The sequence below is a fragment of the Tardiphaga sp. genome (assembly GCF_044340795.1).
Taxonomy (GTDB): Bacteria; Pseudomonadota; Alphaproteobacteria; order Rhizobiales; family Xanthobacteraceae; genus Tardiphaga.
The window spans coordinates 1-43,238 of record NZ_JBIISY010000024.1; the positions used below are offsets into that span (position 1 = coordinate 1).

At 61.6% G+C, this 43,238-nt stretch carries 40 protein-coding genes and 2 pseudogenes; 27 read left to right on the forward strand and 15 right to left on the reverse strand.

Features of this window, described 5'->3' with window-relative positions; genetic code table 11:
• Positions 1-432 (forward strand): annotated as a pseudogene (locus tag ACIQ17_RS06120) (hypothetical protein); the annotation flags it as partial.
• Between the two features lie 23 nt (positions 433-455).
• Positions 456-680 (forward strand): 4-oxalocrotonate tautomerase family protein, encoded by a 225-nt coding sequence (locus tag ACIQ17_RS06125; protein WP_398466477.1) that lies wholly within the window; start codon positions 456-458, stop codon positions 678-680.
• 155 nt (positions 681-835) lie between these two features.
• On the opposite strand, the gene ACIQ17_RS06130 is transcribed toward ACIQ17_RS06125, so the two are convergent.
• The gene (locus ACIQ17_RS06130; protein WP_398466479.1) at positions 836-1,294 is read right to left on the reverse strand and encodes a sugar O-acetyltransferase; all 459 of its coding nucleotides are present in this window, start codon (positions 1,292-1,294) and stop codon (positions 836-838) included.
• Positions 1,295-1,389: 95 nt separating this feature from the next.
• Between ACIQ17_RS06130 and ACIQ17_RS06135 the strand changes: the two genes are divergently transcribed.
• The 3 genes from ACIQ17_RS06135 (at position 1,390) to ACIQ17_RS06145 (ending at position 3,619) form a co-directional block, all read left to right on the forward strand.
• The gene (locus tag ACIQ17_RS06135) at positions 1,390-1,761 is read left to right on the forward strand and encodes a MarR family winged helix-turn-helix transcriptional regulator (RefSeq protein ID WP_398466481.1); all 372 of its coding nucleotides are present in this window, start codon (positions 1,390-1,392) and stop codon (positions 1,759-1,761) included.
• A gap of 10 nt (positions 1,762-1,771) precedes the next feature.
• Positions 1,772-2,563 carry an alpha/beta fold hydrolase gene (locus ACIQ17_RS06140; protein ID WP_398466547.1) on the forward strand — a complete coding sequence of 264 codons (792 nt, stop codon included), beginning with the start codon at positions 1,772-1,774 and terminating at the stop codon, positions 2,561-2,563.
• Between the two features lie 99 nt (positions 2,564-2,662).
• A complete protein-coding gene (locus tag ACIQ17_RS06145; RefSeq protein ID WP_398466483.1) occupies positions 2,663-3,619 on the forward strand; it encodes a cupin domain-containing protein in 957 nt (318 codons plus the stop codon).
• Between the two features lie 75 nt (positions 3,620-3,694).
• On the opposite strand, the pseudogene ACIQ17_RS06150 reads toward ACIQ17_RS06145, so the two are convergent.
• Positions 3,695-5,304 (reverse strand): annotated as a pseudogene (locus ACIQ17_RS06150) (GMC family oxidoreductase).
• Between the two features lie 106 nt (positions 5,305-5,410).
• Here ACIQ17_RS06150 and ACIQ17_RS06155 point away from each other — a divergent pair.
• Together ACIQ17_RS06155 and ACIQ17_RS06160 are read left to right on the forward strand one after the other, a co-directional pair.
• Entirely contained in the window at positions 5,411-6,301 is an 891-nt protein-coding gene (locus ACIQ17_RS06155; protein ID WP_398466485.1) for a LysR family transcriptional regulator, read from the forward strand.
• A gap of 279 nt (positions 6,302-6,580) precedes the next feature.
• Positions 6,581-7,309 carry a GntR family transcriptional regulator gene (locus ACIQ17_RS06160; protein WP_398466486.1) on the forward strand — a complete coding sequence of 243 codons (729 nt, stop codon included), beginning with the start codon at positions 6,581-6,583 and terminating at the stop codon, positions 7,307-7,309.
• 79 nt (positions 7,310-7,388) lie between these two features.
• Here ACIQ17_RS06160 and ACIQ17_RS06165 read toward each other — a convergent pair whose 3' ends face one another.
• Positions 7,389-8,219 (reverse strand): D-2-hydroxyacid dehydrogenase, encoded by an 831-nt coding sequence (locus tag ACIQ17_RS06165; RefSeq protein ID WP_398466488.1) that lies wholly within the window; start codon positions 8,217-8,219, stop codon positions 7,389-7,391.
• Between the two features lie 479 nt (positions 8,220-8,698).
• Here ACIQ17_RS06165 and ACIQ17_RS06170 point away from each other — a divergent pair, with 479 nt between their 5' ends.
• From ACIQ17_RS06170 to ACIQ17_RS06200, 7 genes are all read left to right on the forward strand, one after another.
• Positions 8,699-10,237, forward strand: coding sequence for an ABC transporter substrate-binding protein (locus tag ACIQ17_RS06170; protein ID WP_398466490.1), 1,539 nt, complete (start codon positions 8,699-8,701; stop codon positions 10,235-10,237).
• A 4-nt stretch (positions 10,238-10,241) separates the two neighbouring features.
• Positions 10,242-11,183, forward strand: a complete 942-nt coding sequence (locus ACIQ17_RS06175) for an ABC transporter permease (RefSeq protein ID WP_398466492.1) — start codon at positions 10,242-10,244, stop codon at positions 11,181-11,183.
• A gap of 4 nt (positions 11,184-11,187) precedes the next feature.
• Positions 11,188-12,108, forward strand: coding sequence for an ABC transporter permease (locus tag ACIQ17_RS06180; RefSeq protein ID WP_398466494.1), 921 nt, complete (start codon positions 11,188-11,190; stop codon positions 12,106-12,108).
• A 12-nt stretch (positions 12,109-12,120) separates the two neighbouring features.
• The gene (locus ACIQ17_RS06185) at positions 12,121-13,812 is read left to right on the forward strand and encodes a dipeptide ABC transporter ATP-binding protein (protein WP_398466496.1); all 1,692 of its coding nucleotides are present in this window, start codon (positions 12,121-12,123) and stop codon (positions 13,810-13,812) included.
• Between the two features lie 130 nt (positions 13,813-13,942).
• Positions 13,943-14,956, forward strand: a complete 1,014-nt coding sequence (locus tag ACIQ17_RS06190; protein WP_398466498.1) for a phosphotransferase — start codon at positions 13,943-13,945, stop codon at positions 14,954-14,956.
• A 31-nt stretch (positions 14,957-14,987) separates the two neighbouring features.
• Positions 14,988-16,331: an aspartate aminotransferase family protein gene (locus ACIQ17_RS06195; protein WP_398466500.1), complete on the forward strand. Its 1,344-nt coding sequence runs from the start codon at positions 14,988-14,990 to the stop codon at positions 16,329-16,331.
• Between the two features lie 77 nt (positions 16,332-16,408).
• Positions 16,409-17,884 carry an amidase family protein gene (locus tag ACIQ17_RS06200; protein WP_398466549.1) on the forward strand — a complete coding sequence of 492 codons (1,476 nt, stop codon included), beginning with the start codon at positions 16,409-16,411 and terminating at the stop codon, positions 17,882-17,884.
• 1,428 nt (positions 17,885-19,312) lie between these two features.
• Here the strand turns inward: ACIQ17_RS06200 and ACIQ17_RS06205 are convergent.
• A complete protein-coding gene (locus tag ACIQ17_RS06205; RefSeq protein ID WP_398466502.1) occupies positions 19,313-19,558 on the reverse strand; it encodes a hypothetical protein in 246 nt (81 codons plus the stop codon).
• 173 nt (positions 19,559-19,731) lie between these two features.
• Between ACIQ17_RS06205 and ACIQ17_RS06210 the strand changes: the two genes are divergently transcribed.
• From ACIQ17_RS06210 to ACIQ17_RS06230, 5 genes are all read left to right on the forward strand, one after another.
• Positions 19,732-20,589 (forward strand): hypothetical protein, encoded by an 858-nt coding sequence (locus tag ACIQ17_RS06210; RefSeq protein WP_398466504.1) that lies wholly within the window; start codon positions 19,732-19,734, stop codon positions 20,587-20,589.
• Positions 20,590-20,669: 80 nt separating this feature from the next.
• Entirely contained in the window at positions 20,670-21,113 is a 444-nt protein-coding gene (locus ACIQ17_RS06215) for a hypothetical protein (protein ID WP_398466506.1), read from the forward strand.
• 210 nt (positions 21,114-21,323) lie between these two features.
• Positions 21,324-21,701 carry a DUF6634 family protein gene (locus ACIQ17_RS06220; RefSeq protein WP_398466508.1) on the forward strand — a complete coding sequence of 126 codons (378 nt, stop codon included), beginning with the start codon at positions 21,324-21,326 and terminating at the stop codon, positions 21,699-21,701.
• On the forward strand, positions 21,698-23,890 hold the full coding sequence (locus ACIQ17_RS06225) for an AAA family ATPase (RefSeq protein WP_398466510.1): 2,193 nt from the start codon (positions 21,698-21,700) through the stop codon (positions 23,888-23,890). Before ACIQ17_RS06220 ends, ACIQ17_RS06225 begins: the two co-directional genes overlap by 4 nt.
• Before the next feature lie 7 nt (positions 23,891-23,897).
• Complete coding sequence (locus ACIQ17_RS06230; RefSeq protein WP_398466512.1) at positions 23,898-24,809, forward strand: 3'-5' exonuclease; 912 nt, start codon at positions 23,898-23,900, stop codon at positions 24,807-24,809.
• 65 nt (positions 24,810-24,874) lie between these two features.
• On the opposite strand, the gene ACIQ17_RS06235 is transcribed toward ACIQ17_RS06230, so the two are convergent.
• The 3 genes from ACIQ17_RS06235 to ACIQ17_RS06245 are packed head-to-tail and all read right to left on the reverse strand — an operon-like array spanning position 24,875 to position 28,669.
• Positions 24,875-25,900, reverse strand: coding sequence for a hypothetical protein (locus ACIQ17_RS06235; RefSeq protein ID WP_398466514.1), 1,026 nt, complete (start codon positions 25,898-25,900; stop codon positions 24,875-24,877).
• A 13-nt stretch (positions 25,901-25,913) separates the two neighbouring features.
• The gene (locus tag ACIQ17_RS06240; RefSeq protein WP_398466516.1) at positions 25,914-26,951 is read right to left on the reverse strand and encodes a hypothetical protein; all 1,038 of its coding nucleotides are present in this window, start codon (positions 26,949-26,951) and stop codon (positions 25,914-25,916) included.
• Positions 26,948-28,669, reverse strand: a complete 1,722-nt coding sequence (locus ACIQ17_RS06245) for a DUF6538 domain-containing protein (protein ID WP_398466518.1) — start codon at positions 28,667-28,669, stop codon at positions 26,948-26,950. Before ACIQ17_RS06245 ends, ACIQ17_RS06240 begins: the two co-directional genes overlap by 4 nt.
• Before the next feature lie 217 nt (positions 28,670-28,886).
• Here ACIQ17_RS06245 and ACIQ17_RS06250 point away from each other — a divergent pair, with 217 nt between their 5' ends.
• The 7 genes from ACIQ17_RS06250 to qatD all read left to right on the forward strand — a co-directional run bounded on the left by ACIQ17_RS06250 (position 28,887) and on the right by qatD (position 36,636).
• Positions 28,887-30,467, forward strand: coding sequence for a DUF6538 domain-containing protein (locus ACIQ17_RS06250; protein WP_398466520.1), 1,581 nt, complete (start codon positions 28,887-28,889; stop codon positions 30,465-30,467).
• Between the two features lie 183 nt (positions 30,468-30,650).
• Positions 30,651-30,983 (forward strand): nucleotidyltransferase domain-containing protein, encoded by a 333-nt coding sequence (locus tag ACIQ17_RS06255; RefSeq protein ID WP_233024143.1) that lies wholly within the window; start codon positions 30,651-30,653, stop codon positions 30,981-30,983.
• The gene (locus ACIQ17_RS06260) at positions 30,980-31,510 is read left to right on the forward strand and encodes a hypothetical protein (RefSeq protein WP_233024144.1); all 531 of its coding nucleotides are present in this window, start codon (positions 30,980-30,982) and stop codon (positions 31,508-31,510) included. The genes ACIQ17_RS06255 and ACIQ17_RS06260 overlap by 4 nt, the downstream gene beginning before the upstream one ends.
• Positions 31,511-31,906: 396 nt before the next feature.
• Positions 31,907-33,775: a P-loop NTPase fold protein gene (locus ACIQ17_RS06265; RefSeq protein WP_398466523.1), complete on the forward strand. Its 1,869-nt coding sequence runs from the start codon at positions 31,907-31,909 to the stop codon at positions 33,773-33,775.
• A 70-nt stretch (positions 33,776-33,845) separates the two neighbouring features.
• A complete protein-coding gene (gene qatB, locus ACIQ17_RS06270) occupies positions 33,846-34,637 on the forward strand; it encodes a Qat anti-phage system associated protein QatB (protein ID WP_398466525.1) in 792 nt (263 codons plus the stop codon).
• On the forward strand, positions 34,634-35,908 hold the full coding sequence (gene qatC / locus ACIQ17_RS06275) for a Qat anti-phage system QueC-like protein QatC (protein WP_398466527.1): 1,275 nt from the start codon (positions 34,634-34,636) through the stop codon (positions 35,906-35,908). Before qatB ends, qatC begins: the two co-directional genes overlap by 4 nt.
• Positions 35,905-36,636, forward strand: a complete 732-nt coding sequence (gene qatD / locus ACIQ17_RS06280) for a Qat anti-phage system TatD family nuclease QatD (protein WP_398466529.1) — start codon at positions 35,905-35,907, stop codon at positions 36,634-36,636. The genes qatC and qatD overlap by 4 nt, the downstream gene beginning before the upstream one ends.
• A 139-nt stretch (positions 36,637-36,775) precedes the next feature.
• On the opposite strand, the gene ACIQ17_RS06285 is transcribed toward qatD, so the two are convergent.
• The 6 genes from ACIQ17_RS06285 to ACIQ17_RS06310 all read right to left on the reverse strand — a co-directional run bounded on the left by ACIQ17_RS06285 (position 36,776) and on the right by ACIQ17_RS06310 (position 39,973).
• The gene (locus ACIQ17_RS06285) at positions 36,776-37,645 is read right to left on the reverse strand and encodes a DUF4238 domain-containing protein (RefSeq protein WP_398466531.1); all 870 of its coding nucleotides are present in this window, start codon (positions 37,643-37,645) and stop codon (positions 36,776-36,778) included.
• 30 nt (positions 37,646-37,675) lie between these two features.
• On the reverse strand, positions 37,676-37,879 hold the full coding sequence (locus ACIQ17_RS06290; RefSeq protein WP_398466533.1) for a hypothetical protein: 204 nt from the start codon (positions 37,877-37,879) through the stop codon (positions 37,676-37,678).
• 170 nt (positions 37,880-38,049) lie between these two features.
• Positions 38,050-38,232 carry a hypothetical protein gene (locus tag ACIQ17_RS06295; RefSeq protein WP_398466535.1) on the reverse strand — a complete coding sequence of 61 codons (183 nt, stop codon included), beginning with the start codon at positions 38,230-38,232 and terminating at the stop codon, positions 38,050-38,052.
• A 2-nt stretch (positions 38,233-38,234) separates the two neighbouring features.
• Entirely contained in the window at positions 38,235-38,774 is a 540-nt protein-coding gene (locus ACIQ17_RS06300; protein ID WP_398466537.1) for a hypothetical protein, read from the reverse strand.
• Positions 38,775-38,888: 114 nt separating this feature from the next.
• Positions 38,889-39,239 (reverse strand): hypothetical protein, encoded by a 351-nt coding sequence (locus ACIQ17_RS06305; RefSeq protein ID WP_398466539.1) that lies wholly within the window; start codon positions 39,237-39,239, stop codon positions 38,889-38,891.
• 68 nt (positions 39,240-39,307) lie between these two features.
• Entirely contained in the window at positions 39,308-39,973 is a 666-nt protein-coding gene (locus ACIQ17_RS06310; RefSeq protein WP_398466541.1) for a hypothetical protein, read from the reverse strand.
• Positions 39,974-40,079: 106 nt separating this feature from the next.
• On the opposite strand from ACIQ17_RS06310, the gene ACIQ17_RS06315 reads away from it, so the two are divergent.
• Entirely contained in the window at positions 40,080-40,694 is a 615-nt protein-coding gene (locus ACIQ17_RS06315) for a hypothetical protein (protein ID WP_398466543.1), read from the forward strand.
• A 279-nt stretch (positions 40,695-40,973) separates the two neighbouring features.
• On the opposite strand, the gene ACIQ17_RS06320 is transcribed toward ACIQ17_RS06315, so the two are convergent.
• Together ACIQ17_RS06320 and ACIQ17_RS06325 are read right to left on the reverse strand one after the other, a co-directional pair.
• Positions 40,974-42,056, reverse strand: a complete 1,083-nt coding sequence (locus ACIQ17_RS06320; RefSeq protein WP_398466545.1) for a DNA-binding protein — start codon at positions 42,054-42,056, stop codon at positions 40,974-40,976.
• A gap of 643 nt (positions 42,057-42,699) precedes the next feature.
• Positions 42,700-43,140, reverse strand: a complete 441-nt coding sequence (locus ACIQ17_RS06325) for a helix-turn-helix domain-containing protein (RefSeq protein WP_233024156.1) — start codon at positions 43,138-43,140, stop codon at positions 42,700-42,702.
• Positions 43,141-43,238: the final 98 nt, after the last annotated feature.

Consider the following 43,238-nt stretch of genomic DNA (forward strand, 5'->3'; position numbering starts at 1 on the left):
GTGGTTGGTCGCGGTGGCAAGGATCTGCATAAGTGGTGGGGCGGCGATTGCCGCGCCTATCTGGGAATCACGATGCCAGGATTTCCGAATCTGTTCATGACCGGCGGACCGACCACCGGCGTTGTCGTCAATGGCAGCGCCATCTTCTCGGCAGAATGTGCAGTCGAATACGCTATGTCCGCGCTTCGTGCGCTCCTGGCGGACGGCTATGCCGCGATGGATGTTCGTCAGGCTCCTTTCGACACGTTCAACGAACGTGTCGATGCGGGCAACCTGACCAAAGCCTGGGGCGTGGCCGAAACAAGCAGCTGGTATAAAAACCGGTTTGGTCGGGCCTCGCAAACATGGCCTTTCTCGTTGCTTGAATACTGGCAACTGACCGAAAAGGTCGATTTGTCGGACTACGAATTGATACAGACCGAAGCCGCATAGCGAACCGAGGGTATAGGAAGAAGATGCCACACGTTATCGTCAAACTTCATCCGGGGCGGTCTCACGAACTCAAACTGTCGCTTGCGAATGAACTGACCGCTGCGGTGCAGGCCGTCCTTGGATCAAAACGTCAGTCGATTTCGGTTGCGATCGAAGAGGTGGATCCCACAGCATGGGAGGAGAGCGTCCACAAGCCTGACATTCTCGCCAAGCCTACGGCGATCTACAGGCAGCCAGGCGAGGAATAATCGCATTTTGCGATTGGGCGGTGGGCAGCCGGCAGGCTGCCATCCGTGGTCGATAGACAAGCGATACAGCCAGCAAGTTGTCTTGCTGGCTGTATCCGATTGAGCAAGTCTTGCGGCGGGGCAGCCGCCGCATGAATGCGAGCGCGCGATCGGAATCAGACCGAAGGCGCTACGATACCGGTCATTGAGGTGTCGAGCCCCGAAGCGCGGTCCTCTTGTGTGATGGACCGGATCACGCGGCATGGATTTCCTGCAGCGAAGACATTGTCGGGAATGTTGCGAGTGACCACGCTTCCGGCACCGATTACTGAACCGGAGCCGATCGTGACGCCGGGCAAGATCAGCGCCCCGGCTCCGACCCATACGTCAGCACCAATATCAATCGGCCTGCCATACTCCTGTTTGCGCCGCAGGGCTGCATCCAATGGATGCAGAGGCGTTAAGATCTGAACTCCCGGGCCGAAGAGCGAATAGTCACCGATGCGAACCCGGCAGACGTCGAGCACGATGCAGTTGAAGTTGAAAAATACGCGCTCACCGAGCTCTATGTTGGAGCCGTAGTCGCAGAAGAACGGTGGCTGCAGCCATACGGTGTCTCCACCCCGGGAAAACAATTCACGGGAGAGCGACCGACGGAGATTTTCATCAGACTCGGGGGCGGCATTCAGCCTTTGGCACAGTTCCCTTGCGGTAATCCGCGCCTATTCTGATGGTCGTTGCTGAAGCGAATGATCACGGCGGCACCACGAACAGCGAAGTGGCCGCACAACTCGGGCTGCATAACCCGTTCGTGGTGTTGCACGTCGGAAAAATGGTGAAGAAGGGGCTTCTCAATCAGAAAACGAATAAAGTTGACGGTCGATCGAAGATTCTTCGGCTGACGGACGAAGCCGCAGCACTGCTCGATTCGATGGCTCCGTTGATCCAAGTTGCCAACGACACGTTGTTCCGATCCGTGCCGCCGAGTTCATTTCTCAGCCTGGCTCAAACCTGTCGTGCGATTGTCGGAAACGCGGGTGTCGTTGCCGCCGCAATCGAAGTCGAGCGGGAGAAAGTTATCAGCAAGCTGAAGGACCAATAAATTGGACCACGTGGAAATTCGACCTGCTTCAGGTCTATGTATCGAGCAGGACGGTAGTCGCGGCGAATGGATCGTGTTCGTCCAGGGATTGGGCGGCCACAGCGGCTTTTGGCAGCAGCAGATTGCGGCGTTCAAGGATGATAACAGGGTCGTCACACATGATCATGCGGGCATAGGGAAAAGCTGCGCGGCACCGGCGCGTCGTTCGGTTTCAACGATGGCGCAGGACGTTATCGACGTAATGGATGCCGTGGGAGCCAAGCGTGCGCACGTAGTCGGCCATTCGATGGGAGGGTTGATCGCTCAGGAACTGGCCTTGAACTGGCCTCACCGGATCGAATCGTTGGTCATCGGTGCGAGCTTCGCAAGGCCGTCCAACTATATTCGTCTTCTGCTTGAATTCAGGCTCAAGATCCTGCGCGATCTCGGTCCAGCTGCTTATTGCAGGTTTCAGGCGCTTAGCGGTATTCCACCAGAGCTGTTCGAGGCAGACCTGAACGCGGTCTTGTGCCGGGAGAAACGTAGTCTTGCAGCGACGTCGAACGTTGACGCCGTCGCAGGCCGCATTCTTGCAATTCTCGACTTTGATCGCTCGGCCGATCTCGCATCCATCCGCATTCCCACGCTTGTTCTTGCTGCCAAAGATGACACTTTCGTTCCGTTGGAGGAGAGCAGGAGGCTTGCGGAGGGGATCGAAGGCGCCCGCTTCGAAGTTTTCGAAAGCGGAGGTCATTTCTTCCCACAATATCTATCGCCGGCATACTGTTCAACAGTCAAAGCATTTCTGAACTGCGCTTCTTAAGTGTTGGTGCCGGGCATGCGCGCTTTGCACTGATGAGCGGGGCGAGCAGACGCAGTGACGGCTAGATCGCATTTATCTCTCCGTGAAATGAAAGCAGCCATGAATAAACTCGGATTTACGTATGTCGACGCAAACCAAGGCGTGAAGTATTATCTGAACCGTTCTCGAACCGCGTCAAGCACGGTCAAGCTGGCGCCATCGTTGGCAAACACCACAGAATTCTCACTCAACGAGCTCAATCTGCTGGGTCATGCGACTGTTCAGCTCGAAGCATACAAGTGGGTCGATCAGGTTCTTTTCGCCATTTCAGGGAGCGTCGAGGTTGATGCTGGAGAGCATCACCTGACGCTGGAGCATGAGGGCATCGCATTTATCGGTCGCGGACATCGTATCACGCTGCGAAATCTGACGGATCGTCCCGCCACGATCGGGCTTGTGACCTATCCGCCCGGCGTCCATTCTCGCGCGGATCTGCTGATCTCCGAGGGAGACGAGCTTTTTCTTCCCGATTTCAGCAGCGCCGAGAAAAAGCTGTTGGGCCTGATCGCAGAGCCGGAGTGTCATCAGATGGCCGGGGCGGTGCAATATATTGCACCGGATGACGGTGCATCTTATTGGCAGGCGGATCCATCTGCCGGCTATATTACGGTGAAACTATCCGAGCATAACCTGCCGTCGAATCAATTTGCCGTTTCAGTTCAAAGTCTCGATCCGGGAGCCTATGTTCGTCAGCATGGGCATCGTCGCACCGATGAACTCATCGTTATAACAAGCGGAACCGGATTCGCCCGCGTCGCTGGCGAGGACTATCCGCTATCGCCCGGTTCGCTGGTCTTGTTGCATAGCAATGTGATTCACGGGTTTCACAACACAGGGGATGTCCCGCTCAATTTCACCGCTTTTCTCAACCCGCCTGGAATCGAGAGTGCGTTGTCGGAAACCGGTGTTGCCCGGACGGTGGGGCACGTGCGGCCGAGCGGCATCGCTCGCAACGAGGCCACTGGCCGTATTCTCGTAGAGAAGTATGGATTCATTCTTCCGAACGGCGGAGGGTAACCCGCGGGGGAGATAGGATAACTTCCGACGGGCGCTTGTGCTGATCGTAACGCACCGCACAAGCGCCCGACAGCTCTATCGATGGTCGTCCAAAATCATGCTTGCACCCTTTTCCGCAATCATCGCCGTCGGGGTGTTTGTATTACCCGATGTAATCATCGGCATGATGGAAGCATCGACAATCCTGAGACGTTCCAGGCCAATGAGCCGCAGCCGGTGATCGACGACAGCCTGTCGATCATCAGCCCGGCCCATCCGCGCAGTTCCGACAGGATGGAAAATCGTGGTTCCGATATCGCCCGCCGCCCGCGAAAGGGAGGCGTGGTCATTTCCGACATCGAGCCCGGGCAGGCATTCGACCGGAGCGTATCGCGCGATTGCAGACTGTCTCATCAAGCGACGCGTGACGCGGATTGCATCAGCAGCAACGATGCGGTCATCGTCGGTCGAAAGATATTTCGGGGCGATGATCGGTGGCTTCGTCGGATCGGATGACCGAATGCGAACGGTGCCACGAGACGTGGGCCGCAGGTTGCACGCTGCCACCGTGATTGCTGGGTAGGCGTGCAGAGGGTCGCCAAACTTGTCGAGCGAAAGTGGCTGGACATGAAACTGGATGTTGGCGCGATCGCGGCTAGGATCCGACCGAGTAAAAATGCCAAGTTGCGAAGGCGCCATCGTCAGGGGGCCACGCCGGCGCAGGAGAAAATCCAGTCCCATGAGACCGCGATGGTAGAGCGAATGATACCTTTCGTTCAGGGTCTGCGCGCCGGACACGCGATAGATCGCGCGTTGCTGAAGGTGATCCTGTAGATTGCTACCAACACCCGCCGCATCAAGCATTGTGGGAATGCCCAGCGGGCCGAGCCAGTCTCCTGGTCCGACGCCCGAACGATGCAGTACCTGAACGGAGCCGATCGCGCCGGCACAAAGGACAACCTCGCGGCGCGCCCGAGCCTCGAGCGTCCGACTTCCCTGTTTGAACCGTACTCCCTCCACCCGGCCGTGACGGATGATCAGCTGTTCAATATTGGCCTGCGTTTCCAGTCGAATATTTGGTCGCGTGAGTGCCGGCTTGAGAAAGCCGCGCGCAGATGACCATCTCAAGCCTCGCTTCTGATTGACGTGAAAGTAACCCACGCCTTCATTGTCGCCAGTGTTGAAGTCCGATGTCCGACGTACACCCATTTCAGCGGCGGCATCGGCGACGGCATCCAGTATTCTCCATGATAGGCGCGGCGGCTCGACACGCCATCCTCCGCCCGCGCCGTGTTGATCCGTGTCGCCCAGAAAATGGTCTTCCAGCTTGCGGAAGAAAGGCAATACGTCGTCATATCCCCAACCGGGCAGGCCCATCTGCCGCCAGGAATCATAATCAGCGGCCTGTCCACGCATACAAATCATTGCGTTGATCGCAGACGATCCGCCGATCACTTTGCCGCGTGGATATGCAAGCTGCCGTCCGTTTAGGCCTGGCTCCGGCTCGGTCCGAAACATCCAATCCGAGCGCGGGTTGCCGATTGCAAAAAGGTAGCCCACGGGCACATGGTACCAGAGCCAGTTGTCGCGACCGCCAGCCTCGAGCACGAGCACCTTATGTGCGGGATTCTGGGACAGCCGATTGGCCACGATGCAGCCAGCTGTGCCTGCGCCTAAACGATAAAGTCGTAGTCGCCCTCGATCATTTCCTTCACAGCATTCCTCCCTTTACAGTCCCGTGTTGACACGACCATAGAGATCGCGCCAACGCTCACGACGGCGAAAGCATTCCGCAAAAATGCAGAGTTCGAGATGGATTGGGACGATCTGAGAATTTTCCTGCAGCTGTCGCGTGCTGGTCAAATGACCGCTGCGGCAAAGGCTCTTGCAATGGATGACTCGACGGTCGGACGCAGGGTGGCGCGCCTCGAAGGCGAACTTGGTATCCAATTGGTGCATAGAGCCGGACGCCGCACGATCTTGACGGAAAAAGGCAATGAACTGGCTCGCGCCGCCGGAGAGCTTGAATCGATCGTGCTGCGTAAGGTGTCGAGTATTACTGACGACAGCGATGTTTCTGGCGTTGTCAGGATCGGTGCACCGGAAGGGTTTGGCGTCGGATTCCTTGCGGGGCGCATGGCGAGCGTCGCCTCCGCGATCAAGCCGCTGGAAGTGGAGCTTGTCGCGTTGCCGCGCAGCTACTCGCTCGCCGCACGTGAGGTGGACATCGCCATAACGCTCGAACGGCCGCAGAGCGGACAGCTTCGCGTGCAGAAGCTAACCAGTTATCATCTCGGCTTGTTCGGTTCAGACAAATATTTCTGCACTCATGGGCGGCCCGATAACCTAAAAGGTTTGGAAGCGCACTTCTTCGCGGGGTACATTTCTGATCTTCTTTTCACCCCGGAGCTGAATTTTCTTCGTGTCGCGCCGGAGATCGAAATGAGACCTCGTTTCCGGTCCACTAGTGTCATCGCTCAGCTTGAGGCTATTGAAAGTGGAGTCGTGATTGGAATTCTCCCCTTGTTCCTGGCGGCAGGAAGACCATCGTTAAGGCAGGTAATGGTCGATCAAGTTTTAATCGAACGCTGCTATTGGATCGCGGTGCATGATGACATGAAAAGGCGGCCGGCGATCCGTCACCTCATGCATGCAATCGTCAGCAGTGTGCGGTCGAGTCGGCAAGAGTTCTTGCTGTCATAGCCATCGCGGATCGCTGGCGTGGAGCCGGTGAGTCGTCATATGACCAATCCGCCTGGCGTTCACTCTCGCGCGGATCGGAGACCTCACGATGAGGTCCTTGACCTTGCCGGACACGCCGGAGCAGGCTGTGTCGGCCGCCAGCCGCCGCTTGACACTTGCTTTAATCGCCATTCGCCCTCCGGCGATCAAGATGCTCTGTTCGACATGGCAATTGCCGACAATAGCCAAAGCTCATTTGTTAATGTATTGAGAGCGCAATTTGTCTGTTGGAGATTGATCGTGAGCCGCCTGAAAATTCCCCGCGTTGTCAAAATGCCCATTGAGGTGCAGGCGACAGATGCTCTGCGCGACTCCATTGTGTCTGGCGCCATACCACCGGGGGAACGCATTACAGAGCTCCAAATTTCGGACCAGATGAGTCTATCGCGTGCAACGGTACGGACGGCGCTCCACCAGTTGGCCAAAGAAGGGCTCCTGACCTTGGTTCCTTACACCGGTTGGACGGTCGTATCGCTGTCCGCCCAGGATGTCTGGGAACTCTATACGCTTCGGTCAGCGGTGGAGCGATTGGCGGCGCAGCTTGTGGCATCAACAATGACGCCCAAAAAGGCTGCTCGGCTTGACGAGGCTTTCGAGCGTCTTGTCGAGGAATGCAAGCGTGGCGATGCCGGTCGGATCGCGGAAGCGGATTTCGGACTCCACAAGTCGATCATCGTGCTCGCCGAGCACGGAAGACTGGCGATGCAGTATGGACTGATCGAACAGCAAACCCGAATGTACATTCGCTCAAGCGACGCACTCGTGCCCGGAGCCCGTAAGATCATCGATCAGCATCGCCCAATCGTGAATGCGATCCGCGCCGGCGACGCAGAGGAGGGGGGGCGCCTCTCGGAGGAGCACAATCTCACGGAAGGAGAGAAACTGTCTCGCCATCTCAAGGGCCTTGAGATGCGAGAAGCCGCAGTGGCGGCAACCGCGCGGCCGGTGCGGAAGCGGATACGCCGCTGAAGCTGAGGGCGGCGCTTATCGAGTGTCTGCCGCATGCAGGGATGACCCACAGCGAAGGAAGGGCAACGATTCATTGGGCCTAATATCCTCGGTCTGAGTAGACGCGATTGCGGAGCGTTTCGCCCCTAAGCCAGCGATCCAGATTATCTGCAAACATCATCGCTGCGCGGGCCTGCCAACCCTCGAATTCGCTCGACGTATGTGGCGTGATCAGAAGGTTCGGCGAATCCCACAATGGTGAGGACGCTGGCAGCGGCTCGGTCCGCGTCACGTCCAGAACCGCGCCACTAAGATGCCCCGTATGCAAGGCGGCGATCAGCGCGTCTTCGACAACGATGCCCCCTCGAGCAACATTGATGAAGTAAGATCCCTTGCGCATCGCCGAGAAGGCAGCGCTATCGATTATGTCCCTGGTAGATGGCGTCAAGGCGCTGCAGACGACGGTGACGTCCACCGCGGCCAGCATTGCGTGGAGGTCATCTGAAGTATACACGCGATCCACATGTTCGGAGGGATGGCCGGTCGATCGGCACGCGACGACTTGCAGGCCGACGGAGCGGCATAGTTTGGCAATCGCTTCGCCGGTATGCCCGAGCCCGACCAAGCCTACTCTGGCGCCGGTCGCTGAGCGTATCAATCGATACTTCCAGCTATGCGCAGCCTGGCACTTCGCGAAGTATGGGAAACTTTGATAGAGGCCAAAAATTGCGCCTATCACATACTGCGCCATTTCGTCTGCTGCCACGCCGGACGCATTCGTGACAATGATCTTGTTGTCGTCCCAAGGAACTACATGATCGACACCGGAAGAACCGATCGACAACCATTCCAGATGCGGTGACGCAGTAAATGCGGCTCTTGGAAACGGATTGCTTCCGAATTTGCATGCGAAGGCAACAGTTGGCTCCACTCGCTTCAGAAGCGCGGGCAGTTCTTCATACTGCTTACAGATATGAAATCACGTTGCCGGAAACCGAGACGTCAAGTGGTGGATGAACTCCTCCGGCTTGTCGTACATGACAACAACATTCTCGGCCTTAATCATGACTGCCTTTCGCGACTGACGCTGACCGGCAGTACCACGATTGTAGATTGCCGACAATCGATCATGCAAAATCGTTCTTTTAGGTTTCCAGCTGTCGAGACGCCGTTTCAGGCTCGAATGATGCCGTTGGAAGCAGTTGCCCCAATATTGACCAAGGTTCTGCTAAAAGAAACAACAGCTTCTGCGTTGACAATTGTCGCCAATCGTCCATTTTTTACCAGCTGTCGATTTGGTTCTGTCGGGGCGATAGGCCGTCGTCGGTCAGTTCAGCCAGAAGGGGAAATAGAATGTTTGCCTCGCTCTCCAGTCTGTGTCGTGTCGCGGGGGTTGCCGCAGTCGGTTCAATGCTCACCCTCAGCGCGGTGCCAGCGCTTGCCGAGACCACAATTACCGCCGTGATGCATTCACCGCTGCGTGTTCTCGACCCGGTGATCAACAGCTCCTACATCGTTCGCAACTACGGCTATATGGTCTACGACACGTTGTTGGCGCGTGACGCCGACAACAAGATCCAGCCGAACATGGCCGACAAATGGGCCGTGTCGTCCGACGGGAAGATCTACACATTCACTTTGCGCGACGGACTGAAGTGGCATGACGGCACTGACGTGACCGCGGAGGATTGCATCGCATCCATCCGCCGCTGGTCGAGCGTCGACAAGATGGGGCAGCTGATGAACACGCTGCTCGACTCTATGGCCGTGGTGGATGCCAAGACGTTCACGATGACCTTCAAGGAGCCGACAGCGATCGCGCTCACGGCATTATCTAAGCCGAGCGGCGTCGCCGCTTTCATCATGCCGAAGAAGACGGCGGAAACTCCGGCCAGCGAGCCGATCAAGGCGACCATCGGATCCGGGCCGTTCAGGCTCGTCACCGCCGAATTCAAGCCTGGCGTCCAGGTGGTGTTCGAGAAGTTCAAGGACTACGTGCCGCGTAAGGAGCCTGCGAGTGGCATGGCGGGCGGCAAGGTCGTTATGGTGGATCGGGTCAAGTGGGTCGCCATGCCCGACGCGATGACCTCGATCAACGCGCTGCTGTCGAAAGAAATTGACATGATCGAGCGGGTACCGTTCGACCTGCTCAGCTTGGTTCAAAACAATCCTGATGTCACGTTGAAGGAGCATGAGAGCCAGGGCGGCCAGAGCATGGCGCGTCTGAACTTCTCGCAAGCTCCGTTCAGCAACAAGCTCCTGAGGCAGGCAGCGATGCTTGCCATGGATCAAAAGGATCAGATGCAGGCGCAGGTCGGCAACCCGAAGTACTATAAGGTCTGTGCCGCCATTTTCGGCTGCGGTAGCGTTTACGCCTCCGACATCGGTGCTGACAAGCTCATCGAGGGCCAGATCGACAAAGCCGCTGAACTGGTCAAACAAGCCAAATATGACGGAACGCCCGTTGTCATTCTGCATCCGACCGATGTTCCGGAGCTTGCTGCCATGCCTCCGGTCTACGCGGCCGCGCTCAAGAAGGCCGGCTTCAATGTGCAGCTGCAGGCCATGGACTGGCAGACGGTCACGATCAATCGCACCTCGCGTGAGCCGGTGACCAAAGGGGGATGGAGCATCTTTAGTACCACTAATACATTCGGCGACATCGGCGAGCCGATCGGCTTTCACGCCGTCGCGGCCAATGGCAAGGACGCCTGGTTCGGCTGGCCGGATGTTCCGGCGATCGAAGAAGCGCGTGCGAAGTTCGCCCGCACGCAAGATCCGGCTGAATTGAAGAAGATCGCGGCGGATCTACAGCGCATGGTCATCGATGAAGCGACGTTCGTTCCGCTCGGTGAATACACCCTGCTGACCGCCTATCGGAAAGGTGTCGGATTGCCTCCGGCTGCGCCAGTTCCTGTCTTCTGGAACATGAGCAAGACCGGAAAGTAAAGTCATGGCATCGTATCTGCTTCGACGCGTGCTGGCTTCTATCCCCGTTTTGGGGGTGGTTGCATTCCTGGTATTCGGTCTGCTCCGGCTGGCACCGGGAGATCCGGCCATGATCCTGGCCGGCGACGGTGCGACGGCGGAGCAGATCGACGCAATGCGCCGAAGCATGGGCCTCGACAAGAGCATTATCGAGCAGTTCGTCATCTGGCTGCTGAAGGTTCTGCGCGGCGATCTCGGCGTCTCGTTGATCTCCGGTCAGCCCATGGCCAGCATGATCGCCGATCGGCTCGGGCCTTCGCTGGCATTGTGCATCTGCGCCATCACCTTCGCGGTCTGCATCGCAATTCCGCTTGGCGTCGTTGCCGCCTGGCGGCAGGGAAAGACACTCGACCGGCTGATAATGTCCGGCTCCGTGTTGGGTTTTTCGGTGCCGGTGTTCATCATCGGCTATGTGCTCATCCTGATCTTCGCGCGCGGACTGGGGTTGTTTCCCGTTCAGGGCTACCAGCCATTGGCTGACGGGTTCAGTGGTTTTGCCCATCGCCTCGTCCTTCCGACGTTGACGATGAGTGTGCCCTATATTGCCCTAATCTCGCGCATCACCCGCACCAGCGTGATCGAAGTGCTGGGCGAGGATTACATCCGGACGGCACGCTCCAAGGGCTTGTCGGACCGAGAAGTCCTGTTCGAGCATGCGCTGGGAAATGCAGCCGTTCCGATCGCGACAGTGGTCGGCGTCAGCATCGCGATGCTCATCACCGGCGTGGTGGTGACCGAGTCCGTCTTTAACATTCCCGGCATGGGCCGTCTGGTTCTCGAAGCCGTGCTGTCGCGCGACTTCACCGCAATCCAGGCGCTGATCCTGCTGTTTTCGGCCATCTATGTTGTGATCAATCTTGCGATCGACATTTTGTACTCGATCCTTGATCCCCGCATCCGGTACTGATCGCATGCCCTCAAGCACATCAAATTCGACGCTGATGACCGGCGCCCTGCCATCCGCTGCACCATCGCCGGGCGCGCACGCCGAGTCCGTGGTGCGCGCGCAGTTCCGCCGGACGCTGCGCACATGGCCGATCCGCATCGCGCTGGCCACCCTCAGTGCCCTGGTCCTGCTCGCCGTCTTTGCGCCATGGCTGGGTACGGTGGATCCGACCGCGCTGTCGCCGGGCGAGCGACTGCGCGGCTTGAGCGCAAATCATTGGTTCGGCACCGACGCACTCGGCCGCGATGTCTATTCGCGAGCCGTCTATGGGGCGCGGATTTCATTGTTGGTCGGGCTCGGCGCAACCACGGCTGCGGTCACGATCGGTCTGCTGCTGGGCGTCGTCGCCGGATATTTCCGGTTGGCAGATGCCATCATCATGCGGTTCATGGATGGTTTGATGGCGATCCCGGGAATCCTACTGGCCATCGCGCTCGTGTCGCTGACGGGCGCCAGCCTGTTCACGGTGCTGGTCGCTATCTCGATCCCGGATATCCCGCGCGTGGTACGTCTGGTCCGCGCCGTTATTCTGAGTGTGCGGGGCGAGCCTTACGTGGAGGCGACGTCGACACTCGGGACGCGTTTCCATGTGATGATCTGGCGTCACATGATGCCAAGCACCGTGGCGCCGCTGATTGTACAGGGCACATATATCTTCGCCTCCGCCATACTCACTGAAGCCGTTCTGAGCTTTCTCGGTGCTGGCATTCCGCCCGCGATCCCGTCCTGGGGCAACATCATGGCAGAGGGCCGAACCTACTTTCAGCTGCTGCCCGGTCTCATCCTGTTTCCCGGATTACTGGTGTCGCTGACGGTCTTGAGCATCAACCTGCTGGGCGACGGCATGCGCGACGTGCTCGACCCGCGCATGTCCAAGCGACTTTGATCGGAGCAATGCATGTTGTTAGATTCTGATCATACCCAGTCGGTGCCTCGCGAGCGGCAGCCCGTGCTGTCGGTCTCCGATCTGCAGATCGACGCGTTCGGAGATGACGCCAGCAAAACTCTGCTCAAAGGCATCTCCTTCGATGTATGTGCAGGTGAGACTGTTTGTATCGTCGGCGAATCCGGCTCCGGAAAATCCGTAACATCCTTGGCGATCATGGGCCTCCTTCCACCTGGCGCGCTGGGGGCGACAAACGGCTCGATCACCATTGACGGGGAGGACATCCTGAAGGCGCCCGAGGCGCGACTGAGGAAAATGCGCGCCTCGACGATGGCGATGGTATTTCAGGAACCGATGACGGCGCTTAATCCGGTTCAGAAGGTCGGACGCCAGATCGATGAAGTGCTGCGTGTCCATACCGCGCTGTCCGCGCAGGATCGTCGCGCCGCGGTGATGAAGATGCTCGAAGCTGTGCGACTTCCGGACATCGAACGCATCTACAATTCCTATCCGCACCAGCTTTCCGGCGGTCAACGTCAACGCATTGTCATCGCGATGGCCCTGATCCTGAAACCGCGCGTGCTCAATGCTGACGAGCCGACAACTGCGCTGGATGTGACGACGCAGAAACAGATTCTCGTGCTGATCCGTGAGCTGCAGCAGGTGCAGAAAACAGCTGTGGTGTTCATCACCCACGATTTTGGTGTGGTCTCAGAGATCGCCGATCGCATCGTCGTCATGAATCGCGGGGCGCTGGTCGAAACTGGCACACGGGACGGCATCCTTGCCAACCCCAGGGAGGATTACACCCGCTCGCTTGTCTCGTCTGTTCCCAGCCTGATCCCGCGTTACAACAGCGATCCGAACGCCGAGAAGGTGCTGGATGTCGTCGGCCTTGGAAAGAATTACGAAGAACGGCGCTTTTTCGGCAGCACACGTGCGGTGGCAGCTGCGGTCGGTGTCAATCTTTCGGTCGCCCGCGGTGAGATTACCGGCATCGTCGGCGAGTCCGGCTCAGGAAAATCGACGGTGGCGCGTTGCATCGAGATGCTAATCGAGCCGAGTGCAGGCAGTGTGTTTCTGATGGGCGAGAACATCGCCAATGCCCGCGGACGTGAAATACGAAAGGTGCGCCAGTGTGTTCAATTCGTGTTTCAGGACCCTTACCGATCGCTCAATCCACGGCGCACGGTTGGCGATTCAGTCATCGAGGGGCTACTGAACTACGGCACGCCGCGCGCTGAGGCGCTTGCCGAGGCAGCGCACGCGCTTGAACTGGTTGGACTCGATCGAAGCGCGATGGAGCGATATCCGCATCAGTTTTCCGGCGGCCAGCGTCAACGCATCTGCATCGCTAGGGCGCTGGTGATGAAGCCGGACTTGCTGATCGCCGATGAGGCGGTGTCCGCCCTCGACGTGACCGTTCAGGCCCAGGTGCTTAAGCTGCTCGACGACATCCGCGTGCGTACCGGCATCGGCATTCTGTTCATCACGCACGACCTGCGGGTCGCCGCGCAGATCTGCCACAAGATCGTCGTGATGCGCAAAGGCGAGGTCGTCGAGGCCGGCGATGCCACGACGGTGCTGGCCAACCCGCAGCATGACTATACACGAACGCTGATCGATGCGGCTCCGGGACGTGACTGGGACTTTCAACATTTCCGGCCGACGCAGCCACAACCGCCGCGGCCTTTGTCGGCTTGAGACGGCCTCTCCATCCATGGCGCTGCATGCAAGCCTGGCATGATGATAACGCAAGGTATTTTTGGTGATTAACGACAGGAAAACTCGTCCGCTTGCCCTGCAGGGAGGTCTGGCGGCGGCGTTCACCACGATGAACGAAGCGGAAGCCGTGCGCGTTGCCCAGAGCTATTATGGCATCGAGGGCCGAGCGACACGATTTGCCACCGAGAAGGATGACACGTTCCGGATCACAGCGATGGATGGCACGCGCTTTGTCTTGAAGGCAGCCAACCCGGCGGAGCAGCTTGCGGAGCTCGATCTGCAGCTCAAGCTTCTACATCATCTCGCCGTGACCGCCCCGTCACTGCCGGTTCCGCGCGTGGTGACGAACATGGCTGGCGAAGACCAGTTCCGATATCTGGATGATGCCGGGCAGCAGCGCCAGATCCGCATGATGACCTATCTTGAGGGGCAGCCTCTCAGCGAGGTGGATTCCACGCGTTCCGGTCGTCAGGAGGTTGGTAAGGCGCTGGCGCGACTGCGGCTGGCCATGGCGGATTTCAAACATCCGGCCGACTCGCGCGTCATCGCATGGGACGTCAAGCATCTGCTGACACTGGAATGCTTTTTGGACGAGATTGCGGATCCTGGCAGGCGCCGTCAGCTTGCGGCAGGGATGGCGCGGTTTGCCGCAATCCAGCCATTGCTGATGGCATCGCGCATGCAGGTGCTGCACAACGATTTCAGCAAATCCAACATCGTCGTGGATCAGGCGCTGCCGACTTTTGTCAGCGGTGTGATCGATTTCGGTGACGCCGTGCGAACGTCCGTCGCCATCGACGTGTCCACCGCGATGCTCAATCAATTACCGCGGGAGCGGCAGGACCACGGCTTCTTGGCACACAGTCGGGACCTTCTCGAAGGCTATCTCTCCGTCGCCGAACTGACGGACGGCGAACTAGGCTTGATTCCGCATCTCGTCATGAGTCGCGTGGTGGCTCGGGCGCTGCTGTCGACATCGCTCGCCAACGCGGTCCCCGAAAATGCGACCTATCTTCTTCGCAACACCGAGCAGGGCTGGCACCAGCTCGACTGGTTCTTGAAGCGCTCTGAGGCGGAAGTATCCGACCTTTTGATCAATGCAAATGCTACGCCGCAGTCCTAACGGCCAAGAATGAATAGCGATTGGAGTTAAAATGAGCACAATGAACACGGCGCAGCGTGGCAAGATGGTCAACGCGTTCGATCCGTCGAGCGCCACGGGATTGTCGAAGCAGACCAAGGCTCTTGTGCAGCGTCGCGCGGCCCTGCTTGGCCCTGCCTATCGGCTGTTTTACAGCGATCCGGTCGAGGTGAAGCGTGCCAAAGGCGTGCTACTCTACGATTCCGATGGCAACGAGTACCTCGACGCCTACAACAATGTCGTGTCTGTGGGGCACTGCCACCCGCGTGTCGTCGAGGCGATCAGCGAGCAACTCCGGACGGTCTGTACGCATACCCGTTACATCCAGCAGGGCATTCTGGATTACGCTGAAGAATTGCTCGCCACCTTCGGCGGCAAGATCGAGCACGTGATGTTCACTTGCACGGGATCGGAAGCCAACGACCTCGCGCTGCGGATCGCCAAGCATCACACCGGCAACAAGGGGATCATCATCACCGACGAGGCCTATCACGGCAATTCGGAGATGACGGCGGGTTTTTCTCCATCGCTTGGCACGCATTCGCCGCTCGGCACCTGGGTGCGACGCGTGCCGGCGCCGGATTCCTACCGTGTGCCATTGGAGAATATGGGGCATTGGATGGCGGATCAGGTGTCCGCGCAGATCGGAGATTTGCAGCGCCGCGGCGAGGGCCTTGCTGCATTCATTGCCGACTCGATGTTTTCCTCGGACGGCATCTTTGCGCATCCGAAGGATTTGTTCGCGCCAGTCATCGAAGTCGTGCACAAGGCAGGAGGTCTTTTCATCGCGGACGAAGTCCAGTCCGGTTTCGGCCGCACGGGCGAGAAACTGTGGGGCTATCAGCGCCACGGCATCGCGCCGGATATCGTCACCATGGGCAAGCCGATGGGTAACGGTTTCCCGGTGGCCGCGGCAGCGATCTCGCCGCACGTGGTGCAGGATTTCGGACGAGACACTCGCTATTTCAACACCTTCGGTGGCAACACCGTCGCGATCGCCGCCGCACAGGCGACCTTGAATGTGATCCGCGACGAAAAGCTGATGGAGAATGCCAATGCCGTCGGCAAGATCATCCGTGACGGCTTTGCGGATCTGGCGAAGACCTATGAAGTGATCGGCGACGTGCGCGGCTCCGGCCTCTACATCGGCGTCGAACTCGTCAAGGACCGTCAGACCAAAGAGCCAAATTCGGCGAGCGCACTCGCCATTGTCAACGGGTTGCGGGCGAAGCGCGTGCTGATCTCGGCCACCGGCGCTGCCGCCAATACGTTGAAAATCCGTCCGCCACTTGTGTTTTCCGAGAGCAATGCCGACCGGCTGCTGACCGAGGCCAAGGCGGTGTTGGCAAACCTCTGACGATCCGAACGTCATGTCCGATGGAGACCGTCGGCACCAGCGAGTTTGTGAGGAAGATCATCTTGGCTAAGAAATCGATCAGAACGAGTGCATCGAAGCGATTGCCGGCAAAGCGGGCGCCATCCAAGGCGCGTCTGCCGAAGGGGCCAGTCTGGCAATGGTCGGCCATCCAGACGGCCGCGGCGATCGGGACCGGGGCGGTGTCTGCGGTCGACATCACCGAAGCGCATATCGCGCATATGCAGGCGGTCAATCCAACGCTGAACGCGATCACTGTCGATCTGTCGGAGGACGCACTCCGGGCGGCGCGGGCAGCCGACAAGCAGCGAAAGACCGCAAGCCGCGGACCCCTGCATGGTGTCCCGGTGACGATCAAACAGAATGTCGACTACGAGGGACGAGCGAACACCAACGGCGTGGAGGCTCTGAACGGTCTTATCGCGCCGTCGGATTCCCCGGTGGTCCGCAATCTGAAGAATGCCGGCGCGATCATCCTCGGGCTCACCAATACGCCGGAGTTTTCGCTCCGCGCCTTCACCGACAATCCGATGTTCGGCTTGACTCAAAATCCCTGGAGCCAGGACATCACCTGCGGGGGATCGTCGGGAGGCGCCGGCGCCGCTGTCGCCGCTGGCATCGGCGCCATCGCCCATGGCAACGACATCGGCGGTTCGTTGCGCTGGCCTGCCCATTGCAATGGTGTTGTGACGATTAAACCGACGCAGGGCCGCGTGCCGGCCTTTAGCGAGAGCGCTTCCGTCGAACGGCCGATGCTGGCCAATCTGATGTCCGCACAGGGCCCGCTGGCGCGCAGCGTCGCTGATGTCAGGCTCGCTCTGGAAGTGATGAGCCAGCGTGACCCGCGTGATCCGTGGTGGGTGCCGGCGCCGCTCGAGGGGCCAAAGCCGAAAGGACCGATCAAGGTCGCATTGGCGAAGATGCCCGACGATCTCAATGTCCATCCGTCGGTGACGGCGGCCTTGCGGCAGGCGGCGGACCATCTCGAACGAAGCGGCTATCGCGTCAGCGAGGTCGAACTGCCCGATCTCAACGGCGTCTGGCAAATCTGGTGCGATATCCTGATCAATGAGGCGATCGTGATGCAGGAGGCCAATTTGCTGCCGGTGACATCACCGGACTTCCACATGGCGTGGAACGGGATGAGGGCGTTGGCCAAAAAGTGTGATCTCGCCGCCTGGATGAGCGTGACGACCATCCGCAATCGCCATATCCGCGCGTGGCAGTTGTTTCTCGAGGACTATCCGGTTGTGCTGACTCCTGCCTCGGTCCAGCCTACACCAGGCCCGCGTGCGGACGCGGAAAGCATTGCGCGAACCGGTGAAATCATGCGGAACGATTTGCGCTTCATTTCCGCAATCAATGTCCTCGGTCTTCCCGGAGCAGTCGTCCCAGTTGCGTTGCATGATGGCATACCGATTGGTGTCCAGTTGATCGCTGGACGATACCGCGAAGATCTCGCGCTCGATGCCGCGGCCGCTATCGAGAAGCGTGTGGGCATGCTGGTGAGGGAGCTTTGGTCTCGAGAAACGTGACTTTCTTAGTCATATTGAGGCGCGAACGTACTCTCCATTTTCTAGAGCATTGGTTTGGGGATGACCGGGCTGGAGAAGTGGTCCGCGGGCCTGGTTGTTGTGACGATGTGATCACGAAAGCGGACGATCGGAAAGTGCGCGCGGTCACGGATGAGCAATCCTCCGATCCGTCAAAAAAGAAGGCTGATGCTGGATTAGGTTGCAAAGAACGCTTTGAAATGTCGACGGTCGGTTTATGAGGGTTATGTTATTCGGTTTTGGTGTGCTTCGTTGTTGCTTCGCCTGGGTGAGCAACGAATTGGCAGATGAGATCGAGACGGGTTCGGCTTTGGAAATAGGCGGATGACGCGCACGCTGCGTAGGTCGCTTTTGCGGAACGCGTCGTTCAGAATGCCAACTCCCGCACCTCCCAAGACAAGCTCGCGGAGCAGGCCGATATCAGCGACGATCGCATGCCATATCGGTTCGAAATCGCTTTGTCGGCGTCGTTGCGACAGTGACCATTGTTCACATTGCGCGATTGACATGCCTGCTCATAGCGAAGGTGACCGCAGCGTTCATTCGTATCGTCCCTGCTTGCCAAGCCGTGATGACGATTTCTCCTGACCGTGTGCTGCCGGTCTGCCAGACCGGATTGGGATCGCCCTTACCTGTCTTTTTTGGAAGATCCCGCGCAGATGGCTTGAGTCCCGAAGTCCTTCTGCCGAAGGGCAAGCGTCGAGAGGTTATATATGCTTCATCGCTCATCTCGGGCTTCGTGCTGCCAAAGCTGGGATCCAAGCAGATTGGGATAGTGACGAGAACAAAAGTCGTTTCGAATTACGAGAGCTCGCGACAAAGAGTTTCGCGCGCGCAGGGCTGATCTGCGTCAAGCGCGAGATCTCGCTATCTCCGTTGTATTGAACGGTCGGGAAACGGATTGCAAAGACAGAGGGGCGTCCGGGTAGTTTGACGTGTCGGAGCGATGACGGGTGTTCATGATAGGCTGATTGGAACCGAAACCCGTTTGCGCCAGCTTCCGTTTTCCAACCCAAAGTCAGCTAAGGTAAGTTTTCCCCCGACGACAGGGAGAGCGGGGATCGTTGGATCCTCGACCTCGACCTCGAACCTGTCCAAAGCCGTTACGTCGTGGCGCAGACCAAGCAGCGGGAATTCGTGAAGCTTTTTTATCTTCAGGACAGCAAGTTTGGGGAAAGCCGCATGCCACTCGGGACCTAAGTAGATGATGTCTTGTCCATACTGAACCCGATGAATCTCTCGGACTTCACATAGAGGGCATGCCCACGTAATGCGGTCTTTGGCGTAGCGCCGACTTTTTTATGCTCAAAACCTATCGATGATCTGCGCTCGTAGAGGACGACGCCAGATCATCGGCAACCGCGCCTCGACCTTGCGCAGGCCGGGCTTGGATTTTTGAGGGCAGAAGCGTCACTTCGTCTTTTCCGACCGCGAAAGCCTGACGCCCTCGCCCAATTTTCCTTCCTCGAACAAGAAGACGACGCCATGCTCTTCTACGAAATAGTTGCGGATATTGGTGAGGGTCCTTGTCCGTCTCGGATCGTCCAGCCGCCCTTGGTCCCGTTCGATTGAAAAGATGGTCTTTCGCGTCACGTCCATAGCTTGCGCGAGTTCGGACGTCTCCAGCCCCACAAGCCCTCGTGCAGCTCGGATCATGGCTCCCGTCGGCAATCGCTCATCACAGTCCCGAATCGACATAATTAACCATAGCACAGGCTGCGTAACATTTGGGTATTAAGCTGTTGACCTCGACGCTTTTGCCGACTAAGTTACATATGGGTAATAGATGGCGCCGGCCACGTGGGCCCGACTAGCAGCGAGGTACCGAAGTGACGAACATCGATCAGAACGAAAACAATCTCCTTTCCCGCGCGACTCTGAGGCGCGCGGCCCGCGCGGTCGTGTCGAATGCGATCAACGGAGACTTCCCGATCGATCCCGTCATCGGGGCGGACTTGTCGAAGACGTTCAGCGCCGTCAACAGCGTCGTCAAGCGGCACGGTCTCCTGCTGCAGCGGACTCTCGGAGATGCGCTCGCTGCGAGCGGCCGGTTCGAAGTGATGAGCGACGTGCCGGTGCCGGTGACGGAAGCGGCCCACGACCTCCTGACGTCGAGGAACTCCACCCGCGATCTCGCGAAGATCCGCCTGAAGTCCGACTCGAACACCGTCCGGATGATCACGCTCGATCTCATCGTCGTAGACGTCGAAGCGGGCTGGGCCGGAGGATACGACGTCAAGCGCGGCAACGGTGCCACGGAGAGCCGCAAGCGGCGCCCCTTGGAACATGATCTCAGGGCGGCCAGGCTGGTGCTCTCGTCGTTCCTGGGCAAATACGGCTACGGAGACATCACCAATGTGACGACGGGCATCATCGATTTCTACGGCTCGTCAGGGTTCGACAACGAGCTTCGGATCACCAAGGAAGGGCTCGACGAACATTTTGGTGTTCCGGTGCTGGACACGCTCGAAATGATGACGGGAGAGCTCCAGCAAGCGCTGCACTCGGAGATGCGCGGGCTGCTCGGCCCGGTGCTCAAGGTCATGCCGCGGACGGAGCGCGGTATGACGGGGATCGAGGTGCCGGTCGGTCGGGTGTTCGACGACGAGCCGTGCGCTGATCCGGTCAGTCGGATCCTCAGCGCCCGGCCGACAGGACCGGGCCCCCGTCGCGAGCGCGTCGGATAACACCGTCCGCCCATCACTCCAGCAACCTCAACTGACATCGGTGATGTCGCCGCGCATTCGCGCGAACGGAGAGACACGTCATGAGAAACAATAACAACAACGAGCCGGTTGCGGGGTGCCGCGCGGCGAATACGGTCGAGCCGCTCGCATACTGGCGGACCTTCGGGCGGCCCGAATACGACACCGTGCGGCGCATTCTGCTGTCCTGCGAAGTGGGCGGGATCCTCGCAAGCGACGCCTTGTGGAGGCGTGCCATTACCGGAGATGCGGCGAGCTCGATCGCGATCGCTTTGACGATGCGCATTCCGCAGACGGTCACCATGCCGGTCGATGTCCGGATGAGCATTCTCCTCAATGCGGCGCTGACCGGTGACCCGGCCTGCGCTCTGGTGATGGGGAACATGCTTTCGCGGATGCCGCTCGGTGCCGGTCATCGCGAGCGTCTCACCCGGTCGTGGGTCAAATGCGAAACCGAATTCCCCTTGGTTCCCGCCTGGGACGCCCGACCGGAGGACATGCCGTGATGCAGGCCGCTCGGACTTCGCCACACAGCGTCCTCGTCCAAAAGGTAGCGCTCGCGTTCGGACGGCCTGGCTGGTTCGCCTTCTCCGACGCCGCGACGACCGCGCCCTTTCTGATTAAGGCCCCCGAGCCCCCCTTGCAGGAGCGGGCACAACCACCCCCCGAAAGCGGAGCGATCGCGCTCCGCTCATGACGACCGAACGGAGGAGGACATGCAGCGTCCCCAATACAAGTTTCTCGACCCGCGCCGTCTTGATGGAAATCTGGCGACCCGGCTGAGGCAACTCGCTGACGACATCGAGCGTGCAGCTGAGGGCGGAGATCCGCCCGGCGAGGTTCTCGACGCGGCTCCGCTGTTGGAGGAGTGGCGGTACATGCCGACGCTGCAGGGTGTGCGGCTTGCCGGAAAGGTCTCCGGACATCCGTCGCTTCTCGGTGGTCGGATCGTGACGTCACCGCTTTGGATCATGGACCCGCATCTGAAGTGGAGCAGGACGACGAACCGCCACTATCGCCTCGGGACGCCGGCGGGCCCCGACGAAGGCGGCGACGACCGGGATCATGACGAACTCAAGGAAATGCTGAGATGATCGACGAAGAACACCTCGATAAGATGACCAAGCACATGGGAGCGCTTGAGCAGGCGGTATTCCGCGCGGATTGGCTGTCGTCGGCCGCCCATCGGCGTTCGCTTGCGACAAGGCATGCCGCGGCGATGGTGGCCGACGAAACCCTGCTTGAGCTCGAAGAGACCGGGGACGGCGGCTTCAAGGCGCTCACGGCCAAGCTCTCCGCGGCAGAGGCGACGGAAGACGGAGAGATCGTCGTCCGTGCAAAGGTGGAGCCGTCCATGCCAGGACGTGTTGCGGCGCGCCTACTGTTCGCACGCCTTTTCGACTCCGATCCGACGCTCGTCGATCGTCTGCGGTCGGAGACGCCGGTCGTGGTCATCGATGTGCCGGACGCGGACTTCTTCGACAGGATCTCGCGATGCTGGAAGGACGTTCTCGGCCTCGGGCATCTGCGCTGGATTTCCGTCTCCGAAGTGGGAGATAGGACTTCGCGGGATGCCGTCGATGCGGTGCACGCCATCCACGGCAAGCCGATCCGCAAGTCGGACGTCCAGGAGGAGGACGCCCGCGCGTATGGCGCCGTTCAGATCGCCGTTCCCATCGTCGCGATAACGCCCTCTGCGGAAACCCACCTTTCTCGGGTGATTCTGGACGCCGCCACGGACCGCATGACCGTCCCGGCGATGGATGCCGACGTGCTTCGGTCGGTGATCGCAATCGTGACGGGCGAAAGTTGCTCCGCGTCCATCGACGCCGACCTGGCTTGCAGGATCGGGATCCACGAGCTTCTGCTCGCCGTGCGCTTCGACAGGACGGCAGCGGAGTGCATCGACCGCCTCTCGCGCGCCGCCGTGAAGAAAGCCTCGACGGCAGGTGCGCGCGATTTGTCCCTGGACGAACTGTTTGGGATGGACGCCGCGGTGGCATGGGCGCGGGCCACCGCGAGCGACCTTCAGGCGTGGAAGAGGGGAGAGATCGGGTGGGACGCGCTCGATGCGGGCATCGTGCTCGACGGGCCGCCGGGCGTGGGCAAGACGCTTTTTGCGAAGGTTGCGGCGGCGAGTTTCGGCCTGCCGATGATCTCGGGCACGCTCGCGGGGTGGCAGGGTAGCGGCGAAGGACACCTCGGCCATCTGCTGCGGGCGATGAAGGCAGACTTCGCGGAAGCGCGGTCGAAGGCGCCGTGCGTTTTCTTCGTCGACGAAATCGATTCCTTCGCAGACAGAGGCTCGATCAGGCATGATCACAAGGACTACGTCGTGGCCGTGGTGAACGGCTTCATCGAGCAGATCGACGGCATCCAGGGGCGGCAAGGAATCATCTTCATCGGCGCCACCAACGACGTCGGGCGTTGCGATCCAGCGATCGTGCGGGCGGGGCGCTTCAACAGGATCATCGGCATCGGGCTGCCGGACCCGTCCGAGATCGAAAAGATGATGCGCGTTCGTCTCCGCACGGACCTGAAGGACGAGTCCCTTGAGGAGGTCGCTTTGCTGGCGTCGGGGTCAACCGGGGCCGACATCGAACGGATCGTCAAGGACGCCAGACGGCTCGCGCGGCAGGAGAACCGTCAGCTCTCCGTCGCGGATCTCCGCCTTGCGGTGACGGGCGATGGCGCCGAGCTTTCGCCCGAGATGCTCGAGCGCGCATCGGTTCACGAGGCCGGCCATATCCTGATCTCCGTCGTCCAGGACGGCGAAACCGATTTCAATGCGGTCGTCGGCAACATGAGCGGCAGCGCCGGATTCGTCACGGGGCGCACGAAGGACAAGAGCGCCGGAACGCTGGAGGACTATCGCGGCATGCTTCGCGAAATGCTGGCTGGGCGCGCCGCGGAGGAGACTCTCCTCGGTTCCGCCGGAAGCGGCTCCGGTGGGATCGCGGTCACCTCGGACCTGGCGTCGGCGACCCGGATCGCGGCCGCGCTCGTCGGCAGCATCGGTCATATCGGACCGCATCCGCTGGTCTTTCTGGCGGATCACCGCCGCGCCACCGAACTTCTGGATCAGCCGTACATGCGCAAGGCGGTTCAGGACGAGTTGGCGATCGCCTACGAGCAGACGAAGGGGCTTCTGAACGCCAACGTCGGTGCGTTGAAGGAAGTCGCGCGGCGTCTGCGCACCGATGGGCGGATCGACGGCAGTGAGGTGGCGCGGATCGTCAGAGAATTCGTCGATGACGGGACGATCCTCGAGCTCTCGACCTGAGATGGCGATGTCGCGCCATGCCAGTCCGGAGGACCGCGATCTCGAACTTCTCGCCGCGACACTGGAAGGGACCGGAGACTTCAGGGTACTGCGGCGCTTGGCGCCGCTTCCGACGGCAATCGTACCGGAGGGAACGAAGGTTCGGTCCGGCCTTTTCGTGGACACCGAGACCACGGGTCTCGATCCGGATGTGGACGAGATCATCGAGCTGGCGATGGTCCCGTTCCGATATACGCTCGACGGCCAGATCGTTCAGGTGTCTGAGCCTTTCGAGGCGCTGCGCGATCCGGGTAGACCATTGCCGGAGGAGATCGTCCGCCTTACGGGTATCACCGACGGCATGCTTGCCGGAAAGACCATCAATGCCTTGGTTGTCAGGGAGCTGGTCGCGGCTGCGGATCTGATCGTCGCTCACAACGCCGGCTTCGACCGCCGCTTTCTGGAACGGTTGGATCCTTTTTTCGCCTGCAAGGCCTGGGCGTGCTCCCTTGCGGAGGTCGATTGGAAGGCCGAAGGCTTCGAGGGAACGAAACTGGCCTACCTCGCAATGGGAGCCGGCTTCTTCTACGACCGCCACCGGGCCGCGAACGACTGCCTCGCGGCGCTCGCTCTGCTTGCCCGCACATTACCGATCAGTGGCCGCCCGGCGATGTCATTCCTTCTCGAACGCGCCCGCCGCAGCGGATGGCATATCCGCGCGAACGATGTGCCGTTCGCCATGAAGGACATCCTGAAGAAGCGGGGTTATCGGTGGAGTGCCGGATCGGACATGATGCCCAAGGCTTGGTGCATCGATGTCACTTACGAGGCGCGGGACGAGGAGGTCTCGTACCTGAAGAGGGAAATCTACAATTGCGAACGCACCATCCCGTGTCTTGAGCTATCGGCCTTCAACCGGTTTTCCGACCGCGCGGGATAGCTGCGGCGTTCGGACCGGCCAAGGGGCGGTACCGCTTCGAGCCATGAAATAAGACGCGACCGATCTCAGCCTGCAAGTCGACCTATGGCATCGTCTTCGATGCCGGCCTCGAGACGGGGGACGACGTCGCGTGCATTGCGTATGCAATGCGCGAGATCGCGATCGAGCGCGGCTTCCCCGATATTCGCGAGCTCCAGCATGGACCCGTAGAGATCGAGGTGATCGGAGGACATGCGCGCTCCATGGGCATCGAAGAGCGAGGGGATCGTTCTGCGGCGACGTTCCACGGAAAGGTGCCGCGGAGCGACGTCCCACGCATCTTCGACAACGCCCCTGGCGCACAGAAGCGCCGCTGCCGTATCGGACCTGTCGGGGCCGCCGATCCTTTCGACATTCGTATGCCGGTAGATTCCGTATCCACGATCGCAAAGAATACGGATCTGCGAATCCAATTCGTCAAGACCGAAGACCCTGGCGCTCCGAGCGCTTGCTTTCGCCTGTGAAAGAGACGGCCCGGGAAGCACCTGGACGTCCGTCAGCCGGTTCCAATCCGAGGTGCCGATCTGCAGATCGAAGCCCCCTTCGCTTGCGACCGCGTAGATGGCGGGCGGACCAGCCTCCAGATGGACTAGTCCGTCGCAGATGAGTACGTCGATGCCTCCGCGCTGTGCCTTCACTTCCCAGTGGCTCCAGTCCGACTCTCCGAACTCCTTGACGCTGTTGCGATCGAAAGGTCTCGGGAAGCCGTCCATGGTCAGAAGGGCCGACGGAACGACCGCGACCGCAGCGAAAGGCGATGCGCCCGCGGCACTCGCTTCGAACTCGGTTCGCGTGACGGTACGACCCGCGCGGAACGCAGGCCACCAGAACCGCTCCTCGAAGGTGCGGATGTCGTAATCGGTCCGCGCCTCGGTATCGAGGGTGCTGCGGCCCGCGGTCACGCGGAACGCGACAGGCGCGTCTGAGGAGCCGATCTCCCGGATCATGACAGGCGTTCTGTCGATGAACATCTCGGGTCGAAACGTCTTCGCACGAGCGGGCCTGATATATTGCTTGTAGGGAAGCTGCAAATTCATTTGGATCTCGACCATAGGATCCCTTCCTTCAGGCGAATTCGGCCAACGCGGCGGAGATCGCGTCGATCTCTTCGTCAGAGACGGTCACAGGCCTGAACTCGTCGACCCGATCGCGGAGCAGGCGGGCGTCGTCGACGATGCGCGAGCCGAGAAGCTGGGTTCGGGTCGCGTCCAAAGAAGCCAGCCGTTCGAGCATCTCCTTATGCGGCAGGACGAGTGGCGGCGGCGTGTTGCGGGTCGCCTTGGCGATCACCGGGAGGATGCCGCGCAGATCGGGACGCATGAAGGCGATCTCCCAAAGGTGTTGGGCGAACGCGCGGACGCAGAGATCGGCGGCCCCAACGCTTCGATGGATACCTTCGTCTACGATCTTCGACCTGTAGCGGACGACGTCGGCCGCGAGCCAGCCGATGCCGTGCGCCAATTCGTTCAGACCGAATGCGCGCCCGAGCCGCGCGGACGTCATCCGCGGGCTGCGATCGGGGCACGGCATCCAGTAGGCGTCGCGATCCTTGCGATCTAGGTCAGAGTGACCGAGTTGGAGATCGAAACCACGCCTGCCTTCGTCGTTCGCGACGGCGTACCAGACGGGCTCGCCGCCGGCCACGTGAACCCGTCCGCCGATCACCCGGACGCGCGAAGCATCGTGCTGCGCCGACAGGAGCTGGTCGCGGAAGTCGGACTCGTAGGAGCGAAGCGGTTGCCCCTCGAACCTTTGTTCGTGAGTGTCCCCGAAGAACCGGTAGGTCCGGGCCAGCGGGTCAAGAATGGCACATGCCTTGTCCCAATCGCTCTTCGCGTGCGCGAAGAATTCGGCGCCCGATACCTGTCCGTCGAGGCCGAACAGGGGCCACCACAATGCGTCGCCGTGCGACCGGACTTCGAACGCATCGCAGCGTCCCGACTGCTGCGATATCCGGAATGCGACGGGGGCGTCCGTTGCTTCGATTTCCAGGATGGAGACCGGTTCGACGCCATTGAGAAACGCGTGCCGAGTTAGCCTCTTGCGGACTGGAACATACTCGGCGCGATAGCTGAAGCGATAGTCGAGGACGTGATCCCTCATCGGTCTGCTCCCCCGGATGCGGCCACGTCGACCCGGGAATTTGCCGCCGCCTTGGTCTTCCTGGCGGCTGCCATCTCTCCGGGCGAGCGGCGCGTCTTCTTCAGCGGTTGCGGCGGGCGCTCGAGTGCGGCGATTGCGTAGCGCGGATGGAGCTCGATCGCCTTCTTGAGGGTCTTCACCCAAGGATCACCGTAATTCAGGGAAACCTTGTCGATCGCCTTCTGGTCGTCGCTGCCGCCGTGCCCGGTGATGAAGGCTTCGACCTCGGGGTGCATGCCGACGTCGCGCGCGACGCTCTTGAAGCGGTGCCGCCAGGCATGGTTGGGCTTCACCCCGGTGATGCCTAGACTCCGGACCACCCACTCGCCGAGCCGTTGACCGACTTTCTGGAATTGCGGGTGCGCGATCGTATCACCTTCGGCCCTGCTCGGATCGTAGAAGAGCGGGAGCGACAGGCGCCGACGCTCCTCGACGTAGTCGAGCAGCCCCTGCTCGATCAGGTGGGAATGAACCGGAACGACGCGGCGATAGTCGCCCTTCGTCATCTCCGGGCGGAGATAGAAGCAGACGATGCCGGTCTCCGGATCCTTCCGGATGTCGGAAGGCAGGAGCGAGGTGACCTCGTTGACCCGCGCGCCGGTGTACGCGCAGGTCCACGGGACCCAGCGGCGCGTGGCGCGCGTCTCGCGCGTCGTCAGACGCGAGAACTCGGCGAGGGTCGCCGTGAGGATGGTCGCGGCCTGCGCGTCCGAAAAGCCCTTCTGGTTCGATTCCATCGTGCCGCCGGCCTTGACCTTGCGGACGCGGATGCCGAGAAAGGGGTTCCTGTCCAGCTTGCGCCGTTCGACCATGAAGCCTGCGACCGCCTTGATCGATGCGATCCAGACGTCGCGAACCGACTTGCGGACGATCGCCCGTTCGCCGACGAGATGGTCCATCCAACGGTAGCCGTCGTCGGTGGTCATCCGGGCGAGATCCGTGTGTCCCACGAAACCGCAGAACTCCTTGATCTTGGGCCGCCATCGGCGCGCAGTCGGGCCAGTGATGCCACCCTTGACTTCCGCATGGGTGCAATAGAACTCGAAGGCCTCGAGGAAGTCGGTCTGCGGCTTCGGGCTCGGGGCGTAGTTCTTGAATTTCGGCGATTCGGAGAAGTCCTGTTCCTCGCCCGCGGCCCGACGCAGGTCGCGATATCCCTCCTTCCGGGCCTGCAGGAAGAGGGGGAGAAAACGCCGCCGGTCCTCCTCCGTGGCTACGAAGCCGTTCCTTTCCAGAAAGGCGTCCATGTCAGCCTCGTCGTACTCTCGGGCTTCGAGATCCTCGTCCTCGGAGCGCGTTCCGAGCTCGGCTCCCCAAACGAAACGGCCGGCATTCTCGACGAACGCGTCGCGCGTCTGCGCATGGACCAGCCGCTGCAGTCCGCTCAGTTCGAACCTCGTGAACGTCGTCGCCTTGGGCAGTCGGCCGGCATCCTCTGCGGCGGCGAGGCGTGCCGCCCATTCCCTATCGAGCTGGTCGCTGAGGATGACGCACCGGGTCCTGGCGGTCTTCAGGTCGGTCGTGTCGAGCGACCGCCAGACCTCCTGCTTTCCGAGAAGCTTTCGATAGCGGTCGGGCACCCGCTTCCGGAGCCAATACAGCTCGCTCTTCTGGATCGGCTTCCGGCCTTTCTTGCGGTGAAACTTACGGACCGGCTGCGGCAACGCGCTATTCCCCATGTGGAGCCCCTGAATGTAGCCCCGAGCAATGGAAGAACGCCTTATTCTACCGATAAAATTCGAAACATCAGCCACTTAGGCGAAGGGGGGTGGGGGGAATCCCCCCCTCTCCGCCATTCAGCCGTTTAGGCCCCTGAAAATCCAATTTTATCTATAGAATAAGGCATTTCTAAAAAGGCCGGTGGTACACAGGAGTGGACACACCGTGAGCCTCAACATGCTTCAACCCATCAAAAAAGACCACACGAAGAACTACTGGTTTCGTCGGCGTGTGCCGGCGAAATACCGCAAGTTCGGCATGCCGTCGGAGATCAAGTTCTCGCTCGGAACCGCAGATTGGGACGAGGCGGTGCTGCGCTGCCAGGAAGAGAATCTGAAGCTGGAGCGCACCTGGCGCGCCAATCTCGAAGGCGAGCCGCCCTCGGACCTTTCGCACATGCAGATCAACGCGCTCGCAGGCGAGTTCTACAACGAGATGGTGGCGAGCCATCGCGACGAGCCTGGCCGTCCCATCCTTTGGGAAGAATCGCTGCGCGCGCTGGAGAAGAAGAAGACGCGGCTGATCAGCATCCAACCGGTCGGCGTGCACCTGCGCTTCGCGTTCGGCGACGAAGCGCGCGAGTTCCTGGCCCGTCGGCGCCTGAAACTGGTCGGTGACAGATTCGAAACCTTCATCAAGGCGTACGTCAAGGCTAAGGAGCATGCGAGCAGGGTGCTGCTTCGCCACGCGGAGGGCGATTACACCCCCGATCCGGAGCAGGCGAAATATCCCGCGCTCCAGTTGACCGAGCCGAAGAAGCCCTTCGAGGGCCTGTGGACCGAATTCTGCGAGGCGAAGAAGATTTCAGCGTCGACCAAGAAGAAATGGCGTCCGTATTTCTCGGCGTTGATGCTTCGGGTCGGGTCGAGCGACATGAACCTCGTCACCGAGCAGCATCTGCTGGATTGGCGGGACGCGCTGCTGGCGACGAAGCTGTCACCCATCACCGTCAAGGACGGTTACATCGCCGCCGCGAAGGCCTTCTTCGGCTGGTGCAAGCGGATGAAGAAGCTGCGAAGCGACCCGAGCGCGGAAGTCGTCGTCGACGTCAGCGAAAAGCATGAGACCAAGATGCGCGGTTTCACGGACAAGGAAGCCGCGATCATCCTGTCCGCCGCGTTGGCTCCTATGAGCAAGCTGATGGCGCGGGAGAATGCCGCGGCGCGCCGGTGGGTGCCGTGGATCTGCGCCTATACCGGAGCCCGCGTCAACGAGATCACGCAGCTTCGGGCCAGCGACGTCCTGAACGTGGACGGCATCGATTGCATCCGCATAACGCCCGAGGCCGGAACCGTGAAGACGCTGCGGGAGCGCGTCGTTCCGATCCATCCGCATCTGGTCGAGCAAGGATTTCTCGACTTCGCTCGGATGAAGAAGGGCAAGGCGCCGCTGTTCTATTCCGTCGCGCGGCAGCGCAACCCGGACCGGAAGAATCCGACCTACACGTCGGTCGGCAACAAATTGGCCGAGTGGGTTCGTGAACTCGGCATCAAGGACCCACGGGTCGCGCCGAACCATGGTTGGCGCCATCGCTTCAAGACCGCGGGCCGCAAGGCGAGGATGGACTGGCTGATCCTCGACGCCATCCAGGGGCACGCGCCCCGCACCGAGGGCGAGGAGTATGGCGAAGTGCCGCCGGACGTCATGCAGCCAGAGATCCTGAAGCATCCGAGATACGATGTTGCTGCCGGAAAACTCCGCGACCGGCGAGGCGATGCGAACAGGAGCCGTGCCGGGAAAACGAAGGAGCCGGCGTGACCGCCCACTTTGCGGGTTGAGAACGGCCGAGGCGATCGTCGGACGACTTATCCGACGGATCCGATCCGCCAAGCCTCGCGTCCTGAGTGGCCCGCCGCCGACCGTCGGGCCGAGTGATACCCGCCTGATCACGCCGTCATTGTGTTATGCAGTCAAAGGCCCGATATTGGGGGCGGAGAACGCATGGATAAGGTCGTCACCATAGCAGAGAGGGACGCGCGCGAAGCAGCGCGGCGACGATCGGCTGCGGACGCGATCATCGCGAAACTGAAGGCATTTGCGATTTCGCGCGGCGGCCGGTTCCTTGTGTTCGGATCGGCGGCGGTGGATGCCATGTCGTCCGAGAGCGATCTGGATGTCGTCGTCGATTTTCCATCGGATCGCGAAGGCGAAGCCGTCGACTTCGTTGAAGACTTGTCACGAATTCACGACCTGCCTGTCGATTATTACTTGAGATCGTTGGCAAGCGAGCGGTTCCTCGCCCGGATAGCGAATGAAGCGGTGACGCTGTCATGAGCGACCCGCGTTGGACGGATGTCGATGCTGATATCGACCATGCCATTCTGCAGATCGGAAACGCCGTTCGCGCGTTCGACCGCGGAGGCTTCGATTCTCCGGACCTCGACGCGGTATGGGAACGGTCCAATGCGTTTCTCCATGGGATGGAGACCGGGTATTCGCTGCTGGAAGCCGCATTGGAGAAGATCCTTTCCATTTTGAAGGAAAAGAGCCCGGTCGAGGGGCAGCACTCGCACAGGGATCTCGTCGAGCGGGTCTCAAGGCAGATGACCGGCGTTAACGCGAGGCCTGCGATCATCGACGCAGATCTCAAGAAGGACTTGCTCGAACTTTTGAGGATGCGCCATAGGGCTCGGAAGGTCATCTACGACGACTTCGACGCGTCGAAGGCGGGGCCTTCGGTCGAGGCCGCGCGACGGGTCCTGATCGGGCTCCGGGACGCGATCGCTGCGTTCAAGGCTGCGGTGGATCCGGAGCCTGGCGAGGACGACGAAAATTCCGCGTCGTCACGGCCTCGCATCTGACGCCAGCCATATCGCGCCGAAGTCGGCTTCCGATATGCACTGGACCTGGTACGGCGATGGCGCGGTACCATTTCGTCGCACACCGAAAATATCGCGTCGTTTTCCGATTGTGCGACCAGCCCATGAGCGTCGGCAGGGAGCGAGGCATTCACATCCTCTGCCGTTTGGATCCGGATAGGCATCGCCACCGCGAGGTCTACAGTTCGAAGCATCAGGCGGTCCGACGTTGTTCATGCGATGCGTACGGCATCATCGGCCCGTTTCTTCGCTGCCGGCGAACAAGGCGCCGGCCCCGTACCGATCCTCCCAAGCAGAATCCGACTTCGCTCGGCCATTGCAAAGATGGGAGGCAGTCAGCTATCGGTTGTGTGGGGGATCGGCGGGGGCGAGCTTTTCATGTGGCATGACAACGAGACGGAGCGCGACTTCCTGAATTTTTCGGGCGTCGCGGACACCGTGGCCGAGATCGTCGTGCAGGCGCGAGGGCGCCCGGTCTCGATCGGGGTGTCCGGTTCGTGGGGTATCGGCAAGTCGTCGATGATCAAGCTCATCCGGGCGTCCGTCGCCGCGCGCCCCCTCCCTGCCGGCGAGCGGCAGTTCGTCTTCGTCGAATTCAATGCTTGGCTGTATCAGGGCTACGACGATGCGCGGGCGGCGCTGATGGACGTCATCGCTTCGAAGCTGGAGGCGGAGGCGGCCGCGCGCGCGACCGCCGTCGACAAGACGAAGGCGTTGCTGAAGCGCGTCAACTGGCTACGGGCCGCCAAACTCGTCGCCGTGCCTGCGATCTCGCTCGCGCTCGGCCTGCCGCCGACGGGCCTGGTCGGCGACGTGATCGGCCTCGGCCGTCGGGCCTTCGACGAAGGCCTCGGCGGCAACCTAGCCAAGGATGCCGAAGCCGCGGCGGGCAAGGTCGCGGACGCTGCAGGCGGACTCCTGGATCCGAAGCCCGACGAGTCGCCGCCGAAACAGATCCAGGCTCTCCGGGATTCGTTCGAGGACATCCTCGAGGAGTTGGGGATCACGCTGGTGGTCCTGATCGACGATCTCGACCGCTGTCTTCCGGAGACCACGATCTCGACCCTCGAGGCCATCCGTCTCTTCCTGTTCCTGAAGAACACCGCTTTCGTCATCGCCGCCGACAACGACATGATCAAGCACGCGGTCCGCAAGCATTTCGGCGGCATCCAAGACGATCTGTTGGTCACCAACTATTTCGACAAGCTGATCCAGGTACCGATTCGGGTCCCGCCGCTCGGAACGCAGGAAGTGCGCGCGTACATGATGTTGCTGTTCGTGGAGAACAGCGTCCTGGACGGTGAGATCCAGGAGAAGATCCGCGTCGGCATCTGCAATCAGCTTCGCCGGACGTGGGAAGGCAAGCGCGTCGACCGGGCGTTCGTCCAGACGCTTCATGATCCGATGCCGGACGAACTGATCGGCAAGTTCGATACCGCGGACCGCCTCGCCCCGTTGATGACGACCGCGTCCGGCATCGCCGGCAATCCCCGTTTAATCAAAAGATTCCTGAATGCGCTGTCCATACGGATGTCGATCTCGACCGCTCAAGGCGTCGGTGTCGACGAAGCTGTGCTTGCCAAGCTCATGCTGTTCGAACGTCTAGGGGACACGAAGGCCTATGCTTCGTTGATCTCCGCGGTCGGTGCCAGCGAGTCCGGGAAACCCGCGTTCCTCGGCGAGTGGGAGGAAGCCGCAAATGCGGGCAAGGAGCTCGATCTCCCGTCCCCGTGGAACGCTCCGTTCGTGCGGGAGTGGCTGACGTTGCCGCCGGCCCTCGCGGAGGTCGACCTCAGAGGCGCGTTATACGTCAGCCGCGAGCATGTCGCGCTGGTCACTTCCGAGGATCGCCTGTCGTCAGAGGCCGCGGAACTGTTGACCGCTCTGCTGCAGAATCCGGAGATGGCGGCGCGCCTCAAACCGCGGCTGCAGACGGTGCAGCGGCTCGAGACGGCCGTGATCATGGATCGTCTGCTGGAGAAGGCACGGCAGGAGCAGGAATGGGGCGTGCCGCCGATACTGGAGGCCTGCCTGGCCTTGTCGGAGGTGGATCCGCCTCAGGGCAGTCGTCTCGCGGCCTTTCTCGCCGAGCGGCCGGCCGCGCAGGTCAAACCCAACATCGTACCGAAGATCGCCGATCAGCCCTGGGCTCGAGGTGTGCTGGAGAAGTGGGACGGTCTTGACGTGTCGAGGCCGGTCAAGAACGCAATCAAGAGAACGTTTGAAAATGGGAACGTCGCAATCTAGCGGTGGGCCGGGGCCAGGCGTGCCGATGGTTCCGCCCTGGACGCCGCCATCGCCGCCACCCGAGCCGCAAGTGCCCGAACCGGGTACTCCCGACCCATCGCCGCCGCCGCCGCCCGATGAGCAGCAGCCGTCGCCGCCGATCCCAACGCCTCCGGCTGTCCCGCTGACGGCGGCGCCGCCCGTGGCGCCCGCAGCACGCTTCCGGGGCACGCGGCGCAGCCTCGGAGACTACGCCCGCAGCGGCAACCGGGACGATCTGAAGAAGGCGCTCGGACACTACGTCCGCAGCGGTTACTCCGGCTCGGCGACCGCCTCGGCCAGGCTTGGAGGGACCGCGGCGACGGCGCAGTCGCTCGGTAGTGCGCTGTCGAACATCGCCGCCGGCCAGCCTGCCACGGCTGGAAGTCCGCTCGATCCGGCGCTTCTTGCTGGCCGCTCCGCGCGGGAGGTCATGGACGCGGTCGTCGAGGCGGTTCGTCCCACCGACGGCACACAGGACGCGGAGGCGGCGCGCGCGGCCATTCGCGACGCGTTGTCCGAACTGCTCACGCACTACCCCGAAGCGGACCTCTTGAATCTCGATTCCGAACAGAGAGACTTCGTCATAGAGCGATATGCCGCAATGGACGTCTTCCGACGGTTCGAACTGGATGTCGGCGTCGCGATCAGCGAAAAATCGCCGACCGCGACCGTGGCGCTCGCGCGTCTCAGGGATGCCAGGGACTACGTGAAGGAGATCGTCGGCGCGGAATTCCGGAAGCTGCGCGACGCAGGGAAACGGCTGACGGTGGACAGGATCAACCGTGTCGTGAGCGAGGCCGTCAGGGAAACCTGCATCGTTTTCGAGGGCTACGCGGAATGAGGCTGGTTTGTGCTCCAGAGGACATCGATCTGCCGGCGACGGCCGACGATCTACGGGTCGTGCTGTTCGGTCAGCCCGGCAGCGGCGACCGTGGCAGCGCCGGTGACGCGGCGAAGCATGAGTTCCTGCGCCGGCGGCTGGAGGCGGCACCTCGAGCTTGGGATCTGCTTTCGATAGCGCTCTCGGTGGTGACCGCGGATTATGCGGGCCTTCGTGAACGGAGTCCGGACGGATGGACCCGGGAGTTCGATCTGCAGATCGCGGTCTCGGATCCCGCGTTCTGGAACGCCCAGGCCGGCCATCTCGCGAAAGCGGTCGGATTCCTGACGACGGACATATGGCGTTTCGGTTTTCACGGGGGCGGCATGCAGCCGGCGCCGCCGAAGCCGGCCGAGCGTCCGGATGCCGATTGCGTCGTTCTGCTTTCGGGCGGTCTCGACAGTCTGGTCGGGGCGATCGATTTGGCCGCCGCCGGGCGGCGGCCCCTCGCCGTCAGCCAGACGGTTCGCGGGGACGCCGCAAAGCAGGTCGACTTCGCCGCCCATATCGCCGGCGGCCTCGACCATCTGCAACTGAACCACAACGCCCACGCTCCCGGCGTCGAGGAAGCGTCCCAAAGGGCCAGATCCCTGATCTTCATCGCCTTCGGCGTCATGGCCGCGACATCGCTCGCCGCCTACCATGAGGGCGGCACGGTCGATCTTTTCCTGTGCGAAAACGGCTTCATCGCGATCAATCCACCGCTCACCGGAGCGCGGATAGGCAGCCTCAGCACGCGTACCGCCCATCCGCACTATCTCGGCAGCGTGCAGCGAATGCTGGATGCGGCCGGCCTTCGCGTGAAGATCCGTAATCCGTACGCGACATCGACGAAGGGTGAGATGCTGCGGTCATGCGCGGACCAGACGCTGCTGCGCGTTCAAGCGGCGCGTTCGACGAGCTGCGGACGGTTCCAACGCTTCAATTACCGGCACTGCGGTCGTTGCGTGCCGTGCCATGTCCGTCGCGCCGCATTCCGCGCTTGGGGCGTACCCGATACGACGAACTACGTGTACACAGAACTCGGCCGAGACGACGCCGAGCACGCCGGCTTCGACGACGTCCGGTCCGTCGCCATGGCCATCCGGAACGCCGCCGGAGATGGCCTGAGCGATTGGCTGGGACCTTCGCTCAGCTCTCCTTTCATAGCCGACAGGGCAGGACTCGAAGCCATGATCTCACGCGGAATGGCCGAACTGCAGGCGCTGCATGCGGCGCTGGGCGTTAAATGATCGACTTTCATTGCCATCTCGACCTCTATCCCGACCCCGTCGAGATGGTGCGGGAAGCCCGGTCGCGGGAGATGTTCGTGCTCTCGGTGACGACAACGCCGACCGCGTTCGAGGGGACGTCGGCGCTTTCCTCGGATGCCCCGCGCATCAGAACCGCTCTCGGCCTTCATCCCCAGCTTGCCCACGAAAGAAAAGGCGAACTTGCGCTGTTCGATGAGCTCGTCTCCACGACCCGCTACGTCGGTGAGGTCGGCCTTGACGGCGGCCCCGAGTTCAAGCGCTACTGGTGCGATCAGCAATTCGTCTTCGACCGGATACTGAACGCGTGCTCCACCGCGGGCGGACGAATCCTTTCGATACATAGCAGGCGAGCAGCCGGTCAGGTTCTCGACGCCTTGGAGCGACATCCGGGCGCGGGCGTTCCGGTCCTCCATTGGTTTTCCGGGACCCGTCGCGAACTCAAGAGAGCGGTCGCGATGGGATGCTGGTTCAGCGTCGGTCCAGCCATGCTTGCAGGGGAAAAGGGACGCGCGCTTGCGGCGGAGATGCCCCAGGAAAAGGTGCTGACCGAGACGGATGGTCCCTTCGCTCAACTCGACGGCAGAGCCGCCTGTCCCTGGGACGCGAAGGGAGCGATCGCCGCGCTGTCCGCCGTCTGGGGGAAGAGCGAGCTCGAGATCGAGGCGCGACTTCTCTCCAATCTCAAAGCCTTGGTCTCGTCTGCATAGGATCGCACCGAGAGCCCGCTTCAAAGGACTGGAGGTGGGCGTCGCCGCCACGGCGCACGGCCGCGAGAGGCCTCTGGCCGGCTCCGGCGATCGCGCTTCCCCGGGGAGGCCGTGGAAAAGCCCCGACTATCGGATCGGCCTACCTCCTCGGCATTGCATTTGAGGTCGCAAGGACCAGACGGCCGATCACGCTCAGAATGAGTTTGCCCGATCGCCCGGCGAACATGGCGCTCTGCGCCGCGATCGTATCGTTCAGACGACGGACCGTGTGGTCCGGGACGTCGTAGATGGGTGGGCTCTCCCACCGCTCGCCGATATACAGCAGGGCGACGTTGGCGCCGATCGGCAACCAGACTTCGGTCGCCGGGTCCGGCAAGTTGCCGCGCGAGCGCACCACGGGGCGGCTGCCGATCATGAAGCTGAGTTTCGTTCGGGTGCGTGCGATGACGAGCGATTTCGAGGCAAGGGCGCGCATGACCCTGGGCGAGTGGCGAGACAGTGCGCCGACGCGCGCGTTCTGACGGAACTCCTCGATCGAAGAGGGGCGAAGCGTGTTCTCCCGCTGTTCAGCCGGGACTTTCCTGAACCTTCGTTCGTATTCGTCGAGCGCCAGTCGGATCTGCCGCTCCGAGTCGCTGGTCGGCATTATCTGTTCGTGGAATTCCGGCACGCGCCGCATCTGTTCGTAGGCAAAGTGGTCGATGACCTCCCTGGTCGTCGACGGGATGCGCGGTGTGCGGCCACGAAGGGCTGCGTTCACAAGTTCAGCAAATATTGGCTCGGCGACGCCTTCAAGCGCGGCGTAACGAAGCTCGAGCGCGACGTCCTTGGTCCCGTCCGAGAGGATCTTCGAGTAAAGATGCGTTTTGACGTGTAGATTGCCCGGCCTGGTGGACTGAACGCCCTTCTCCGGCGTTCGCTTGTTGTAGAAGTGCAGAAGGCCCGCCTCATCGACGAAGCGCTTTTGCAGCATTTCGGGAACGAAGTGGTGTCGTTTTGGAACGTTCATCCAGGATCGTGACTGCAGATGGCCGACCGGCTACTTCTTTGTCCCGTACGGACTCTGGTTGGTCGGCTTTAGCGAAATACCCTCGACCTGGGCTTTCGCACGTATCGCCGCTTCTGTTCGTTTGTGCTTCAGTCCCATGACCCTGGTGGGAGTGTTGCCGGCAGCTTCCTGCTTGAGCTGCTTCACTTCCGCAGGTGTCCAGGGCTTTCCAGTATTGCTCGTCGATTTAGCCATCACCGATTCTCCGGGTTGCATTCGGCGACGATGTCAACCCAGGCTGCAGGAGTCCACAGCGAAGCCTCGGCGCGGGCGACTTTTCCCCCGCTCGGCTATCGTCGAAGCGATGCGCATTGCCGGCAAGTTCGTGATGTATGCCCGTCGGTAGGATCGGAAATTCTCGACTGCTACTCGATGCCTTCGCCGGAATGCTCCGGCGGAGCAAGAGCCCCGAGCACCTCGTCGGGCAGTTCTTCGATCGCCACCGCGAACACCACGTCCGGCGAACCGCAAAGCGGACACGCATGGCCGCGGTCGTCGTATCCGCACTCGCCGGAGCGTGTGCAGGCGGCACATCTGAAGCGCGCCATGGTCACTCCACTTGGCTACGGGGAGAATCCGCTTCGACGAAGCGGTCGGAGGTGCGGTCGTAGAACCGGAAGACGGCGTGCCAGTGCCCGTCGACGAACCTCCGCTCGACGTGGGGATGTTCGATTCCTTGCTCGACCTCTGCCGGGTGCCGTCCATCCCCGTGCGCGTCGCAGCGTGTCGCGAGCCATTCGCCGGCGCGGAGGACGCCGGGTTCGCCGCAGACCTCGCAGGTCGTCGCGCTGCGCGCCTCCGCCAGATCGACGGCCTCTTCTACTCGCGCGGCCGCTTCGGGCGACATCGATCCCTCCCAGCGGACGCGCAGAGTGCCGTACTTCTCGCTGATCTCCGTCACCCGAAGCGAGCCGCCGTGCGTGCGGACGGACGCGCGGATGCGTGCGCACGCGCGCTCCAGCAGGTCGCGCCAGCCGTCGTCGACGGCGGGCAAGCCCGGCGCCGCCGCCGAAGGGCCGACGGGACGGAAGATGTCGTCGTAGGATTCGACGAGCGCCTGACGCCAATCCGGATGCGGGCGGATCTCCATCTCAGGTCTCCCGGGACGCGAGCGCGCTGCCTTCGACGCGTCGTCTGGCCGGTTGAAGATGTCGATCGAATGCGTCGGGGCAACGCCTCGCGGCGACCACCGGTGTCGAGGCGCTCACGGCGACGCCTCGATGCACGCCGCGATGGCCGCCCGGGTCTGGGCGTCGCAACCGCGGACGATGTTCTGCCAGGTGACGTGCGGCTCCGACAGCTTGTCCGCGAGGTGTCCGAAATCGACCATGGCGCAGACCGCGAGGAGAAGGCTGTGTTCGCCTTGCGAGGCGACGCCGGCGTAGGTCCGCACCGCCGTGGCGAAGCAGCCCCGCGCCTCGTCGTTCCGCTGAACAACGGCGTGTCGAAGCTCGTTGAACGAAAGCGAACGCTCGAGGATGCCGGCCCATTCACCGCCGAGTCCGGCGAATACCCGGCAGGCGGGACCGTTCTTGAAGGTCGCGTAGTCCATCATCTGGTTTTCCTTTCTCGGTCGGTTGCCGTCCTGGGAGCCCGGCACTCGGGGACGAGGATCGTGACGGATCATGGCTCGTCCAATTCCGCCGGGGTGCCGACCGCGCTGTCTTTGAGCACCTTGGCGTAGTAGAAGATGGACAAGGTGCTGAAGGAGTGCCCGCCGACCGTACGCAGCTCGATGAAGTCCCATTCGTCGGCGATCCCCGGTGGCACGGGAAGCTTGGCGTTCGAGTAGATGTGCTTGCGGTGCTCGGACACATAATCGATCACACCGTACAGAACCTCGCCGCGGTCCCCCCACAGGATGCTGACGCCGATGTCGGCATCCTCGTCGATGATGGGCGCGCGCATGTTCTGCCATGTCTGCTTGATCACTTCCGCCACGCCATGGACGAACAGATCGGACGGCAGGCGTCTTGGCTCCGTCGACACGATCGTTGGCCTGGCGACGACGACCTGGTGCTGCATGTCGCGGAGCCTGCCTAACACGCGGACGATCGCGTCGGCTTCCGTCTGCCGGCTGGCCAGGGCCATCAGGACCATGGCGCCATCGATCGCCAGCGCGTCGGCCTTTCCGTCGGATACGCAAGGCAGCAAGCCTTCCTCAAGAAGCGCTTTGCACGCGGTGTCGACGATCCGCGGGTCTTGGACGGTCGCCTGGCCGATGTGCTTGATGACCCGCGGGGTCCTGAAAAGGTTGCGTCTGGCTTGCTCGAGCTCGTTGAAGGCCATCGTCGGTCCTGTCCGCTGGGCCGCGACGACGGTTGACGCCAGCGGCCGTTCTCTCTAGTGAAAAAATCTCACTGGAGGCGTCGCAGGTCAACGGGGAGAGGTCGCCATGGTTAATTCGCGCCGGTTGGCTGCCATTGTCGCTGATGCGTTGGGAGCACCCCTGACCAGCACGGTCCAGCATGCCCGCAACCTCCGCGAGGCGCCCGACGGTCCGTTGATCACGCAGGGCGGCCGTGGCCGCCACGTGCCCGACATGACCCATGACGACGCCGCCGCGCTCGTCTGTGCCGTGATGGCATCTGAAGCGGTCGGCGCGAGCGTGCAAACGGTCAAGTCGCTGCGAAAGCTAAAGGCCCAATACCACGGCCACCATTCGGGCGGCCGTGGTGGAAGAGCGGCCGAACCGGGCGTGCCGGCTTTTCGTCTGGATATAGGACCGGACCACGACGTGGTCCGGGGTCTGGCGGCCGTTCTGCGTTTTTTCGGTCGTGAGGACGCCTTCCTCGACGAGCTCAACCGTATGCGCATCGAGCGTCACGCCGTCTGGGTGACGTTCGAGGTCGAATACCCGCAGCATTTCGCGTCGATATCGATCGGCGTCCGGAACCTCGATTCGCAAAGCTGGACCTTCGGAAAAAGGGCGTTCGCTCGCACCGAACAGATCCGCCGCTGCCGGCAGGACGCCTTGCGGGCGATCGCTCGCTGCTTGACACCGTCCTGATACCGAGCGCGCTGCCTCCCGGGCCGCGCTGACATCGTCTAGCTGAGCACGGGTCGATTGAACGCGAAGTTGGCGACGGCGTCCGGGTGCTATGCCGAACCGTGAAGGTACCGGAAGGTCTGGAGCCTGTCGCGCCGACAGGAGCGCCCGCGGCCGCCCCGCCGCTTGGCCGACAACGGTGCCGGCAGGCTCGCAGCGGATCCGGCCGGTTGGCCAGCGGACCGCGTCGGTCCGCTCGAACTGTGTCCGCTCCGGCGCCGCCGACCGCTGGCGGGATTTTCAATCCTCTACGACGATCTCGGCCGGATCGAGTCCGGTCCAGCGCATGATGCCGGCCGAGACGAGCTGAATGAACGGTTCTGACCGTTCCCGCATGCGCATGAGCCGGAGCCGCAACCACGTGTCCCCGAAGTTTCTGAGTTCGTCGCCGCACGCGTCCTCGATCTCGGCCTGGGTGAAGTCGCGCCCGAGCCCTGCGATCGTATGGGCGATGCGCCACCATAGCACATCGCCCTTTTGGCGCCTCTCGGCCGCCGGCGTGTCCAGCCTTTCGCGATGCTTGGGGAGGGGCTCGTCCTTGAACCAGAACCAGCCGCCGGTCGCCCATTCGATCCTCGACCCGGCCAGCCCGGCCCGCAAATCACGCTGAGCATGGTCGACGGTGCCGGGCCGGAGGTTCTTCGGCAGCTTTTTGTGGATGTCGGAGGCGCGTAGCCGGTCGCCGTTCTTGCGAAGTATCGTCGCGACCGCTTCCGCGAGCTTCTCGTTCGACGCGCCGGTCCAATCGGCGGCAGTGAGTACCCCCGGCTGCATGGGTGGCTTCGGATCGACAAGCACGAAAAGTTTCTGACCCGCCTCCCGTATCTGAAAGTTCCTGACGGTCGCTACGCGCTTGGCGCTTGGCTTGGCAGCCTTCGCCGGACGTTCAGGCCGAGGAATGTCGCTGAACGCCCCGTAGTTGCTCGCGTCGCGACGTTGACCTGTCTGTGCCGTAGCTGGCACCGCAGTTGCCTTGGTCTGGGGTGGCTGGGTTCGTGCGGCGGGCCGTGCCATTGGCGTGCGGTCGTTTGGCGGAGGCGGCGGAGGATGGATACCGTCCCCCGATCCACGGGAAAGCAACTGCGCCATCAGCCAGAGACGGCCGGCGAACTCCTCGGCGATGGCGGCGAGTGCGGCCGGTCTCGAACTGAGCATGGATTCCCGCGAAGCCCGCCAATCGTCGAGCAGCGGCCCCACGTCGTTCGAACCACCCTTTGCCCGGTCGCGGACAGCGCGCTGGCCGACGCTATGGAGGGAACCGGACTCAATGAACAATTCGTCGGCCGCCTGATAGACCCTTGCTCTCAGATTGTTCTTCGTCATGATCCGGTCCTGGATGTCGCCGGCTCATGCTAAGACACGTCGACTTTCCAACCCGTCAACAAACTAGCGTAACGCTCCGTTACGGGCTCCCGAAATCTCCCGAAATGTTCGAAGGAGGGCTCGGAAACCCTGCAAAACAAGGCCTCCGCGACAAACGCAAACCTGTAATCAAAGCAGATTCACGGGCGCCTTTCCGGAGGGTGCGAGTCCTTGTGGAGGCCCGTCGTTATTGGGTTTCCGATCAATGGGTTAGCCGGGACCCGGTTCGAAGCTATGGCGTGAACGTTCCACGAACTTTAGCGGAATTTAAGGGAAACAGACCCACGCAGGCGGACCGTAGGTCCCGGAAATCTCCCGTAGTGACGCAGCGTCACGATTTTCGCCGGACGGCCGTCGCAAGTATAGATTCAGTAGAGGCAAAGCAGACGCAACCCGGCCGAAAATCGTAACGTATCGTCACGATCGTAACGCGCGATCACGATCGTGGCGGCGCGTCACGATCGTGATCGGCGGTCACTCGGCGTCCGGCGCGGTTGCTTCGGCGCGGATCGCCGGCCGGTCCGTGCGCCGTGCCTCCGGGTCGGGGCACGGTCCGCCCGGCGCGGGCGCGTCCGACAGGGCATCCCATCGGCACCGACCCGGGTCAGGCGCCTTGGCTCCGACGCCCGGCGTCGAGGACATCGAGCACCGGACAGCCGGGCGCTTCGCCGTCGGAACATCGGGCGACCGTCTCCGCCAGGATGGCTTCGAGCTTGACTAGATCGGAGAGCTTGTTGCGGATCTTCGCCAGATGGGCGCCGGCGATCTTGTGCACGTCGACACAGGGCGCGCGTTCCGGCGCCCCCAACGCGAGCAGCGCGCGAATTTCTTCGAGCGTGAACCCCAGATCGCGCGAGCGCCGGATGAAGGCCAGCGTCCGTTCCTCGGCTCGACCGTACAACCGTCGGCCGCCCGCCGTCCGCGGCGGCGGAGGCAGCATCCCGATGCGCTCATAGTAGCGGATGGTCTCGATTTTCACGCCGCCTTGTCTCGAGAGCGCGCCGATCGATATCCTTCCGGCTCGCGAAATCGTGTTTTTGCCCATCGAATGGTCCTTGCTCCTGTAGCCGCTACAGGATGCATCCTGACCGTCATGAAAGTCCAACAGACGCATCGAATAGACGGCGAGCGGCTACGGCAGGG

Bases quoted from the DNA above. Each gene is read 5' to 3' on its own strand.
- ACIQ17_RS06125 (WP_398466477.1), top strand. From the start codon at position 456: ATGCCACACGTTATCGTCAAACTTCATCCGGGGCGGTCTCACGAACTC.
- ACIQ17_RS06135 (WP_398466481.1), top strand. From the start codon at position 1,390: ATGGTCGTTGCTGAAGCGAATGATCACGGCGGCACCACGAACAGCGAA.
- ACIQ17_RS06145 (WP_398466483.1), top strand. From the start codon at position 2,663: ATGAATAAACTCGGATTTACGTATGTCGACGCAAACCAAGGCGTGAAG.
- ACIQ17_RS06155 (WP_398466485.1), top strand. From the start codon at position 5,411: ATGGATTGGGACGATCTGAGAATTTTCCTGCAGCTGTCGCGTGCTGGT.
- ACIQ17_RS06170 (WP_398466490.1), top strand. From the start codon at position 8,699: ATGCTCACCCTCAGCGCGGTGCCAGCGCTTGCCGAGACCACAATTACC.
- ACIQ17_RS06175 (WP_398466492.1), top strand. From the start codon at position 10,242: ATGGCATCGTATCTGCTTCGACGCGTGCTGGCTTCTATCCCCGTTTTG.
- ACIQ17_RS06180 (WP_398466494.1), top strand. From the start codon at position 11,188: ATGCCCTCAAGCACATCAAATTCGACGCTGATGACCGGCGCCCTGCCA.
- ACIQ17_RS06185 (WP_398466496.1), top strand. From the start codon at position 12,121: ATGTTGTTAGATTCTGATCATACCCAGTCGGTGCCTCGCGAGCGGCAG.
- ACIQ17_RS06190 (WP_398466498.1), top strand. From the start codon at position 13,943: ATGAACGAAGCGGAAGCCGTGCGCGTTGCCCAGAGCTATTATGGCATC.
- ACIQ17_RS06195 (WP_398466500.1), top strand. From the start codon at position 14,988: ATGAGCACAATGAACACGGCGCAGCGTGGCAAGATGGTCAACGCGTTC.
- ACIQ17_RS06205 (WP_398466502.1), bottom strand. From the start codon at position 19,558: ATGATCCGAGCTGCACGAGGGCTTGTGGGGCTGGAGACGTCCGAACTC.
- ACIQ17_RS06215 (WP_398466506.1), top strand. From the start codon at position 20,670: ATGAGAAACAATAACAACAACGAGCCGGTTGCGGGGTGCCGCGCGGCG.
- ACIQ17_RS06220 (WP_398466508.1), top strand. From the start codon at position 21,324: ATGCAGCGTCCCCAATACAAGTTTCTCGACCCGCGCCGTCTTGATGGA.
- ACIQ17_RS06225 (WP_398466510.1), top strand. From the start codon at position 21,698: ATGATCGACGAAGAACACCTCGATAAGATGACCAAGCACATGGGAGCG.
- ACIQ17_RS06230 (WP_398466512.1), top strand. From the start codon at position 23,898: ATGTCGCGCCATGCCAGTCCGGAGGACCGCGATCTCGAACTTCTCGCC.
- ACIQ17_RS06235 (WP_398466514.1), bottom strand. From the start codon at position 25,900: ATGGTCGAGATCCAAATGAATTTGCAGCTTCCCTACAAGCAATATATC.
- ACIQ17_RS06240 (WP_398466516.1), bottom strand. From the start codon at position 26,951: ATGAGGGATCACGTCCTCGACTATCGCTTCAGCTATCGCGCCGAGTAT.
- ACIQ17_RS06245 (WP_398466518.1), bottom strand. From the start codon at position 28,669: ATGGGGAATAGCGCGTTGCCGCAGCCGGTCCGTAAGTTTCACCGCAAG.
- ACIQ17_RS06250 (WP_398466520.1), top strand. From the start codon at position 28,887: ATGCTTCAACCCATCAAAAAAGACCACACGAAGAACTACTGGTTTCGT.
- ACIQ17_RS06255 (WP_233024143.1), top strand. From the start codon at position 30,651: ATGGATAAGGTCGTCACCATAGCAGAGAGGGACGCGCGCGAAGCAGCG.
- ACIQ17_RS06260 (WP_233024144.1), top strand. From the start codon at position 30,980: ATGAGCGACCCGCGTTGGACGGATGTCGATGCTGATATCGACCATGCC.
- ACIQ17_RS06265 (WP_398466523.1), top strand. From the start codon at position 31,907: ATGTGGCATGACAACGAGACGGAGCGCGACTTCCTGAATTTTTCGGGC.
- qatC (WP_398466527.1), top strand. From the start codon at position 34,634: ATGAGGCTGGTTTGTGCTCCAGAGGACATCGATCTGCCGGCGACGGCC.
- qatD (WP_398466529.1), top strand. From the start codon at position 35,905: ATGATCGACTTTCATTGCCATCTCGACCTCTATCCCGACCCCGTCGAG.
- ACIQ17_RS06285 (WP_398466531.1), bottom strand. From the start codon at position 37,645: ATGAACGTTCCAAAACGACACCACTTCGTTCCCGAAATGCTGCAAAAG.
- ACIQ17_RS06290 (WP_398466533.1), bottom strand. From the start codon at position 37,879: ATGGCTAAATCGACGAGCAATACTGGAAAGCCCTGGACACCTGCGGAA.
- ACIQ17_RS06295 (WP_398466535.1), bottom strand. From the start codon at position 38,232: ATGGCGCGCTTCAGATGTGCCGCCTGCACACGCTCCGGCGAGTGCGGA.
- ACIQ17_RS06300 (WP_398466537.1), bottom strand. From the start codon at position 38,774: ATGGAGATCCGCCCGCATCCGGATTGGCGTCAGGCGCTCGTCGAATCC.
- ACIQ17_RS06305 (WP_398466539.1), bottom strand. From the start codon at position 39,239: ATGATGGACTACGCGACCTTCAAGAACGGTCCCGCCTGCCGGGTATTC.
- ACIQ17_RS06310 (WP_398466541.1), bottom strand. From the start codon at position 39,973: ATGGCCTTCAACGAGCTCGAGCAAGCCAGACGCAACCTTTTCAGGACC.
- ACIQ17_RS06315 (WP_398466543.1), top strand. From the start codon at position 40,080: ATGGTTAATTCGCGCCGGTTGGCTGCCATTGTCGCTGATGCGTTGGGA.
- ACIQ17_RS06320 (WP_398466545.1), bottom strand. From the start codon at position 42,056: ATGACGAAGAACAATCTGAGAGCAAGGGTCTATCAGGCGGCCGACGAA.
- ACIQ17_RS06325 (WP_233024156.1), bottom strand. From the start codon at position 43,140: ATGGGCAAAAACACGATTTCGCGAGCCGGAAGGATATCGATCGGCGCG.